General features: G+C 46.5%; 52 protein-coding genes (1 of these 52 running past the window's edge). 7 read left to right on the top strand and 45 right to left on the bottom strand.

What is annotated here, in order from left to right; translation table 11 throughout:
- The 3 genes from NC238_11140 to NC238_11130 form a co-directional block, all read right to left on the bottom strand.
- A protein-coding gene (locus NC238_11140) for a TolC family protein (protein ID MCM1566477.1) crosses the window boundary here: on the bottom strand, positions 1-510 show its 5' portion. 450 nt of this gene lie to the left of the window's left edge; only the first 510 of its 960 coding nucleotides appear in the window; it begins with the start codon at positions 508-510; its stop codon lies off the left edge, out of view.
- 429 nt (positions 511-939) lie between these two features.
- Positions 940-1,887 carry a TolC family protein gene (locus tag NC238_11135; GenBank protein ID MCM1566476.1) on the bottom strand — a complete coding sequence of 316 codons (948 nt, stop codon included), beginning with the start codon at positions 1,885-1,887 and terminating at the stop codon, positions 940-942.
- 217 nt (positions 1,888-2,104) lie between these two features.
- Positions 2,105-4,774 carry a cell wall-binding repeat-containing protein gene (locus tag NC238_11130; protein MCM1566475.1) on the bottom strand — a complete coding sequence of 890 codons (2,670 nt, stop codon included), beginning with the start codon at positions 4,772-4,774 and terminating at the stop codon, positions 2,105-2,107.
- Between the two features lie 861 nt (positions 4,775-5,635).
- Between NC238_11130 and NC238_11125 the strand changes: the two genes are divergently transcribed.
- Both NC238_11125 and NC238_11120 read left to right on the top strand, forming a co-directional pair.
- Positions 5,636-7,708, top strand: coding sequence for a cell wall-binding repeat-containing protein (locus tag NC238_11125; GenBank protein MCM1566474.1), 2,073 nt, complete (start codon positions 5,636-5,638; stop codon positions 7,706-7,708).
- A gap of 228 nt (positions 7,709-7,936) precedes the next feature.
- On the top strand, positions 7,937-8,917 hold the full coding sequence (locus NC238_11120; protein MCM1566473.1) for a glycosyl hydrolase family 18 protein: 981 nt from the start codon (positions 7,937-7,939) through the stop codon (positions 8,915-8,917).
- Between the two features lie 128 nt (positions 8,918-9,045).
- Here the strand turns inward: NC238_11120 and NC238_11115 are convergent, their stop codons facing one another.
- From NC238_11115 to clpP, 22 genes are all read right to left on the bottom strand, one after another.
- Positions 9,046-9,657 (bottom strand): sugar transferase, encoded by a 612-nt coding sequence (locus NC238_11115; protein MCM1566472.1) that lies wholly within the window; start codon positions 9,655-9,657, stop codon positions 9,046-9,048.
- Positions 9,658-9,780: 123 nt separating this feature from the next.
- Positions 9,781-10,950 carry a DegT/DnrJ/EryC1/StrS family aminotransferase gene (locus NC238_11110; protein MCM1566471.1) on the bottom strand — a complete coding sequence of 390 codons (1,170 nt, stop codon included), beginning with the start codon at positions 10,948-10,950 and terminating at the stop codon, positions 9,781-9,783.
- A gap of 199 nt (positions 10,951-11,149) precedes the next feature.
- Positions 11,150-12,370 (bottom strand): glycosyltransferase family 4 protein, encoded by a 1,221-nt coding sequence (locus NC238_11105; GenBank protein MCM1566470.1) that lies wholly within the window; start codon positions 12,368-12,370, stop codon positions 11,150-11,152.
- A 582-nt stretch (positions 12,371-12,952) separates the two neighbouring features.
- Positions 12,953-14,287 (bottom strand): O-antigen ligase family protein, encoded by a 1,335-nt coding sequence (locus tag NC238_11100; protein MCM1566469.1) that lies wholly within the window; start codon positions 14,285-14,287, stop codon positions 12,953-12,955.
- Between the two features lie 19 nt (positions 14,288-14,306).
- Entirely contained in the window at positions 14,307-15,722 is a 1,416-nt protein-coding gene (locus tag NC238_11095) for a flippase (protein ID MCM1566468.1), read from the bottom strand.
- A 97-nt stretch (positions 15,723-15,819) separates the two neighbouring features.
- A complete protein-coding gene (locus NC238_11090; protein ID MCM1566467.1) occupies positions 15,820-16,962 on the bottom strand; it encodes a glycosyltransferase family 4 protein in 1,143 nt (380 codons plus the stop codon).
- Positions 16,959-18,251, bottom strand: a complete 1,293-nt coding sequence (locus tag NC238_11085; GenBank protein ID MCM1566466.1) for a glycosyltransferase family 4 protein — start codon at positions 18,249-18,251, stop codon at positions 16,959-16,961. Before NC238_11085 ends, NC238_11090 begins: the two co-directional genes overlap by 4 nt.
- Positions 18,252-18,263: 12 nt before the next feature.
- A complete protein-coding gene (locus NC238_11080; protein MCM1566465.1) occupies positions 18,264-19,640 on the bottom strand; it encodes an O-antigen ligase family protein in 1,377 nt (458 codons plus the stop codon).
- A 172-nt stretch (positions 19,641-19,812) separates the two neighbouring features.
- The gene (locus NC238_11075; protein MCM1566464.1) at positions 19,813-20,931 is read right to left on the bottom strand and encodes a DegT/DnrJ/EryC1/StrS family aminotransferase; all 1,119 of its coding nucleotides are present in this window, start codon (positions 20,929-20,931) and stop codon (positions 19,813-19,815) included.
- 239 nt (positions 20,932-21,170) lie between these two features.
- Positions 21,171-22,031: a transferase gene (locus NC238_11070; protein ID MCM1566463.1), complete on the bottom strand. Its 861-nt coding sequence runs from the start codon at positions 22,029-22,031 to the stop codon at positions 21,171-21,173.
- Between the two features lie 193 nt (positions 22,032-22,224).
- Positions 22,225-22,467 carry a hypothetical protein gene (locus tag NC238_11065; GenBank protein MCM1566462.1) on the bottom strand — a complete coding sequence of 81 codons (243 nt, stop codon included), beginning with the start codon at positions 22,465-22,467 and terminating at the stop codon, positions 22,225-22,227.
- Positions 22,468-22,541: 74 nt separating this feature from the next.
- A complete protein-coding gene (locus NC238_11060) occupies positions 22,542-23,585 on the bottom strand; it encodes a Gfo/Idh/MocA family oxidoreductase (protein MCM1566461.1) in 1,044 nt (347 codons plus the stop codon).
- Positions 23,586-23,625: 40 nt separating this feature from the next.
- Positions 23,626-24,981, bottom strand: a complete 1,356-nt coding sequence (locus tag NC238_11055; GenBank protein MCM1566460.1) for a nucleotide sugar dehydrogenase — start codon at positions 24,979-24,981, stop codon at positions 23,626-23,628.
- A gap of 42 nt (positions 24,982-25,023) precedes the next feature.
- Entirely contained in the window at positions 25,024-26,877 is a 1,854-nt protein-coding gene (locus tag NC238_11050) for a polysaccharide biosynthesis protein (GenBank protein ID MCM1566459.1), read from the bottom strand.
- Positions 26,878-26,997: 120 nt separating this feature from the next.
- Entirely contained in the window at positions 26,998-28,647 is a 1,650-nt protein-coding gene (locus tag NC238_11045) for a cell wall-binding repeat-containing protein (protein MCM1566458.1), read from the bottom strand.
- 440 nt (positions 28,648-29,087) lie between these two features.
- Positions 29,088-30,716 (bottom strand): cell wall-binding repeat-containing protein, encoded by a 1,629-nt coding sequence (locus tag NC238_11040; GenBank protein MCM1566457.1) that lies wholly within the window; start codon positions 30,714-30,716, stop codon positions 29,088-29,090.
- Between the two features lie 94 nt (positions 30,717-30,810).
- Positions 30,811-31,485 carry a hypothetical protein gene (locus NC238_11035; GenBank protein MCM1566456.1) on the bottom strand — a complete coding sequence of 225 codons (675 nt, stop codon included), beginning with the start codon at positions 31,483-31,485 and terminating at the stop codon, positions 30,811-30,813.
- Between the two features lie 109 nt (positions 31,486-31,594).
- Positions 31,595-32,263: an SdpI family protein gene (locus NC238_11030; protein MCM1566455.1), complete on the bottom strand. Its 669-nt coding sequence runs from the start codon at positions 32,261-32,263 to the stop codon at positions 31,595-31,597.
- 36 nt (positions 32,264-32,299) lie between these two features.
- Positions 32,300-32,599 carry an autorepressor SdpR family transcription factor gene (locus NC238_11025; protein ID MCM1566454.1) on the bottom strand — a complete coding sequence of 100 codons (300 nt, stop codon included), beginning with the start codon at positions 32,597-32,599 and terminating at the stop codon, positions 32,300-32,302.
- Between the two features lie 203 nt (positions 32,600-32,802).
- Positions 32,803-33,582, bottom strand: coding sequence for a hypothetical protein (locus NC238_11020; GenBank protein ID MCM1566453.1), 780 nt, complete (start codon positions 33,580-33,582; stop codon positions 32,803-32,805).
- Between the two features lie 153 nt (positions 33,583-33,735).
- Positions 33,736-34,692, bottom strand: a complete 957-nt coding sequence (gene galU / locus NC238_11015) for a UTP--glucose-1-phosphate uridylyltransferase GalU (GenBank protein MCM1566452.1) — start codon at positions 34,690-34,692, stop codon at positions 33,736-33,738.
- A 288-nt stretch (positions 34,693-34,980) separates the two neighbouring features.
- A complete protein-coding gene (gene clpP / locus NC238_11010) occupies positions 34,981-35,610 on the bottom strand; it encodes an ATP-dependent Clp endopeptidase proteolytic subunit ClpP (protein MCM1566451.1) in 630 nt (209 codons plus the stop codon).
- Between the two features lie 257 nt (positions 35,611-35,867).
- Here clpP and NC238_11005 point away from each other — a divergent pair, with 257 nt between their 5' ends.
- Both NC238_11005 and NC238_11000 read left to right on the top strand, forming a co-directional pair.
- Positions 35,868-36,317 (top strand): Hsp20/alpha crystallin family protein, encoded by a 450-nt coding sequence (locus NC238_11005; protein MCM1566450.1) that lies wholly within the window; start codon positions 35,868-35,870, stop codon positions 36,315-36,317.
- Positions 36,318-36,510: 193 nt separating this feature from the next.
- On the top strand, positions 36,511-37,647 hold the full coding sequence (locus NC238_11000; protein MCM1566449.1) for a galactosyldiacylglycerol synthase: 1,137 nt from the start codon (positions 36,511-36,513) through the stop codon (positions 37,645-37,647).
- On the opposite strand, the gene NC238_10995 is transcribed toward NC238_11000, so the two are convergent.
- Positions 37,616-37,972 carry a hypothetical protein gene (locus NC238_10995; GenBank protein ID MCM1566448.1) on the bottom strand — a complete coding sequence of 119 codons (357 nt, stop codon included), beginning with the start codon at positions 37,970-37,972 and terminating at the stop codon, positions 37,616-37,618. The two genes, NC238_11000 and NC238_10995, sit on opposite strands and share 32 nt — an antisense overlap.
- A 25-nt stretch (positions 37,973-37,997) precedes the next feature.
- Positions 37,998-39,377 carry a citrate/2-methylcitrate synthase gene (locus tag NC238_10990; GenBank protein MCM1566447.1) on the bottom strand — a complete coding sequence of 460 codons (1,380 nt, stop codon included), beginning with the start codon at positions 39,375-39,377 and terminating at the stop codon, positions 37,998-38,000.
- A 232-nt stretch (positions 39,378-39,609) separates the two neighbouring features.
- Here NC238_10990 and NC238_10985 point away from each other — a divergent pair, with 232 nt between their 5' ends.
- The gene (locus tag NC238_10985) at positions 39,610-40,887 is read left to right on the top strand and encodes a CapA family protein (protein ID MCM1566446.1); all 1,278 of its coding nucleotides are present in this window, start codon (positions 39,610-39,612) and stop codon (positions 40,885-40,887) included.
- 243 nt (positions 40,888-41,130) lie between these two features.
- Here the strand turns inward: NC238_10985 and NC238_10980 are convergent, their stop codons facing one another.
- The 14 genes from NC238_10980 to NC238_10915 all read right to left on the bottom strand — a co-directional run bounded on the left by NC238_10980 (position 41,131) and on the right by NC238_10915 (position 52,722).
- A complete protein-coding gene (locus tag NC238_10980; protein MCM1566445.1) occupies positions 41,131-41,754 on the bottom strand; it encodes a biotin transporter BioY in 624 nt (207 codons plus the stop codon).
- 134 nt (positions 41,755-41,888) lie between these two features.
- The gene (locus NC238_10975) at positions 41,889-42,707 is read right to left on the bottom strand and encodes a biotin--[acetyl-CoA-carboxylase] ligase (GenBank protein MCM1566444.1); all 819 of its coding nucleotides are present in this window, start codon (positions 42,705-42,707) and stop codon (positions 41,889-41,891) included.
- A complete protein-coding gene (locus NC238_10970; GenBank protein ID MCM1566443.1) occupies positions 42,704-43,651 on the bottom strand; it encodes an acetyl-CoA carboxylase carboxyltransferase subunit alpha in 948 nt (315 codons plus the stop codon). Before NC238_10970 ends, NC238_10975 begins: the two co-directional genes overlap by 4 nt.
- A 21-nt stretch (positions 43,652-43,672) precedes the next feature.
- Positions 43,673-44,569: an acetyl-CoA carboxylase, carboxyltransferase subunit beta gene (gene accD, locus NC238_10965; GenBank protein ID MCM1566442.1), complete on the bottom strand. Its 897-nt coding sequence runs from the start codon at positions 44,567-44,569 to the stop codon at positions 43,673-43,675.
- 34 nt (positions 44,570-44,603) lie between these two features.
- Positions 44,604-45,953 (bottom strand): acetyl-CoA carboxylase biotin carboxylase subunit, encoded by a 1,350-nt coding sequence (locus NC238_10960; GenBank protein MCM1566441.1) that lies wholly within the window; start codon positions 45,951-45,953, stop codon positions 44,604-44,606.
- Positions 45,954-45,973: 20 nt separating this feature from the next.
- Positions 45,974-46,396, bottom strand: a complete 423-nt coding sequence (gene fabZ, locus NC238_10955; GenBank protein MCM1566440.1) for a 3-hydroxyacyl-ACP dehydratase FabZ — start codon at positions 46,394-46,396, stop codon at positions 45,974-45,976.
- Positions 46,397-46,435: 39 nt separating this feature from the next.
- Entirely contained in the window at positions 46,436-46,894 is a 459-nt protein-coding gene (accB, locus tag NC238_10950; protein ID MCM1566439.1) for an acetyl-CoA carboxylase biotin carboxyl carrier protein, read from the bottom strand.
- 4 nt (positions 46,895-46,898) lie between these two features.
- Positions 46,899-48,140, bottom strand: coding sequence for a beta-ketoacyl-ACP synthase II (gene fabF / locus NC238_10945; protein ID MCM1566438.1), 1,242 nt, complete (start codon positions 48,138-48,140; stop codon positions 46,899-46,901).
- 15 nt (positions 48,141-48,155) lie between these two features.
- Positions 48,156-48,896, bottom strand: a complete 741-nt coding sequence (gene fabG / locus NC238_10940; GenBank protein MCM1566437.1) for a 3-oxoacyl-[acyl-carrier-protein] reductase — start codon at positions 48,894-48,896, stop codon at positions 48,156-48,158.
- 68 nt (positions 48,897-48,964) lie between these two features.
- Positions 48,965-49,903, bottom strand: a complete 939-nt coding sequence (gene fabD, locus NC238_10935) for an ACP S-malonyltransferase (protein ID MCM1566436.1) — start codon at positions 49,901-49,903, stop codon at positions 48,965-48,967.
- A gap of 87 nt (positions 49,904-49,990) precedes the next feature.
- A complete protein-coding gene (gene fabK / locus NC238_10930; GenBank protein MCM1566435.1) occupies positions 49,991-50,941 on the bottom strand; it encodes an enoyl-[acyl-carrier-protein] reductase FabK in 951 nt (316 codons plus the stop codon).
- Positions 50,942-50,954: 13 nt separating this feature from the next.
- Positions 50,955-51,185, bottom strand: a complete 231-nt coding sequence (locus NC238_10925) for an acyl carrier protein (GenBank protein MCM1566434.1) — start codon at positions 51,183-51,185, stop codon at positions 50,955-50,957.
- Positions 51,185-52,168, bottom strand: a complete 984-nt coding sequence (locus NC238_10920) for a ketoacyl-ACP synthase III (protein ID MCM1566433.1) — start codon at positions 52,166-52,168, stop codon at positions 51,185-51,187. Before NC238_10920 ends, NC238_10925 begins: the two co-directional genes overlap by 1 nt.
- Positions 52,169-52,269: 101 nt before the next feature.
- Complete coding sequence (locus tag NC238_10915) at positions 52,270-52,722, bottom strand: MarR family winged helix-turn-helix transcriptional regulator (GenBank protein ID MCM1566432.1); 453 nt, start codon at positions 52,720-52,722, stop codon at positions 52,270-52,272.
- Positions 52,723-52,986: 264 nt separating this feature from the next.
- On the opposite strand from NC238_10915, the gene NC238_10910 reads away from it, so the two are divergent.
- A complete protein-coding gene (locus tag NC238_10910) occupies positions 52,987-53,343 on the top strand; it encodes a LysM peptidoglycan-binding domain-containing protein (protein ID MCM1566431.1) in 357 nt (118 codons plus the stop codon).
- A 3-nt stretch (positions 53,344-53,346) separates the two neighbouring features.
- Here NC238_10910 and NC238_10905 read toward each other — a convergent pair whose 3' ends face one another.
- Positions 53,347-54,048: a hypothetical protein gene (locus tag NC238_10905; GenBank protein MCM1566430.1), complete on the bottom strand. Its 702-nt coding sequence runs from the start codon at positions 54,046-54,048 to the stop codon at positions 53,347-53,349.
- Positions 54,049-54,214: 166 nt separating this feature from the next.
- On the opposite strand from NC238_10905, the gene NC238_10900 reads away from it, so the two are divergent.
- A complete protein-coding gene (locus NC238_10900; GenBank protein MCM1566429.1) occupies positions 54,215-54,364 on the top strand; it encodes a DUF1540 domain-containing protein in 150 nt (49 codons plus the stop codon).
- A gap of 80 nt (positions 54,365-54,444) precedes the next feature.
- Here NC238_10900 and NC238_10895 read toward each other — a convergent pair whose 3' ends face one another.
- From NC238_10895 to NC238_10885, 3 genes are read right to left on the bottom strand one after another with little or no spacing between them, the layout of a single operon-like run.
- Positions 54,445-54,828, bottom strand: coding sequence for a PaaI family thioesterase (locus NC238_10895; protein MCM1566428.1), 384 nt, complete (start codon positions 54,826-54,828; stop codon positions 54,445-54,447).
- A complete protein-coding gene (locus NC238_10890) occupies positions 54,813-56,432 on the bottom strand; it encodes an ATP-binding protein (GenBank protein ID MCM1566427.1) in 1,620 nt (539 codons plus the stop codon). The genes NC238_10895 and NC238_10890 overlap by 16 nt, the downstream gene beginning before the upstream one ends.
- Before the next feature lie 49 nt (positions 56,433-56,481).
- Positions 56,482-57,540: a response regulator gene (locus tag NC238_10885; protein MCM1566426.1), complete on the bottom strand. Its 1,059-nt coding sequence runs from the start codon at positions 57,538-57,540 to the stop codon at positions 56,482-56,484.
- Positions 57,541-57,671: the final 131 nt, after the last annotated feature.

Below are 57,671 nucleotides of genomic sequence, written 5' to 3'. Positions count from 1 at the left end.
TCTGAAATCTTCTAGAATATTATCAATTTGATTTTCAATGGATTCAATAGTGTTATTTTGATCGGTCACGTTTTTTTCAGCTACAAGAAGTTCTTCTTTCGTTGCAACGCCGTAAGAAGCTTTCACCTCCATCAGCTTATATTCATACTCAAGTAGTGTTTTTTTCGCTTTGCTTGCGTTCAGCTGTTTTTGCAAGTCATTATACTCAAAAAAATCATTTTGCACTTCCCAAACTACATTTAAATTTGCTTTATCCAATGTATAATTGGCTACTATACCATTATCACTTTCATTGTATACCTCCTGATTGTCCTCCGTATCCGGGCTTTTCGCTAGAACTTCCTCTTGGATCTTATCAAATGGAATCATATACGTATTCATACTTCCTTCGGAGTCTGTGGTAACCATTTCACTCGTGTCAGAGCCAAAGACTTGTACGGGTACTAACACGATCAATATAAGAAATACCGTTAGAACTGATACTGTTTTTTTTAACCGTTTATTCCTCATTTCAATTCTCCTTTTTTATATAACTTTCTTACTTATCATTGCATAAACTTCTTCATGTTTTTTACAAGTATACTAAAACATGTTTTCTAATTTACCTAGGAAATTATTCCCTTCATCATTCTAGTTAATGAATGTGAACTTTTGATGAACAATTTCGTACGATTCTGTGAACAATAATATACGATTAATAAGGTGCCTCGTTAAAAAGAAAAACCCGGTACGATGTACTTTCGTGCCAGGGTTCTACGTTATTTAATCATTTCTTTGTGGACGCTTAAACAATACACTCTGAAACACCGTTTACCTAGTCTCAGTTAGTACTTGGCTAAACAAAAAGTCATTGATTTAATCAACGACTTCTAAAGGTTATTTACTCTCCGTTTTGTAGCTTTTCGCTTAAAATGCTTGATGAATGGCGCCTAAAAAAATTTATGATGCAGATGAAGAAGACGACACAACAAGTCCTTCCTTAGCCCACTGATAGTCATTATAAGCTGAAAACAGTGCATTTTGGGCACTTACCAGGGATAATGTCTGAATCATATATGAAAGCTTTTCTGTCTCAAGTTGAATATTAGAGATCATACCTAAGTTCGATTTATACTGAGTATATTGCCATTTATTTTCTGCAACAGTCATTTTATCTTGTTCGAGCTTTAACTGTTTTTGTTTTTCCAAGATGTTCTGATAGGTTTGGTAAAATCCATTCTCAAAATTCCTCTCGGCATCTGTTACCTGATAATTATCAGTAGCTACCTGTATTTTATAACTTAAGACTTTAGCTTTTTCATAATCTTCATCCACTTTGATCTTCGAAATGTTCTCTTCCTTGACGACAGGGACTGTCCCTAGTACCAAAGGAGCATCACAGTCCTGATCAATCGCCATGTTGAAACTCTTTAGCGTCTTCTTCTGGGTGTCTTGAAGGTTCCTTAACTGCATCATTGTATTATTTAGTTCATTCTGCGCTTTGGCTACTTCTGTTTCCGTTGTCATCCCTAGTTCAAGCTGTTTTTTTGCTAATATATAACCCTTTTCAGCTATGACCAGCTGTTGGGCCTGTACTTCAATTTGTTTCTGTATTGTATTATAAGCAATATACTCAGCATCCTTCTGGTATATTAAGAGCATATTAGCCATCTCTGCGTTAATCCCGGCTGTACCTATATCCACTCCCGCACTAGCCAGGGCATAGTAGCTGTCATTTGTTGAAAGGATCGTCAGATTACGTTCTATCATCAGTGTTTTTATTTGTTCAAAATCCATTTTATAAATAGTATTAGGATCTGATTCCCAATCATCAGCGAAAAGATATTGCGGCATCATTAAAAGTGACATGCACAAAAGGATTAAAACATGGAAAGCGTATTTTTTCATACGATTTAACTCCTCGAATAATTTAATCTTAATCGTTTTAATTCTATACCACTGTAAGGGTTTTGTCTACTGTAGGGTCATCCATATTAAATTGAGCCACATTTGACAGATAACCTAAAAAAGATGCTGTTAATAGTATTAAACTATTAACAGCATCTCGGTTAGCTTATTTGCCTAGACTCAGGACTTACCTGATATCTTACAAAGAGCCATTCAATTAGACGTTAGCATCAACCGTAATGGTCTTGAACGGAGAGCTTGCGCCCATCTTCTTAACACCAATGGTAATCTTACCATCAGCGGCAGTTACATCCAAGGTACCATTAGCAAACGCAGGAGCACCAAGCGTTAATGTACCGCCAGCCTTAGCAGCAACCAACTGTCCAATGATAACATCTCCAGGAGTATAAGTTTCAGTAGTGTCTGTATCAAAGTAGATTTCACCGCCGTCTCCAATTCTAACAACTCCGTCGCCGGCTGATCCGTCAACAATGATATTCTTAGCTTGGAGAATTTCGCTGATATCTGTTGAAGCTACACTGATTTCATCTAAGCTTGATTCAAATGTAACACTGGTAATTACAGGTGAAGTATTCTTAACTGTAACTGTCCTGGAAGCAACCTTACCTTTATCCGTAGGTCCAACTAGCACATACTTGTTAGCTGTAATCGTTGCGCTGCCAGTCAGATAGGCTGTTCCTTCTTGAATGGTGAAGGTGTTATTCGGATTCACAGTAATCGTTGTATCAAGGATCGCTTTGCCGGTCGGATTAACAACGGCGAGTACAAGGTCATTATCAGCGTCAACATCTATGACAGCTGTCTCTAAAGCATCTGTAAGAACATCACCGCAATAATAGCCGGCAGAGTTATAGGTTCCAACTCTGAGAACGACTTCTTCGTCAACATTTACTGCTGCTGCTTCTGGGTTCAAGTCGATTGAGAAATCGGCATTATCCCCACCAACTGCGAGAATCTTATAGGAATTTACGGCATCATTCGTTGAAGCGTAAACATCGATGGTAGCAAGTGTTGTTCCAGTCGGTTTCTGGATTTTGAGCGCTCCATTACCCGTGACATCCTGTCCTGTAAATGTAAGGAGCAATTGTCCTTTATCTGGATAGACCGGAGCTGTTATTGCTGCAATATTGGCGATAACATCATCGGTATCAGGATCGGAAACCGTAGCTGCTATTTTGTATAAAGTAGCATCCGTTGTATCTAATGTATCACCATACTGGTCATACATAATGACAGGGCAAGCATCTCTGGCTGTGCCAGCAATTTTAATCGTACCTACTGGGGCAACTACTTTGGTAAGTTTACGTTCTCCAGTTGATGCTTTAACTGTAAAGGTTACAGTCTTGCTGACAGAACCGGAAGTAACGGTAATATCAGCCGTTCCAGCGCCAGCAGCATACAAATCTAAATCATTCTGTACATCGATTACAAAAGGATCGGAGGAAGTTACGGTAACAGCATCTGTAATATCAACATTTTTGCTGCCTTTTACAGTATTTGCTCTAACCTCCGAGATCGTTGCAGTTTCATCTTGAACCAGTGTATTACTGGTTAGATTTGCAATTGCTCCAGTTATTTCAAACTTAAGCGTTGTAATGGAAGATGCAGCAGTCGCATTGCCTTCAATGACTGTAGCAGAAACTTTGTCAGATTGAGCAACAATTTGACCTTCTTGGGAGATGATTACTTCATACTTGAAAGTATCGCTGGCTGCGCCATTCAGGAAGTCATCCATATTCGTAGTATCAAGCGCACCGGTTGTGCTAGTGTAACCATCATCAAGGACGTTCTCGGTTGCTTGGAATTCAATAGTATAACCATTTTCATCCAATTGATCAATTGTAACTACACGGCCACCGTTAATGGTGAAAGCCAGAGTTTGGTCTTCATCATCAGCAGTATAGGATTTACCTGCAACACCTTGTACTGATTTAACTTCGATCGGTCCAGTAGGAACAAGACTATTTATCACAGAGTCAGATACAGCACTTGCTCCACCAAGAGCAATTACGAAGCCCACTTTGTCACTTACTGAGGAACCAGCAGGAATACTGGAACCGTTAGCAAGAAGGATAGGAGCATTGTAATTAGCTGCCAGGGAAGAAGCTGCGAGAGCGTCAACCAGAGACAAACCATTAGCTACATATACTCTACCATATTCAAAGTCTAAAGTTGTTACAACAGCTTTATTGGTGTCGAAACGGTCAGTACCAGCAAGGCGGGTAGCACCTGCATAGTCCTTAACAACACTGGTTCCGCCTACAAGATAGGTTTTGGATCCAACAATCTTGGAGGAATCTACAGTACCGTCAGCTTTGGTCAGTACGATAGCGAAATTCTTAGCTGCAGCATAGGAAGCCACAGAAAGAGCATCTGCCAGTGAATTGTAACCAACAACGAAAGTACCAGCAGGGCTGGTCAGTTTAGCGTTGATTGCATTAGCAGTAGCCCAGCGATCAGCGCCAGCAAGCTTCGTAGCAGTAACGCCGGAAATCGCATTGACTTCGGCAACAACTGCATCGGAAATAGCACCGATAACATAAACTTTGGTAGCACCCAGGGCAGCGATTTTAGCTTTTACGCTAGCATCAAGGGCTGTTTTGCCTGTTAAAAGGATCGGGGCGTTTTCCTGGCCGGCTAAAGGTGCGGCAGCCAGAGCGTCAACGAGGTTGGCTTGATCGGCAGGAACAAGGATTACTGTACTAGCAGTAGTCCAACCTGCGCTAGCAATTTCTAGAGATGTTCCAATTCGGTCTGTACCTGCAAGTCTGGTGCTGTCAGCTGTTGCAGCAAACATAGCAGCAGGCATCAAGGTCAGAACCATAGCAATGATAGCTAATACGGCTATCTTCTTCGTTCTACTCATTTAGTCAAATCTCCTCTCTTTCTTTAAAAAGGGTTTTTTTGTCTTCGGGCAAACCTGATTCAATTTAATTTCTGTCTTTGAATCAGTCTCCCTTACTCGATGCGGAATCTCCTTCTTCACCCCCCTTAACAGTGTCGCAAAGATTATCCTTAGACATTGCGCAATATCTAAAGGCACCACCCAACCCGGGGGCGTCCCCCCTCTGAGCCTCGTTCCTCAGGGGCGGTTATCCCTTTAGACGTTCTATGGGTAAAGAGAAGCTTATGTAATGAGCTTCTCATACCTCCATATATTATTCTTTAAAGAACTCAATATTCCTGCATAAGAACACAACTTTTTTCACAGGAAACATTGGTATTCCTTAAGAAATTGACATAATCACCCAAATTAATCGCGCTATGTTATTCTACAATATTCGCGCAAAAATTTCCACTGTTTTTTTAGTGACATTCTGTTCACAGTCCCTCTATAAGACGGCTTTTGGGGCATTTACCTGACGCAGGGGACAAATTGCTTCTTATTTTACAGTAATCCGAGCTGCCGTATCTCTGTCAAGACACTACTCGGCAATGCTTTTGTCCCGCCGATCGCTATCACCGTTTTGCCTTTGTACGATGACAGCAAAACTTTTTGACCGGCAGACAGACCGCTTTGGGAAACGAGCAAAATATTGGATGAGCCGTCGCTGCCAATATTCCTCCGGTCATTTTTTTGTCCTCACATTTTTGTGTTTTTGTATGTTTTTCACAAATTCGGCAAGATCTTATATTTTCCTGCATTTTGAACAGGACTTTCGAGTCTGATGGCGAAATAAAGAGATATCCAGTTTTTTGCCAGACAGAATAATGGAGGAGAATCTTTATGTTCAAGTTAAAAATGAATAGTCATCAGAAAAAGCAAGCGACAAGCCTGGTTAGAAAAGGAATAGCGACTCTGACCCTGGCTTCTTTCTTTACGTGCAGCCTGTTTATGGGAACGGGAGAAACACCTAAATCCACCTATGCTGCTGACAGCAGTACCACTTCCTTTACCCGTTTTGCCGGAGAAACCAGATATGAGACCGCAGTCGAAATATCTTCAAATAACTGGACCAATGCCAGCAGCGTCGTCCTGACCCGCGGAGATGCGTTTCCTGACGCCCTAGCCGGAGCTGTTCTGGCCAATAGTGCCGTAGTAGGCGGCGGACCGCTGCTGCTGACCGAATCCAACCGGTTGCGTCCTGAAGTCCTTCAGGAAATCCAGCGGCTGAATGCTTCCTCGGTCTTTATCCTTGGCGGGACAGGGGCGATATCGTCGGGCGTAGAAAATGCACTGAAGGCTAACGGCTTGACGACCTATCGGATCCAAGGAAATGACCGCTATGAAACGGCGGCTAATATTTCAACGACATCCGTGGAAAACAGTACCCGGGCTTTTCTAGCTTCCGGCAAAGTCTTTGCCGACGCTCTGAGCATTTCTTCGTACGCCGCAGCCAATGGAATTCCGCTTCTGCTGACCGATACGCAGAAAGTCCCTACAGCAACCCTGAATGCGCTCCAGAAACTCGGCGTTACTGAAATTACCCTGATCGGCGGTGAGAGCGCCATTAGTGCTTCGGTGGCAAAACAGCTCCAGACAGCCGGGTATACGGTCAGCAGACTGAGTGACCAGGACCGCTACAAGACCAATGTAGCCATCTTGAAAAACCTTACGTTTAATATGGATAAGATGATCGTGGCGACAGGCGGTTCCTTCCCGGATGCACTGGCAGGCTCTGTACTTGCTGCCAGAAATAATAACCCGATCCTGCTGGTTCCAAAAGACGAAAATGCCTTGCAGAATACGCCGACGACGACCTACCTCGGGACAAACAGAGCCAGTGTGAATAATTTTTTTTTCTTGGGCGGCTTTGATGTAATCAGTACAGCAGTACAAAATATTGTCCGGATCGGAAGCACCAGTTCCAAAATATCCTTGCAGTTCTGGGATGGCTATGCCAATAAAACAACCTATGAAAACCAGCTGTCCTATGTTCCGGGTGATCTGTCGGACTATATCGATATTCTGGTTCCAAACCTTGCAGGAGCCGTTCAGGCTGACGGCAGCTTTGCCTACAGGTTCAGCAGTGCCGAAACACCAAAATATCTCGTTTCCTTGGGACAGAGTAAAGGTGCTCAGGTTGTGCCAATGGTCATGAGCAGCGGCAGTACGGCTGATTCCGTGCTGCAGAACGCGACCAAACGCAGCACCTTTATCAACTGTGCTGTCAAACTTATCGCGGAGACCAATGCCGATGGCATTCTGGTCGACATGGAAGCACTCTCCGAAAGCTCTGAAGAAGGCCTGACTGCCCTGATGCAAAGCCTGTATACGCAGCTTCATCCACAGGGGAAACTGGTCATGGTCTCCGTGATGTCGAAAACCTCCACGACGGATCAACCCTGGTATGATGAATACGATTACAGTGACCTTGCGCAATATGTCGATTATGTCCAAATCATGTCCTATGACAAACATTATTCGACCTCTGCTCCCGGCCCGATCGCGCCACTGGATTGGGTCAGAGAGGTTATCTCTTATGCCGTGACTGAAATTCCTTCGAAGAAGATCCTGATGGGCGTTCCTTACTACGGAAGGGCCTGGAGAACGGAAGGAAGCGGCTGGGTATCCAAGGTTTTTGGCTGGGCTGTTGCTACGCAGACCGCTGACCAGTTCTGTGCTACGATCACCCGAGAGACCACGTTGACAGACCCGATCGGCGTACCAACCTTTAAGTACGTCGATGAAAGCGGCTACAGCAGGACAGCCTATTTTGACGACAGGCTCAGCTGGGGAAAAAAACTGGATATCATGGATGAATACAATCTCGGTGGCATCGGCGGCTGGTCCATGGGCTGGATCAATGAAGTCAGTACTCCGGAGCTGTACCCGCTGCTAAAAGAGCGGATTAATTAATTACGAAATATTTCCGGTGTACGTTATGGACCCTAACCGCTCTTCGGCTGTTGTGCCCTCCATGGCACAAACAGCCGCGCTTCGCATCGTGCTCCGCTTAGGCGCGGATAGACTCCATAACGTTGATCTTATGAATATTAAGTCATGCTAGAGGGTGTTTACGCACCCTCTTTTTTCGTGCTGAATATTCATATCAGAAGATAAGAAACTAAGAAGTGGGGTTTCAAGATGACAACTAACCTTCAGTTCTGGGATGGATACGGCAGTAAGGCAGCTTACGAGAAACAATTGGCCTGCGCTTCCGGCAATCTTCTGAAATCAATTGATATCCTGGTCCCGAATTTTGCAGGGCCGCTGCAAGCGGATGGCAGCTTTGGCTATGTCTTCACCGATCCTGAAATACCGAAGTACCTGGTCGCTCTCGGACAGCGCAGCGGGGCCAAAGTGGTTCCGATGGTCCTGGGCAGCGGCAAGTCAGCTGGAAATATGCTGCGTGATCCTCTGAAACGCAGCATTTTCGGGGAAAGCTGCCTGAAGCTCATCCGGGATACCGGTGCGGACGGGATTCTGGTCGATCTTGAAGCGCTCTCGTCCGATACCGGACCGGGACTTACCGCTTTAATGAAAGCCCTCTATGCACAGTTATCGGCTGAAGGAAAGCTCACGCTTGTCTCTGTGATGTCCCGGACTTCCGACACAGCAGAGCCCTGGTGCGTGCAGTATAACTACGCCGAGCTGGCCGGATATGCCGACTACGTACAGATCATGTCCTACGACCTGCATTATGCAACCTCTGCACCGGGTCCGATCGCACCGCTGGATTGGGTGCGCAGGGTCATTGCTTATGCCGTTACGCGGATTCCTCCCTCGAAGATCCTGATGGGCATACCGTTTTACGGTAGAACCTGGCGGCAGGACGGCACGCGCTGGGTATCCAAAGCGCTAGGTCTCTCCGCTGCCACGCGGACTGCTGAACACTTCCGTGCAGTAAGCACGAGAGAGACCTCTTCCTCCGATCCCATCGGTACACCAACTTTTTGCTATACAGATGAACACGGTCATCGCTGGACCGTGTATTACGATGATAGCCGGAGCTGGGCAGGTAAACTCTACCTGCTTAAAGAATTCAGCCTCGGAGGGATAGGCTGCTGGTCCCTAGCCTGGCTCGACCAGACAAGCGCCGGACAATTTGCGGCACTGCTGGAATAGGAAAGGAACGAAATCAGCAATACCCCCAAAAAAGAAGAGACACCTGAAGTGCCTCACGGGAAAAGTTTCTTTTATCATACATGGAGAGTACGTAAGTCATTATAGAAACGTGCTGAACCATTACAATATTAGTACGCGCCCTTGCCCTTTAAAACAATAAAAAGGGTCTTCAAAAGTATCTTCAGATCAAGGCCGAAACGCCAGTTTTGGACGTATTCCACGTCATATTTCAGGGTTTCCGTGAGTGTCAGCTCACTGCGGCCATTGACCTGGGCTAGACCGGTCACTCCCGGCGGCATGTCCAGACGATGACGTTGTTCAGGCGTATACTGGTCCACGATTTCCGGGACTTCCGGCCTCGGACCAACAATGCTCATCGTACCGTTGATAATATTCAAAAGCTGGGGCAGTTCATCCAGGCTGCTTTTCCTTAAGAATCTGCCGCTCTTCGTAATCCTCGGGTCATCCTTATCCTGAAAGATGAAGTTGTCGGGATCAAACTTGCCTTCTTTTTTCAGCTGCTCGATTTTTTCCTTCATCACAGCATCGGCATTCGGAACCATGGTCCGGAATTTATAGATTGTGAAGAGCGCTCCGCTCCGTCCGACTCTTTCCTGCCTGAAGACTGCGGGACCTTTGGAATCGGCTTTGATCCAAAGGACAATCATCAGCCACAATGGGGATAAAATAATGAGCAGCGGGATGGAAATCAACAGGTCTAAAACCCTTTTCGCAAACAAATTACCACTCCTTGGGATTTTACTCCTTTACATCTTACAAATATTCTTACTATCTTTCGTAGATGATTTCGAGCAATTTCCTAAATTCTATAAGAAACGGAGGAGAAAGTCTGTTCTTCCTTCTTATAACCTGATCTTTTCAATAACACGCTGTACGGCTTCAATAACATCCTGAACATCGGCATCACTCATTCTGGGATAAAGCGGCAGGGAAATAATTCTCTCGTAGAGCGCTTCCGTCTTTGGAAAATCTCCGGGTTTGTAGCCAAAGGTATCCCGGTAATACGGATGATACGGAAGCGGAATATAGTGAACGCTGGTGCCGATATTTTCTTCCTTGAGCAATTCAATAAACGCAGCCCGATCCACCGTAAGTTTATCGAGATTCAGCCTGATCATATACAAATGGCGGGCATGACGGGCATAGTCAAAATCGGCCGGAACTTCAATCTCAGGAAGCTTGCTGAAAGCAGCGTTATAACGCTGCCAGATGACTTCTCTTCTGGCCTGCATGGATTCCAGTTTAGCCAGCTGGGTCATCCCCATCGCAGCCTGGATATCCGTCATATTGTACTTGTATCCCGGGTATTCAATCTCATAGTACCAGGAGCCTTTCTCGGAAAACCTGTTCCAGGCGTTACGGCTCATGCCGTGGAGGCTCAGCACCCTCATTTTACCGGCAAGCTCATCATCATTGGTCGTTACCATACCGCCCTCTCCGGTTGCCAGGTTTTTCGTCGCATAGAACGAAAAGGCTGCCGCATCACCGATCGTACCGACCATTCTGTCTTTATACTTCGTATACGTGCCATGGGCCGCATCTTCCAATACAAAAAGGTTGTATTTTTTCGCAATCACCATTATCTCATCTATCTCGCACGGCAGCCCGGCCAAATGGACCGGAATAATTGCCTTGGTCTTGGCAGTAATCTTCTCTTCGATTTTTGCCGGATCGATATTCATGGTTTTGGGATCAATATCTACCAGAACAGGAGTTGCCCCGCAGTGAATGATCACATTCGCTGAGGCTGCAAACGTCATGGCCGTGGTGATCACCTCATCGCCTGCTCCGACTCCGGCAGCTAACAGGGCGATGTGCAGTCCTGCAGTGCAGGAATTCAGCGCAATGGCATGTTTGACACCGATATATTCGGCAAAACGCTTTTCAAATTCTCCGGTCTTTGGACCCTTGGAAATCCAATTCGATCTCAGGCTGTCGACAACAGCTTCAATATCATCATCTTCAATCAGCGGCAGCGCATAGGGAAGGAACTGTTCGCGTCGTGGACTCATAGATTTACGCCTCTTTCTTCGTTTCAGTGTCTGCTATCATGTTATTATGTTGTTCTATTGTTCTTATTAGATTTGTTTTTTGATTTATCGATTAATTGTTTTTATACTTCGCTTATTCTTCAATACTTTTAATTCCTTGTTCATTGGCTAATTTTTCATTGACTACTTTATTTTACTACGCTTTGGCCAAAAAACAACTTCAGGCTTTCTTCAAATAAAGCTGCTCAAGCCAGTTTCTGACGATACTGTCCCAGGAATAGTGCCTGATGACATATTCCCGGCCCTTTTCGGAAAGTACCCTGCAGGTTTCCGGATCTGCCTTTAGGCGCAAGACCGTCTCGGCAAGGAGTTTGGGATTTTCGGGTTCGAGCACCACTCCGCCGCCGCTTTCTTTGACAATCTCGGCGCCTTCGCCCTCTCCGACATAGATCAGTGGCTGACCGCTGGCCATCGCCGGGAATACTTTGGAAGGCCTTACCCCTTCCGAGAGCTTATAGCGTCTGAGGGTCGAAAGACTGATGCTGCTTAACGAATAATAACGCGGAATCTCTTCGAGCGGCTGAAAATCGATAAAACGGACATTGGGCAGATCCTTTTCCCGGGCGATCTGTTCAAGCCGCGGTCTTTCGGACCCGTCGCCGACAAACAGAAAGAATATTTCCGGCTCGGCGCGCAGCAGATCGGCGGCCTCAAGCGCTGTCTCAATCCCATGGGCATACCCCATCGTCCCGGCATACAGGATCACGTATTTTCCCTGCAGACCAAGCTGCTGTTCCAGCACCGGGTCTTTGGGCCTCGGTTTAAAAAGTTCGGTATCAACGCCGTTAGGCAGGAATAAGATATCTTCAGCTTTGACCCCTTTCTTTTTCAACCCTTCCACAATCCCCTGGGTCTGGGCCGAAAGCTTAAATGCCTTGCGGTAAAAACAGCGTTCCAGCCACTCGCACATGCCGATAAGCTGCTTATTCGTGACAAGTCCGAGCTGTACGGCTGATTCCGGCCACAGATCGGAGACATTGAAGATATAGGGTGCTCTTTTGAAGAAAGAAGCAATGACGGCTGTAAAACCGATAAAAAGCGGCGGAGATTCCACGACAATCAGGTCCTGGGGACCGCTGCGGCAAATCCCCAAAAAAGCGGAAAACACAAAAGAAAAATAATTCAGCAAGCGCAGCCAGAATCTGCCCCGCTTCACCGGATAGATGCAGGTTCTCAGAACAACGATCCCTTCCATATCCTCACGCGCAAACACTTTCCCCCGGTATTCATCCGGGATGATCCCGGTGGGATGGTTCGGAAAGGCTGTTACGACCGTAACCGTATTCCCCTGGTTCCGCAGGCCTTTGGCCAGCTCCCAGAGCCTTACCTGAGCCGCCCCCTTTTCCGGCGGAAAATACTGCGTCAAAAGCAAAATACGCATATTTATCTTTACTCCTAGGTTCATAAAATAAATACTCAAATATATGATTGCGTTAAACTCCCGAGTTGGTCTGTGCGCCACATTCCGCTCCCGGCTGTTGCGCCATCCGTGGCGCAAACAGCCGCGCTCCGCCTCCATGCTCCGCTTAACGCTGGAACTGTGGCACACAGACCTAATTTAGGGTAATCAAGCTTGTATGAATGATTTGAGCAGGGAATTTGAAAACACTGTGCTAGTAAAAAAAGATGTACTAAGCGCGTCCAGCTGGACTGCTGATGCGGAACGCGGCGACGGCCATAGCTTAATGCCGTGATACCATGAACGCAAGCCATAGATGGCCTAATACATGCAGACTTACATAAACGACCTTATAATTAGTCTGTGCGCCACAGAACAATTATAAAAGCTTATGATCAGTCTGCGTGCCACGGTTCCGCGAAAAGCGGAGCAAGGAGTGCGGAGCGCGGCCTTTTGTGTCAAGGAGGACACAACGGCCGAAAGCGGAATTGTGGCACGCAGACAAGCCCTAAAAATGCAATCAATCTGTGGCCCACGACTAGCCCAAACAAATCTTATTTATTCTTAGTCAAGCTCCAGCCGGTACTTCCGCGTAAGCTTCAACACCACCAGCATCGCGCAGCTGAGCCAGAATATCGGATCCTCGAAGAAGCGCCCCTCAGCTTGAGAGCTGATAAATACGGTTGCAGCCCACAGCACATAGCCCGTGCCTGCAAAGTATTGGTTTTGCTCCTGAAACATACCAAGGTAATCATGTCCGAGGCTGAACAATTTGGCCAGCCTGTACAGGATCACTGCCCAGATCGCTGTGAGTAGGGCCAACCCCACGGCCCCCAGTTCCGAAGCAATCGTTAGAATGGTGGTGTGGGAGCGTATCGCTCCGCCGGGGATATTCATGAAATCAATATAACTCTGTTTAAACACGGTCTCAAAAGTGCCAAGTCCGGTCCCAATCAGCGGATGGTCCTTGAATATTGCTATTGCAGCCTTCCAGAGGTATAAACGCTGCTCGCTCGAATATGCGAAACCCTTCGTTATCGTCAGCATCCTCTCCCAGATTTCTGGACGCAGGAAGATCACAATCGCCCCGCAAAGGGCACCTAAACCAAGAACCCAGAGAACAGCCTTTTTGTTCGGCAAAAAGATCAAAGTAGCAATCAGAATTGCCAGAAGCGTCAGGAATCCACCGCGGGAACCGGTTAGTACTAATTCTGCCAGCAGGACGGCCAGACACGCCATATAAATCAGTTTATGGCTTCTTTCCCGGGTATAAATCTGCAGAACAAAATTTGACGCAATCCCGAGGATGATGTAACGTGCAAAAATATTGGGGTCGACAAAGGTAGCATTGACACGCAGCGTCTGCTCAACCAGCAATTTGTCTCCCTGCCAGATCAGGTTCCCCGTAATTCCTTCATAGAAACTGACCAGCGCAAGCAGGAGTGCCATGATATGTACGGCTTTGAAAGGCAGCAGGGCACGTTCTTTATCCATCAAAAGTGCGGTGGAGATAAACACGGCAAATAAAATCAGCAGCCGGATGGTTTCAGTAACAGTGTTGCCAAAGTTGGCGGAGTATACAACACTTATCCCACCAAGAATGATAAAAGCCAATAAAACAAGCGTCAGTGGATCTTTTAGAACCGCCCTAAGCTTTTTGCGCATCTCCTCCGAAAAAAACACGCGGGAAAATGCCGCCAGGATCAGAACAATACTGGTAAGCCTGGTCAGGGAGACTTCTCCCAAAACTTTTTCCAAAAAGCCAAGGTTAGGATACCAGTTAATCGATATTTCCTGCGCGACTGCCACTGCCAGCAACGGCACGAGCCATAGCGGCTTTTTGACAGCCAGGTAACCAAGAAGTATGATGGTCAACACGAATACCGGCCACTGAAGCATGTTCGATTCCTCCCAGTTTTTATTTTCGAAGACCCTTCTGAATAACAAATCCACCGATCTTCCGGAAATCCCTGTCCAATATCACGAGCGCCAGGCAATAAATGATTCCAGCCATTACAGCAGATATCAGCGGATGAAAGCTGTTTGTCAACCAGGCGGTCCCTGCCATCAGCAAGGAAGCAAGCATGATTGATGGCAGCTGGCGCCAGATCCGAATTTTATAAACCCCTTTTCGGACCAACAGGTAGTATCCGCAAAAGATAAAGATCTCGACAATGATCAGCGCATACGCTGTACCGCTGATCCCGAACAGCGGATTCAGGACCATAATCAGAATAAACATCAGTACTAGCGCAGAACCCTGCACGATGGTTCTCTGCCACTGGTGGTTGGTTGTTGTCAGGACATCGCCGAGGGAAAAACTCATGCATTCCAGTGCAAAGAACCAGGACACGATCATCAGGATCGGAATCGATTCATCAAATTTTCCGGCATACAGCCATGTTGTCAGAGGTCCTGCTAAAACAAAAATCAGGATGCTGCCTGGGATCCCAATCCCGGAAAGCAGCTTAAAGACCTTTTCAGTCGTATTACGATGACCGTCCTTATCCGTTTCCCCGAGCTGATACAGCACAGGATAAAGCGCGCTGGTCATCAGGCTCGGCAGGAAGATCAGCATCAGGACAAGCTTGTACGCTGCAGAATAAATCCCTACCTCGACATTGCTGGCCGTCAGTGACAGAATCAGAATGCTGAGCTGAAAAAAGACGTTATAAAATATCCGGTGAATCCCAAACGGCAATCCGTTCCTGACCATTAGCATCAGGCTGCTCCGTTCAACGCGCGGCCTGATTTCCCTACTGAGAGCGAAAAACAAGAGCACACTAATCAATATATACGTAAACAAATGTGTAAACGTAATTGCGACGACTCCCATCCCGGTAAAGATCACCGCAATGGTCAGTCCTCCAATCAGAAATGTGGTCAAAAACTGGAACGCAGCAGCCAGGTAGAGCTTCTGAACGGCTTGATAATAGTTATAGACCGACTGATTCAGCGCATTGAAAGATACAGCCACGCCCAAAACGACAACCATTTCTTTGGTGGACGTATTGTATCCGGCTGGGAACATAAAGATAACCATTAATAGAAAACACACAATGGAGATTACGGACTTGACAAACAGCGTGTTGCCGAAATACCGCGGCAATTCGGCCAGGTTCCTCGAACAATCCTGCACCATGAGCTGGCTGATTCCAAGCTCCGCAAACAGAATAAACGTTCCGACGAACGCGTACGCTGTGGAGTAATCTCCAAATGGTCCTGGGCCAAGGTAGCGGGTAACAAATATACCCACCACGGCGGCAATGGCCTTGGCAAGTACTCCTGATATTCCCAGGGCCGCAGCATTTTTAGCGATCAGGCGGGTATCCAAACTCTATCACTTCTTCTTTAGCTTTTCTTTATTCGGCATTACGGTTTTTCTTGGACGCTTCTATCTATTTCCATCTTTTCAGTCATGTTCTTAAGTCTTAGTTCTCAAATCTGCTGTAAATCTTCAGCAGCTTTTCCTCCATTTTGCCCCAGTTGTACTCTTCTCTGACAGCCTTGATGCCGTTATCGCCCATCTCTTTGCAGAGCCGCGGATCGGCCAGCAGGATGCCCAGACCTTTGGCAATATCCTCAGGCTTGGTCGGATCAACAATGATCCCACTGTTGTAGCTGGTCAGAAAACGCTGGATCGGAGGAAGATTGCTGCCGACAATAGGGATGCCGCAGCTCATGTATTCAAACTGTTTAATCGGTATGTTCTTAAAATATTTAGGCAGCGGCAGCAGCGTAACAACGCCAACCCTAGACTTTCGGATATACTCCTGGACCTCGACATGGGGTACCCGTCCTGTGAAAAGGATATTTTTGCTCAGATCATTTTCTTCGATGTATTGGGTAACAAGTTCTTTGCCTTCAGCGTCGTTAAAAGGACCGACAAAAACCATCCGGATGTCCGGATACTTCTCCTTCAACAGCTTGATGGCCTGGACGGTCATATATACACCGCGCTCCAGCGTAATATCCCCCTGATAAATGGCATCATATTCCTTTTCAGGGAGCTCCGTTTCTTTTGGCGAAGCGTCAGCTTCCAGCGGTATAAATTCAGTAAAATTATAGACCACATCAACTCTTGGATTTTTGCCGGTAAACCGGTCTTTGACTGCATCATCTGCCGTGATGATCTGGTCAAATTTTTCAGCATAATGCAGTTCACTTTTATCGACCAAAAAAGTAGCCAAGGGCCTCAACATCCGCGGGATCTTCCTGGACATGCGCATCATATCCGGGTAATGCTCGTGGACATCGTAAATCAGCTTGCATGCAGGCAGCGCTTTTTTAATCTTTAACACTTTGTAGATTAGTTCAAAGTCGTGAAAATGGCAGATATCCGGTTGCAGTTCGATCGCTTTGGCAACGACGGTATCCCCGAGCTTAAAACGGCCGTAAAGAGACCCCGCTCTTGGCACGCCAATGATCCGGATCCCTTGTTCCATATATTCAGTTCTCTCATCAGGAACAATCAGGGTAATGTCGTCATATTTTTTCTTAAGAGACAAAGCCTGCTTGTAAAATATTCGGTTATCGAGAGCTGGATGGCCTGTTGTGAGAATGCATATTTTCAAACTTTCCTGCCTCCTATTAAACCTTGATAGACCCCGGCTGTTTGGGCCGCATTATTCGACCAGGTGAACCGGTCAAGCACCGTTTGCCTGCCTACCTCACCGAGCCTTCGGCAGTAAACAGTGTCTCTGAGCAGTGAATCAAGTGCTTCGGTGAGATCTTCGACATTCCGGGGAGCGACAAGCAGACCGTTTTGGCCATGGATCAGCGCATCTTCGATTCCTTCGCCGCGGACACCGATAACCGGCAACCCCTGGGCCATCGCTTCAATATAGACGACGCCAAAGCCTTCCTGCCAGCTTGGCAGACTGAAAATATCGGCCTCTGCCATCTCTTTCATCACTTCAGGATGGGTAAGCTTTCCGAGAAAAACAACCTTATCTTTGAGGTTCAGGCTTTTCGTCAAATCCTCTAAGGCCTGTCTTTCTTCCCCGTCACCTGCAATAAAATATTTGAGTGAAGGATATTTTCCGGCCAGGGATGAAACCGCCCGGAGATTCAGATCGATGCCCTTGGTTTTCTTTAGATTCGAAACACTCAGAATTTTTATTTCTTTTCGGGTATTACCGGAAATGCTGCTGCTATCAGTACTTAAAATACTTTCGTTCTGATCTGTACTGAGAATATCAGCGGAAATGCCGTGCCTATCTGAATGATGGCCGGGAAAAACATCCGACGGCGGTACACAGTCATTCAGGTCGATGCCGTTATTGATAACCTCTGTCTTCGAGAAAAAAGCCTGGTCCCTGATGATATTCTTCAGTTTGGAGCTGACTGTAATGATTCTGTCCGTACCTTCCAGTACCTCAAAAAGTCTCTGGCGGCATTTTTCATTTTTGGTCAAGGTTGACTGAAAGTCCTGCCCGTGGATGGTAACCACAAGCGGCATATCATCGTCTTTCTTCAGTAAAAATGCCGCGTAGCCATCGGGAAGCGCCACATGGGCATGAATCAGCTCAAATGGAAAATCCCTGCGGATCTGCGCGACCTGCCTGCGGATTCCCCGGTACATGAAATAGCCCGACTGCTCCAGGAAATATGAGCGCGGAAACTCGAGATAACGCGGATAGTATACTTCAACTCCGTCCACCACTTCGTGATCAGGTATCGACGCATAGGTCCGCCATTTCGGCTGGAGTGCCGGCAGAGGCCAGGGCGCATACGGCACAGGCGATACGACTTCAATCTCGCAGCCTTGATCCTGCAGCGCTTTAACCTGCTTATGAATGAAAATGCCGTAAGCCGGATTCTGAGATGAAGGATACATATGGGAGATCACTAATATCTTCACCGTTAAACCACCTTACTCGAGGGAACTGAGGGGTCTTAGGGACGTATCGTTTATCCCCCTTTGCTCCGCAAACGAATTATAAGCCAGACCCATACAAATTGCAAAAAAAGTCATCAGCTGCAGATTATAAAATATACCCGCCATGATATTAAACACAAAGATGGATGGCAGTACTGCGGCATACGCTGCCATAAACTGCATCGGCTGGCTGAATACGAGTCCCCGTCCTGAGGCAGCAATCTTAGCGCGAAGGTTTCTGATGCCAAGAATAAACGGGAGCAAAAAGAAGCTCAGATAGATCGCCAGCCCGAAAAAACCATACCTTCTGGCATACAGCGCATACTCATTGTCCACAAGAGTTGTCATCACGTATTTCTGCGTACCCCAGCCAAAGACCGGAGAATCCCAAATGCTGCCGATTGCTTTTCCCCAGCGGTCCAGGTGGCCCTGGAAAGAAGTACTGTTGGAAAAGTCGAGTCCTTCCTGCAGCCTGTAGAAGAAATCGCCTGAAGCCGTTAGGAAAAGAACTGCCGTCAGCACAAACAGCGCCGCTATTTTAATCAGAACCTTTTTGTTATGCCGGTGATAGACAAAAGCCCAAATGCTTAAAATAAGGAAAAGCAGCCCAATACCGACCAGGGCTGTCCGGGATATCGTCAGGAATTCCAGTTTGATCACAAATCCGATCAAAATAAACAGCAAAACCGGAAATTTTTTGTGATCTTCACCGAAATAATAGCGAACGGTCAGATAGGCTAGCGTCATGACAGTAAATATACCGAAGAAATTCGGGTTGTCAAAGGTACCCTGCACCCTGGCCGGATTGCCGACCAAAAGGAGCTGCCAGTGCTGCTGGTCAAAATAGGGCGACAGCCAGGTATTCATATTCAGTACGTTAAAATGCTGTCCCCAGCCGAAAATAATCAGGAAGGCAAGACCGCCAAGAAAAGCTTTGCCCAGGAAGTCAAATTCCTCTGTTCGCAGATCGATGGACAAAGCCAGCGTTACGGCCAGATAATATTTACAGAATGTCACCAGTTCCATGACATCCCGGAGACCGTAATAACCTGCTCCTTTGATGATCACGCCATAGATGTTGGAAATGGCGTAAGAGAATACGAGTAAAACAAAAATCAGCAGAATCCCCTTATGTTCTTGTTTGCGTTTTAACAACTGCTCTTTTTCTTCAGGGCTGAAGCGGAATCCTTTTGCTGCAAACAGCAGGATGTTGAGGCCAAAGACACCGAAGAGCAGCAGCTCGTCCAATCGAATATTTGGAAGAGAAGGATGAATAGGAAAAGAAGGCAGGATCATTGCTGAGAGCATGGCCATTGCTAAAATAAAAAGCCTGGTATCATTCCTTCTCGTAATGCCGTTATTCCAAAACATTGTGCCTCCTGTTTCACGTTCACTTTTTGGGGTTAGTCTGTTAGCCACACCACCGCTTTTCGGCTTTTTGTGCCATCCATGGCACAAAAAGCCGCGCTACGCAATCCTGCTCCGCTTACAGCGGAACTGTGGCTCCCAGACTGATTTCAAGAATATTAAGTCTCATGCCAGTTTAGCTCTGTATTAAACAGTCGTTGATAACATGTACAATTTCTTCCTGCTGCTGCGGGGTCAGTTCGGGATAACACGGGATCGCCAGTGCATGCTCGCTGGCCTTTTCGGCCTCAGGGAAATCACCGGCCTTGTAGCCCAAATACGCAAAAGCTTTCTGCAGATGGAGCGGAAGCGGATAATAGATCGCTGAAGCAATGCCTGCTTCCTTCAATTTCTCCATGACTTTTTCTCTCTGCTGGACTCTCATGACATACAGATGGAACACCTGATAGGCCTCCGGGTCTTTGCCGGGAAGGATCACTTTCCCCTGATCTGCCAACGGTTTAAGCAGGCTGTCGTACAGTTCGGCTTTTTGCCTGCGGGCTTTGTTCCATTCATCCAGATACTGAAACTTGACGCGGAGAATAGCAGCCTGGATCTCGTCCAGTCTGCTGTTATAGCCAATCTCTTCATGGAAATATTTTGTCTTGGAGCCATGGAAACGGAACAGTCTGACCTTTTCCGCAATTTCATCACAGTTGGTCACCACCATACCGCCATCACCATAGCCGCCGAGATTCTTGGTCGGAAAAAAACTGAATGTCCCAGCTGTTCCGTAGGCTCCGGCTCTTTTGCCCTTAAATTCGGCACCAATCGCCTGTGCTGCATCCTCTATAATCTTAAGCTCATATTTTTGGGCCAGGTCCATGACCTTATCCATATTGACCATCTGGCCAAAAATATGAACAGGAATAATCGCCTTTGTCCTGGAGGTAATTTTGCTTTCCAATTGGTCAATATCCATATTCAGCGTGACCGGATCAATATCTACGAATACAGGTGTTGCCCCGAGACTCGCAACTGCCTCTGCCGAAGCAAAAAAAGTAAACGGCGTCGTGATGACTTCATCACCCTGTGCAATGCCGCAGGCTTTGAGAGCCAGTACAAGTGCATCCGTACCATTGGCAACAGCAACAGCGTGCTTTGTCCCGCAGTACGCTGCTGTTTTTTCCTCCATTGCTTTCACATTCGGTCCGAGAATGAAATGACAGGAGTCCAGAACCCCGAGTACCGCCTGATCAATCTCTTCTTTTATCGATAAGTACTGCGCCTTTAAGTCCAAAAGTGGAATTGACACATGCATCCTCCCTTTCTGACGGCCACGGATGGCCTAATGTCGAACAAAGATCCTATGAATACAAATTGTCTTGTTTAGAGTTCATCATACCGTGTAAGCGTTGGATAGCGTTGGCGCTTCGCTTATTCCATGGATGGCATGGAGCAACTGCAGACAATATATTTAGGGTACACCCTGCACGAGTTAATTTCAAGAATTAATATAATTGTTTATCCTGGTAGGTCTCGGTAATACATTAGCTAGATCAGCTCATCTTCCGGGACATCCCGGACGGCTTTGGCAGGAAATCCTTTGTAGACCTTCCCGGCAACTGTATCTTTTGTAATGAGCGAACCTGCCGCGACAAATGTCTCTTCCGCGACTTCGATGCCCGGAAGCAGGATCGCTCCTCCTCCGATCCGCGCTGCCCTGCGGATTACGGCTCCCTTGATATGTTTAAAACGTTTTTCGGTCCGCCCCATATAATTGTCATTCGTCGTTGTCACCATCGGCGCAATGAAGACATTTTCTTCAATCTCCATATATGCGGTAATGTAGGAGCCGGTCTGGATCTTCGTAAAAGATCCGATCCTGGTATTATTCTCGACAGCACTGCCGCTGCCGACAACAACTTTATCACCAAGCGTGCAACGCTCCCGGACCAAGGCCCTGTCTCCGATAAAGACCCCGTCGCCGAGCTCTGTACCGGAGTAGATCACCGATGAGCAGCCAATGGTACACTTTTTACCAACTTTAAGCGGCGGCAGATCTTCCGTGTTTTTGACCGTACTGGTTGCCGCTGCACGCGGCGGACGCCCTACGGCGGAATTGCTGCCGATAAACGTACCTTCTCCAATCACCGTCCCCGGATATACCACGGTATGATCCCCTGCGGTAACCCCGGCTTCCAAAACTGCCTGATTTCCCAAGGTGACATGGCATCCAAGTTTAACATCTTTACCGACCTTCACTCCATCCGCCAGTACACACCCCGGCTCCAGTATTGCCCCGTCTTCAATCACGACATTCTCCCCTATTACGCAAAAAGGGGCGATGCTCACCTGTTTCCCAATCATAGCGCTAGCCGCGATAACCGCTCCGGAATGAATCTCAGCTGCCAAATCAAACCCTTCTTTCTATACAATTTAATTTATTGATATTCTAAGAACTATCATTAAGAATACTTAGCTTGCACCAAACCTTAATTGCCTTTAGATGTATTAATAGGTACTTATACTTTCTGATACAAATAAACGAGGATGTTTTGCCATAAACATCCTCACATGTAGTGACTTTCACCTTGATAAATAACATTTACATAGGGAAAGTTTCATTCCGTTCCCAGGATTCTACGATCCGGACTGCCTGATAATAGTCAAAGCCTTTGCCTAACAGGTAAGCAATAAGGGCTGTTTCCATAACACCGTGTCTAACATTCACAGTCCCCGCTTCTCTCATTCCATGCCTGACGGCAAGCTCGACCTGCATCATTGTCTGGTGATAATCCGGCATCATCGAATATGTTCCCGGCCCCGGTCCATCATAAGGAGGTCTCATTTTTCCTATCTCCTTTCCGGTTTTAGTGTACTATACAAATATGTACCAACCGGAAAGGAAGTGCATGGCTTTTTTTAATCTTCAATTAACGGAAGTTTAACCGGTACCCCGGTTTCCTGGCATTTATAGATGGATAAAATAATTTCAAGTGCCTTCCGTCCCTCTTCCCCAGGAACTGCCGGAATCCCGCCGGTCCTGACTGCTTGGATCATATCCTCTATGATTTCCCGGTGGCCAAATCCGTACACATTGGGCGGATCGGTCTCCTGGGCAGCAAAGATCTGCTCCTTTTCAGCTTCACTTTCAGGGAATTCCCATACCTCGACGCGGTTCACTGCGATCCCGCCGATCACAGCTGAGCCTGTTTCCCCAAAAACGTTCAGCGTTTCCTCGATATTCTTTGGATAAATCGTGGAAGCAGCCTCAATCAGCCCGATTGCGCCGTTCTTAAACTTCAGTACCGCTCCGGCGACATCTTCCATTTCAATATTTCTTAAGGCGGTATGGGTATAGCCAAAAACGGATTCTACAGGACCAAACATCCATTGTAATAAATCAATGTTATGAATGGACTGATTCATCAGGACGCCGCCATCCTGCAGTTTGGTCCCTCTCCAAGGTGCCTGCAGATAATAGTCCATTCCCCGGTTCCAGCGGACAGTCGCCTGACCGTGGGTCAGTTTCCCAAAACGTCCTGCCTCCAAAGCGTTTTTCAGTAATTTAATTGATTTATTAAAGCGGTTCTGATGAATGACCGCCAGTTTGACACCGTTCTCCCTGCAGGTCCTGATCAGCAGATCTGCTTCGCGGAGCGTCATAGACATGGGCTTCTCGACCATCACGTGTTTGCCGGCCCTGGCCGCTGCAATCCCGATTTCCGCATGGCTTCCGCTCGGGGTTGCAATCGTGACAATATCGATATCTTCTCTCTTCAAAAGATCGTGATAATCCATATACGGCTGCGCCTTGTACTTGCTGGCAAAATCTTCAGCCCTTTCCGGCACAATGTCACAGACAGCCGCCAGCTCTGCGCCGGGGATAGCTATAATCGATTCCGTATGTTTCGGGGCAATTCTTCCGCATCCGATTACGCCAAATACTATTTTGTCTTCTGTCAAAAATTCCACTCTCCAATCATGGGAACAGGGCCTCTTTTACTTAGATCTTGAATATTTTTTCACGCATCTGCCGCACGTCTTTGGTCGCATTGCGCGTATCAACGACTAACGGCGCATATTGGACGATTTGTTCGTAGTCGATAGTACTGTGGTCAGTAATAATTAAGACGCAGTCAGCCTCCTGCAATACATCCGGGGTTAGCGCGATGCTTTCCAAATGCATCGTGCTGCCGCCATGCGGCTCAATCACCGGTACATAAGGGTCATGGTAGCTTAATACGGCGCCTTCCTTGCGCAAGAGTTCCATGATGATCAGGGCCGGTGATTCGCGGACATCCTCAATATCCTTCTTATAGGCCACACCTACAACCAGGACTTTGGCATCCTTAACGCTTTTATTCAGGGAATTTAAAGCCCGGTATACTTTATTGACGACATAAGAAGAGACTTCAACATTGATCTCGCCGGCCAGTTCAATAAAGCGGGTATGGAAGTCATACTCCCTGGCTTTCCAGGTAAGGTAGAACGGATCAATCGGAATGCAGTGGCCGCCAACACCCGGTCCCGGATAAAACGTATGGATGCCAAAAGGTTTCGTCGAAGCAGCTTCGACGATCTCCCAAACATCAAGCCCCATCCGGTCGCATAATAGCATCATTTCATTCACGAGTGCGATATTGACTGCGCGGTAGGTATTTTCAAATACTTTGGTGAGTTCGGCTGCTGCCGGTGAGCTAACCGGTACGACATTCACAATGGTCTGTGCATATAAGGTATAAGCAATCTCCAGGCAGTAAGGCGTTACGCCGCCGACAACTTTGGAGGTGTTCTTCGTTGAAAAACGCTTGTTACCGGGGTCAACTCTTTCCGGCGAAAAGGCCAGGAAAAAGTCTTGCCCAACTTTAAGCCCCGACTGTTCCAGAATCGGCAGGATCACTTCTTGCGTGGTTCCAGGATATGTCGTACTCTCAAGTGTGACAAGCTGTCCCTGACGAATGGTTTTTCCGACTTCCTCAGCGGAAGCCTTCATATAAGAAATATCCGGATCCCTGGTAATGGTCAGCGGTGTTGGCACACAAATGATCACCACATCACAGTCAGCAAGTTTAGCAAAGTCAGTGGTTGCCTGAAGGATCTTTTTATCGACAAGTTCTTTAAGCTCCTCATCCTTGACATCCCCGATATAATTTTCTCCGGCTGATACCATGGCAACTTTCTCGGCATTAATATCAAATCCGAGAACCGGGAAACCAACCTTACCTTTCTCAACTGCCAGCGGCAGGCCGACATAACCAAGACCGATCACGCCGATCCGGGCGGTATGGTTTTCAATTTTCTTTTTGAGTTCCAGGGCAACAGGATGATTCTGCGTAATGACATTTTTAACTTCCAGCATAGAAGTTCCTCCTTATATCTGTGGTGCAAGCGTTCATGATGGTCAGGACTGCGCTGCCTGTGTATTAATGGTCTTCCTAAAGTCAGGAAGAAGCGTCCTGATGGAAGTGTTGATTTCCTCCCTGTCCATATAGCTGCCACGTTCGCGTATTTTCTGCACCAGTCCTTCAATCGCCTCATGATCAATATGGTTGGGCCTTGCTACGAAAATACGTTTATGTTTCGTTGCTGTCGTTCCTTCTTCCGAAGTTAGAATTTCTTCAAAAAGTTTCTCGCCCGGTCTCACGCCGGTAAACTCAATCTGAATATCTTTACCCGGTTCAAAACCTGATAAACGGATAAGGTCCTTGGCCAGATCAACGATCTTCACAGGCTTGCCCATATCAAGAATAAAAATTTCTCCGCCTGAGGCCATCGCGCCGGCCTGAATGACCAACTGGCTTGCTTCGGGGATGGTCATAAAGTAACGGGTCATCCTAGGATCCGTTACCGTTACCGGTCCCCCCGCCATAATCTGCTTTTTAAACGTAGGGATGACGCTTCCGCGGCTTCCGAGAACATTGCCGAAGCGAACGGCGACAAACTTGGTCTCAGATCTCTTGTCGTAGTCCTGGATGACCATCTCGGCCATCCTTTTAGATGCACCCATGATGCTGGTAGGGTTGACCGCCTTGTCGGTGGAGATCAGCACAAACGTCCTGACTCCGTTTTTGTCGGCCGCTGCAGCCAGGTTGCTCGTGCCCATAACATTATTTTTCAATGCTTCCTCAGGATTCACCTCCATCAGCGGCACATGCTTGTGCGCAGCTGCATGGAAAACCACGTAAGGCTTGTACTTTTCAAAAACAAGGTTAACCTTACCGGCATCCTTAATATCAAAAATTTCCGTCACTATTGGTGAATTCTTCAACTCCTGCTCAATATCAAAAATACAGTTTTCCCCGTGTCCGGCCAGAATAAGCTTTGAGGGGAAAAATTTGACAATCTGTCTGCAAAGTTCCGATCCGATGGAGCCTCCGGCACCGGTCACCAGAACAACCTGGTTTTTCAGGTAACCTGCCACCTCTTCCAAATCCACCGATACCTGTTCACGCCCGAGCAGGTCTTCGACCTGTACTTCCCTTAAAGAACTCACCGTAATCTTGCCGCTCAGGATGTCGTATACGCCGGGCATAATCTTTAAGATCGCCCGTGTCTCCTTGCATATTTCCACGATCTCCCTGACAGTCTCTCCATCGGCAGAAGGGATCGCGATGATAATCTCATCAACAGCATAGTCCTCAACAATCCGCCGGATGTCGTCACGGGAACCCAACACCGGAAATCCTTGAACATGAAGATTAATTTTGCTTTTGCTGTCGTCAATAAAACCGACGGGTACACCTTCTTGAAAATCTCTTTTCTTGAGTTCCCGTAAAGCAAGAACGCCTGCATCACCGGCTCCGATGATAAGTACTTTTCGCTGCGATTTGTTGGACACGGCAAAAATAGCATTCTCCTGGCGCATCCTCTGGCTGAACCGCAGTCCGCCGATTAAAACAATCAGCATCAGCCAGAAGTAAACGCTGACAGAATGCGGAAGTCTGAGCGGGGAAATAAAATAGACCACCATGACTGTGAGCGCCGCACCGACGGTTACAGCGTAAACAATAGAAAGAAGCTCTCTGACACTGGCATATCGCCAAATATTTTTATACAACCCAAAGAAGTGAAACACCACGATGAGCACAAAAGTTGATACAATCGCGGCATTCAAATAAGTGCCCAAATATTTGACAAACTCCACCTGCAGATCAGCCTCTTCGGAAAGACGCAGATAGAAGCTTAAAAAAAGAGCAAGATTAATCAATAAAGCATCGGTAAGCATTAAAAATAGGGTGCGTTTGGGATGTGCCACGCTATCGGTTCCGACCTTTCAGGACGTAATTCGTTTTCACCGTTTATCAGTTTACTACAGTTTTCCTCATTTTACAATTCAAAAGGGGGACAAAGATCCGTCTCCTTGTCCCCCCTCATGCTATATTTTAACCATCTGGTATTTGATCCGGATAATCGCATTGTCACTGATGACGGATTTGCCTCCGAAAACCACCAGTTCCACGTCCGGCGAGATACTCTGAAAATATTTCTCGGTATCGGAACCGGCTGCAGGCCCTTCCGTCGGAATCAGCAACAGCGGCGTATCCATATTAGCAGCAAGCGCTGCTCCCGCTAAAGCATCCGGGAAACCCTCCCCGGTTGCCAGATAGATTTTTTGGGCATCGGGATACAGGGACTGCACGACTGCGAGCGAAGTATTATAGCGGTTATTACCGGCAAAACGGCGGACTTTGTCTGCGGAGAGACCTGCGATACCAGCGATGCTGCCGGCGACCCCGGCCGATACAGCCCCTTCCCCGCCGGCAATATATAACTCAGACGGTTTCAGGGTCTGCAGAAGTTCTGCGGTGGCCTGCGGCAGGCTGTCTTTTGCCGTCAATAGCAGCGGATATCCTTTGGCCGCGGCAGCTGAAGCGATGCCTAAAGCATCCGGGAAGTTTGATCCGGTCGCAACAGCAACTCCGCTGCCTTCAGGAAAATGGGACGCAATGAGCGCTGCGGTCTCATATCTGTCCTGACCCGCTATACGCTCAAAATCTTCTGTCCAGGTAACAACTTCCTTCAATCTGTTCTCCACGCTGGACGACAACGCAGTTTCACCGCCAAGAATAATCACTTTCAGTGGTTTCAGAACTGTTAAAGCGTTTTCCACCCGCTGGTCGAGCTGGTCCCTTGAAGTAAGAAGAATTGGCGCATGATTCTGTTTCGCCAGGGATACACCGGCCAAGGCATCCGCAAAAGCATCGGATCTCGCGATCACGACCGTCTCACAGCCGTAAGGCCACCCTTCATAAGCGATTTTTACAGCTGTGTCAATCCGGTTCAGGCCGGAAATTCTTTTCACAGTTGAGAGCAGCAAATTGTTTTGACTTCTGGAGATCATGGGAAGGCCCAGGGTGTAACCGGCATAGTGAATCGGTTCGGGCGTCTTCCAGACAGAATTCTTTGACGGCAGTGTCCCCGCCGGCAGCAGAGACTTCGACACCGGTGTGATACTGACAGGATCAGTCAGCCCCTCATAATAATCGGTGGCAATCAGTTTCAGAATTTTATCCTGGTAGGCTACTCTGCCTGAAGCAGCCGCAGTATTCGGATTATTGACGGTAGACCAGCTGTTGTAGGCCCAAATCGCAAAATACCAGTTTTCCAGTTTTCCGGGGTCGCCGTCTCCGATCGTCGGGGTCATATTCCACTTAGATTTCAGGACTTCAGCCCCGTAGGCAATATTATAGGCAATATCTGTTTTCAGGTGGTTAATCGTCTCCGAATCGGAAGGATCATATACCCCAATCTGCATAATACCGAGGTAAGGCCTGCTGCCTGAGCCTCCCGTCACAACATTACCCGAACTGTTCCATTGACGCCAGCCTGATTCTTTGAACGCAATCGCTTTGAGAATCTCCGCAGGAACTTTCTCCTCCAGAGCCACCTGGTCAAATATCTGGGATATCTCCTCGGGAGTAGGATTCTGGTTTGCTGCCTGAACAGGCAGCGGCCTGGCCGGAATCAGCAGCAAAATACTGAAAAGCACGGCCAGTAATAACCGGATATATTTTTTCGAACGCATTAATTACCTCCTAATCAGAAACACAGAAACCGCCGCTCCTTACCATTCATGGCCCCGACAGCTCTTTGCCGTCCGTGGCAACGCTGCACGAGTCTATCCATGGACGTCGCGGCATTAGACCAGTCAAATGCTTTGTCATCCTGACGCATTCGACACTAGGCACATCGTATGCCATCTTCGTAGCCGTCACAAAAGAGGTTTAGAGTAAATAAATTCGTCTTAGAGACAGATTTTCCTTCCCCAAAATTTTTCCAAATCGCTGGAAGCCGCATAAACGCTCATAAACAAAATTCCGACAAGAAGTGCTGCTTGCCGGAAAAGGTCAATATTATTCCATTTAATGAATGATCTTGCTTGCGACCCCTTCTCATCAAATTGGCTGGTTATGGACGAATTACTAACAGATTTTTGACTAATCTATCATTGATTTATGTTATCAATCACATCTGTCTGAGTAAATATTTTACACGGGTAACCGTATATTCAGAAATAGAAGCTTCCGGGCCGATCACTTTAACATTTGTGGAAGAAGCCATCTTTTTTAGATAATTTTCTGTTGGCCCGTTTGTCGTGAAGCCCTGCGGAGAAATCAGCAATAGACAGGCATTCTTCGTTGCAGCCAGGGCGCCAGCGGCGAGAGGATCTGCAAAATCGAGTCCAGTAGCCATATAAATCTCCTGCGTACTGGGAAAGAACGCTTCCGCAATCATCACCGAAGTCTCGTAACGGTTGCTCCCGGCAAAACGAACAATATTCCCCACAGACAATCCGGTTGTCTGAGTCAGGGCTGTCACTACTTCAGCAGTAATGACTTTTTCCCCGCCGCCAATATAGATTTTTCCCGGTGAACGTTTGCTTAAGTCCTGTCTGGTAACCTCAGGCAGGCTTCGGGTTGAAGTCAGCAGCAGAGGCATCTCGTTCGCAGCTGCAGCTGTGGCCAGGCTTAACGCATCCGGGAAATCCATACCCGTAGCAATAGCCACGCTGGCATCTTTGGGGAAATCAGCGGCAATCAGTACCGCAGTCTGATAACGATCCGCCCCGGCAATCCGGGAAACATCAGAGGTCCAGGTCAAAACGGCCTTGAGTCTAGTCTCGACTGATTTGCCGACGGCCTTCTCTCCACCCAGAATAATCACTTTTGTGGGCATTAAGGTATTCAACACCTCAATGACACCCTGATCAAGCTGATCCGGGTTTGTGAGCAAAATCGGTGCATTATATTTTTTAGCCAGAGGCACGCCGGCCAGAGCATCAGGAAATGCATCCGAACGGGTTATAATGACGGTCTGGGCCCCACTCGACCATCCGTTCAAGGCAATTTGATTGACCGTGTCTATCCTGTCCTGACCTGAAATTCGGGTGGTTGTGCCAACCGTACTGGAAGTTAAGTCTCCCAGGGTATACGGTTCAGGCGTATTCCAGATCTGACTGCTGCTCGGCAGCGTGCCAAGCGGCAGAAGTTCGGCGGGAACCGGCGTGATTTGGACAGGTGAGACCAGGCCCGGAAAATATGCTGTCGCGGCTTTGCGAATGATCGCGTCCTGATAAGGTACCTCGCCTCTGGCAGCGGCATTATTCGGGTTGTTGTACGCTAACCAGCCATGATAGGCCCAAAGCGCGAAATACCAATTCTCCAGCTTGTTGCGGTCCCCATCACCAATCTTCGGCACCATCTGCCATTTTTGATTCAGCAGATCCGCGCCGCGGGAAATATTATAATCAATATCATATTTAAGCTTATTAACTTCTTCGGTATCTCCGGGATCATAACTGGTAATCTGCATGATTCCGAGGGCAGGATTCGAAGTTCCGTCGGTGCTGCCGGTTACCACTTCACCATTTTGATCGAACTGTCTCCAACCCGATTCACAATAGGCAATTGTTTTTAGCAGTACGCTCGGAATTCCCTTGTTTCTAGAAATCGTCTCAAGCTTCTGGGCAATGACTTCCAGGGGAGGATTTTGATACGTCTGAATCTCTGCCCCGGATGCACCGGAACTATAGACCGGCAAAACCAATAATACGATCAACAGAACCGCAAGCGCCCTTGGCTTTCTTTTGAACATCTGTTTCTCTCCCTGTCTTAATCTTTTTAAGACAAAATTTTTTCATCTCCTAGAATTCGCCATCGTTCAGTTAAATCCTGCAATACTCCGTCTGCTATATTGCCGTTTCGCCCGTAATCAGCCAATTCTGACCGATTTTAATTAGATTCGCTCTGACATGGACCTGATGTTCCTGCTCTTCCCCCAACGGGTACTGCTCATCCAGGTCATAATCTCTGGCAGTGTAACAGTAAACGGCATTGACTGTTGCTGAGAATTTGTCGGCAGATTCGATTTGCACGTCATCAAAAATGATGTTGCCGACATCCAGTCCGATTCCTCTGGAAATAAACTCTTCTGCCTTCTGGATATGCTTTTCCATCAAGTCTCCAGTGTAAGCATTGGCAATCGCAGTTCTGAACGCAGTCATATCTTTGGCTTTCCAGGCATCAAAAAGCATTCCCAGCCCCTGCTTATACTGTGCAATAATTGCTTCCTGTTCTGCCTCAGTCAAGGCACTTGTACTTTCGTCAGTACTGTTATTTGTACCGTCATTTGTACCATCAGCTATCCCATCAACAGTGCTATTTCCTTCGGCAAACAGGTCCGGAAGAACATTCTGAACAGCATCACCGCTCTGAACGGTGCCTACTTTGGCTGCGTTGTCCTTTTCAGCCGGAGAATTTACTTCCGGGTTCAATGTCGTTGACCATAAAAAGTGTCCTCCTGCGCCGAGGCACACCCCCAGAACAAATACCAGTACTGTAACCAACCAAAATTTTTTACGCATAAAATCACAATCCCCTCAACAACGGATAGAATGGTAACTATTTCCATTCTATCCGTTCTGCGGGGATTTTAAACATACTTCAGCCTATTTTTATTACAGGATTGTGGACCTATTCTTCCTTATCCAATCTCTTAAAGATCCAATAAGAATATCCAATTGGAACGATAAGCAGGACTGCAATGACAATCATCACTGTGACGGTCAGAAACTGGGCAGGCAGGAAGCTTGCCGCCATAAAGATCAGTCCGCCAATGACCCAGAGCGGTCCTGCCATCCGGTGCGTTTTGTACCAGACTTGCTCATTGGCCAGCGTCCATGGAGTCTTGATTCCGGCAAAGTAATTATGCTTTAGTTTGCCCATATAGTTTCCAATAATTACAAACAAGGCACCGACTCCCAATTGAATCAAGGAAGGAAAGCTGTTAAAATACCCGAGCGCCGTGCCCAGCGAGCCAAAATGAATCAACATAAAAAACAGCATTATGACAAGCACAATGATGGTATACGGTTTGCTCATCCGGCTATAGTTCTTTTTCTTAGGATCCACTTTCGGAAGGAAAACGAGCAGGATCAGCATAGCTGCCATCATCAGCGGAAACAGGAAAGCTCCCTGAAAGGCACTGCCCCAGCCGTCGATTTCTCCGGCTGCATTCCAGTGCACCGGAACTTTATCCGGGAGACGGGGATAAACAACCAAGCTAACCGCCAAACTTATGAGAACCATCAGACTGCCAAAAATAAGCATTCTGCGCATCCATAATTCTTTATTCTCCGACATTGCACCAGCACCCTTTCTTATGATTCATCTGTTTGTTTATTTATTTGTTTGTTTATCTTTTGATTCTTCTTTTCTGTAAAACAAATCAAACATCATCCGCATGACTTCTTCAAACACAGAGGTATCCAATGCATAGACGATGGTCTGCCCTTTTCTTTCATCTGTAACCAGCCCGGCCTGCTTCAAAATATTTAAATGATGGGAGATGCTTGGTTTGGAGATCTTGAATTGATCTGCAATTTCCCCTGCCGTCATATTTCGTTCTTTCAAAAAGCGGATCATTTCTCTTCGGGTCGGATCAGCCAAAGCTTTAAACGTATCATTATACGGCGACATTTGTGATCCACTTCCTTAATTTTAATAGATATTTAGATATTTAGACAATTATCTAAGTATTTATTATTGTACATGATTTGTTAGAATTGTCAACGTTTAAAGATCAAAAAAGTTATCCTAATCTCAAGGAGGTTTGAGACAGGATAACTTTTTTAGAAGCGCTTCAAATGTTGTTTCAGGCGCCTATCAATGCATTAGGAATGCTATTCAGAACGTTTCGTGGCAAAAGGAGTTGCCCCGTAAACCTTGGAACTCATATCATCCCGTAGCAGATGCGCGTCCAAATCATGAATCTCGAGATGGAATTGTTCAATTCTTACTTTGTCCTTACTGTCAAAGGCATCGATCCCTCTATTCAGAAGATTCCTGAAATATACATCAAAGGTGGACGCCTGACTGGAATTGACCTCATTTTCCATTTGCTTTTCCCATAAGGTCTTATGGAAAACAATGTACTTCTTAATATCCTGTTCGTTCATCTGAGGCCCTGCAGTGACACCGTACAGATAACCATCCGTGTACTGGTGGATGTTCCAGGCGGCTCCGAAGGCAAGAGTCCTGGATGCATCGCTGAGCGCTCTCTCGCCAAAATACTCCTCAAGCGAAGGCGCAATATTCAAAAGACTCAGATCCGGTTCCCTGTACTTTTTGACTTCATTCGTGCTGCTGGCAGAATCGTCTGTGCCGTCAGCCTGATTGGGTGCTGTAACGGTATCTCCTGCAGTACCTTCTGCAGCCGGTGTTCCCCCGGTATTGGGTGAAACCGTACTTTCTTCACCCTGAGCAATGGTCTGATCAGCATCCGTCTCTCCACCGGCATAATTGACCGGGGGCGTCTGGATAACCACTTGGTCCTCTGGTCCAACTACCTGGCCACGAAATACTTTCCAGGCAGTGGGCCCATAAATTCCGCCAATAATGATTACCCCCGCCAGAACAACAGCCCCTGCAAGAGTTAGGATGCTTTTGCGGCTGAAATTCATCCTTTTTCCTCCTTACTATAGGTATTTTCTGTATAATATTACCAATAGCAAAGAGAAAAGCTTGTCACATTGAGGATAGTAAACAACCTATTTTCTGTGAAAGTACTTTATTTTCCGCCGTTTTTTCCGGGCATCATCCATTTACTTACCCGGTTAACTGTAATTCTTCTTAATATCATAAAGTTTGTCCAAATTATTGCCTGCTGAAAGCAGGCGAAGCTCCTGACCTTCTTTCTGATACCGGCTGACAATATCGGTCAGATAATCCATCAGGCTTTCGCCAATTTCTTCATGTCTTAACGCAAATTCAATGGTTGCTCTGACAAAACCAAGTTTGTCCCCGACATCATATCTTTTCCCTTCAAAATTGTAGGCATACACATCCTGAACCTTGCTCAACTGCGCAATTGCATCCGTCAGCTGAATTTCTCCATTTCTTCCCGGAGGCAATTCCGCGAGGATATCAAAAATTTCCGGATTAAGAATATACCGGCCCATGATCGCAAGCGGAATATCTGGCGCTTCCTCCGGGGCCGGCTTTTCAAACATGGCTTCCGCCTTGTACAGTCTCGGAGATATTCTGCTGCCATCAATAATCCCGTATTTGGACACTTCTGCCGGCAGTACTTCCTGTACGCCAATCAAATTGCTGTTATAAAGCTCGTAGTACCTAATCATTTGTTTCAGACAAGGCTCATCCGAATAGATTACGTCGTCTCCCAAAAGAACGGCAAACGGCTCATTGCCAATAAATCTTCTGGCACTGTAGACGGCATGACCAAGCCCCAGAGCTTCTTTTTGGCGGACATAATGGATATCGACCATCTCAGCAATATGTTTGACCATATCGAGCAATTCGGACTTTTCTCCGTTTTTTAGAAATAGTTCAAGTTCTACAGAACGGTCAAAATGATCCTCAATGGCTCTTTTGTTTCTTCCTGTGACAATAATGACATCTTCAATACCGGATTGAACCGCTTCTTCAATGATGTACTGAATAGTCGGTTTGTCTACGATTGGCAGCATTTCTTTGGGTTGAGCTTTGGTCGCAGGAAGAAATCTTGTACCCAATCCAGCCGCGGGTATGACTGCTTTTCGAATTCTCTGCAAGATTTTTCCTCCTTTTTTATTGTTGCTTTGGTTGTTTTTGAACAATCCGAGTTTAGTATGCCGAATTTATCTTACTTTTATGTTTTTTTCTGAATGGCTCCTATTTGCTACATGGAACCGCGGCATTCGTCCATCCGTGGACTTGCCGCTCCTTTCCCTCCATGGAACCGCGGCATTAGTCCATCCGTGGACGTCAAACGCCTCAAATGATTACTCAAATGAGGCGTTTTCGATATCCAGGATTTTCTTCAAAGTTTTTTATGAAAATTAAGATTTTTTTAAGAGATTCTATTTTAGCGGGTTTTTCTTTTTTTGCTCGAGCAGCGCTGCTTTTTCCAGTACCCGGTCAACAATTCCGTATTCTTTGGCTTCTTCAGCGGACATATAGTAGTCACGGTCCGTATCCTGCTGGACTTTGTCCAAAGGCTGGCCGGTTCTTTCGGCGAGAATCCTGTTCATTTTGTTTTTCGTTTTCAGCAACTGTTTGGCGTGAATTTCAATTTCTGTAGCCTGCCCCGATAAACCTCCCCCGGCAATTAACGGCTGGTGGATCAAAATCTCAGCATTCGGCAGGGCAGTACGCTTTCCTTTCGTGCCGGCGGCAAGCAGGAAGGCACCCATACTGGCGGCCATTCCAATACAAATGGTCTGTACATCAGGCCTGATATACTGCATCGTGTCGTAGATGGCCATCCCGGCAGTAATTGACCCTCCGGGGCTGTTGATATAGATGAAAACGTCCTTTTCAGGATCTTCCGCTTCCAGGAAAAGCAATTGCGCAACGACAACATTGGCAACGTTATCATCGATTGCTCCGCCCAGGAAGATAATACGGTCTTTGAGGAGCCTAGAATAGATGTCGTAAGAACGTTCACCGCGATTCGTTTGTTCAACTACCATCGGGATAAGATAACTCATATTTATTCCCTCCATCATTGATTGTTAATTTTGATATGTCTCTATTTTATTACAAAGGTCAATAAAGGTCAAATAATTTGGGCAAATTTTGGTCATTTCTTTGTTCAAACTATTTCATTCATATTATTTGATTAATTGCCAATAGTACGTTTGTCTAAACATCGAGACGGTATATAAATCATCTGTCAGGTTAAAATAATCCTAGTATAATGGATAAAAGCATTTGATACAAATCCATAAATACTGGAGGCGGAAATATGAATCTTATACCATTACATCCAATGCGGAATGCAGATCAGATACGCCGTGAAATCAATAGGCTTTATAGTTTTCCGTTTACTTTTTTCGAAGATGAGTTCGCTCCGCGCTTGGCCGTTCCATTTACCGACGTCTATGAAACCGACGAAGAGATCATTGTTTCCTGCGATCTGCCAGGACTGCAGAGAAGAGAAGATGTAAGCATTCAGATTGAAAACAACATGATAACCATCAGCGGCACTTTAAACCGCGAACAGCACGTGATTCAGGAAGATCGCCTACACAGAAAAGAAAGGTATACCGGTCAATTCCGCCGCTCCGTCTCTCTTCCGGCGGCCGTTTCCATTGATAATGTCAGGGCAATTTATAAAAACGGCGTTCTGAATGTATTCCTGCCCAAGACAGACAGCAGGGAGAAAAAGTCTGTACAGATTGACTTTCAGCATTAGTAGATCTCGAAACTGTGGCCCACAGACTGATCATAGGGGCGTTTATGTCTTCCTGCCAGAAAGTTGCTTGTGTGGTTATTCCTATTTGCCAAAAAATAATAAATAAATTTTTGTTGGTTATCGACCATAAACTGTTATAATGTATAAGGATAACTTTCAGCATCTTATGCTTTTATTTGAAGGGAGAATATTCGTGCCTAAAGTAATGATTTTCTCTGCGTCTACAGGACACGGACACAATCAGGCCGCAGACTGTCTGAAAAAGGAGCTTGAAGCTTCAGGCTATTCCGTCCGGATTGTAGAACCCTTAAAAAAAGAGGAAAGCTGGATCATGGAAGCCCTTATCGATGACGGTTATCATATACTCGCAACAAGATTACCGAAAATGTACGGTAAACTATATAAGATTACCTATAATGAGTTCTTAAATAAAAATGTCAAAAGAATTTTAAACAGGGCCATGGATAGTGTCATCGAACAGCTGATTCAGGAGTACAAGCCCGACCTGCTTATTACCACCCATCCTCTTCATGTCGGTGTTGTTTCCTATTTAAAAGCATCCGGACGCTTAAATCTGCCTTTTATTTCGCTGGTTACAGATTATATGGCCCATCAGTTTTATGTGAATAGTTTTGTTGATGCCTACATTGTTGGTTCACCTTACACCAAGGATACGCTTACGGAAAAAGGTGTTCCTGAAAACAAAATACACATTTTCGGCATTCCGGTACGGGAAGAATTCCGCCAGCCCCGCCTTGTCAGAAACAATGATGTATTTACACTGCTGATCATGGGCGGGAGCATGGGCATCCCCTATATCAGAAAATGCCTGAAAACGCTTATGGAAAACCGGCATCATCTTCGCATCCTGGTCGTATGCGGAAGTAATCGCAAACTTTGGACTGATCTTGCGAAAAAGTACGCAGGTACCTTTAACGACAAAGATGTCGTCATTTACGGTTTCACATCGAACATCTATGACCTGATGGACCAGTCCGATGTGATTATCACAAAACCCGGCGGTCTGACTGCCTCGGAAGCGATCAATAAAAATATCCCCATCATTATTCCATTTTTTATTCCGGGACAAGAAGAAGAAAATACCGAGATTCTAGTTAAAGCAGGTGTTGCTGTCAGAACATCAAGGATTTCCGAACTTAATCCCCTGATCGACAGTTTCTGTCTAAATCCCGGTTTGCTTGAAGAAATGCGGGAGAATGCTTCGGACTTGGCCCGACAGCTTTCTCCGGGCAGTATCGTAGGGTTGGCTGATCAGCTGCTGTATGAAAGCCTTCAAGTCAAAGAATATCAGAGAGCGCATCAAAGTTAATATTTCTAAGCAAAAAGCAAGGCGGTGCTGCAAAACTACTAAAGTAGTTGGCGACACCGCCTTTTTTAATATTAAAAGACAAAGAAACCAAAGAAGGTAGGGCTACGCAATGTACAACCGCTTTCGGCAGTTGCGCCCTCCATGGCGCAAACTGCTGCGCTGCGCAATCCGTGCTCCGCTTGTCGCTGGATGTACATTGCATAGCCCAGTCTCTGGTCTTATGTAATCGTTTATTTTTAAAGATTAGCCTGTATTTTCCGCAATAAAAATAGGCTGTTGCCCACGAACGATATGTTCGTTTTGCAACAGCGCCTTTTTTTTTCATCTGCGTATTTCTTTAAGATCTCTATCTAATTCCTGCCGGAAAGCGGAATATATTCCCGTCTTGGAACAACGCTCTTATAGGCCGGTCTGACGATTTTCCCATTATTCACGATCTCTTCGATCCGGTGGGCACTCCATCCTGACATTCTGGAGATCGCAAAGATCGGGGTAAACAGTTCCAGCGGAAGTCCCAGCATTTTATATACAAAACCGGAATAAAAGTCCACATTGGCACTGATGACTTTGCCTGACTTGTTATGGCCCAGGACAATATCCGGAGCAAGTCTTTCCACTCTACAGAATAAATCAAACTCTTCGGCCAGATCTTTCTCCTGAGCGAGCTTCCCGGCATATTCTTTAAGCAGGACTTCCCTCGGATCAGAAATCGAGTAGACTGCATGGCCGATCCCGTAAATAAGACCAGACCTGTCAAAAGCCTGTTTATTCATAATCTTCATTAAATAAGCCTTGATTTCATCCTCATCCTGCCAGTCTGTGACATTTTGTTTAATGTCTTCAAGCATATTGTAGGTTTTAATATTGGCGCCTCCATGCTTGGGACCTTTTAAGGCACCAATAGCAGCAGCCATGACCGAATAAGTGTCCGAACCGGTCGAGGTAATGACATGCGTAACAAAGGTCGAATTATTCCCACCGCCGTGTTCGGCATGCAGGACCAGGGAAATATCCAGCAGGGCGGCCTCAAGCTTGGTGTATTTGCTGTCCGGCCGTAGCATGTGAAGAATATTTTCCGCTGTGCTGAGATGAGGCAGCGGACTGTGCAGAAACAGGCTCTTGTTTCCATGATAATGCGCACAGGAGTGATAGCCATACACGGCCAGCAAAGGCATCCAGGCAATCAGTTTCATGCATTGTTTCAGGACATTTTCGATGGAATTGTCATCGGGGTTGTCATCATAGGAATATAGGCTCAGGATGCTCCTGGCCAGCATATTCATGATATCCTTGCCCGGGCTTTTTAGGATAGTACCCCGGACAAAGTCCTCGGGCAGTTTTTGATATGCCGACAGCATCTGTTCAAAATCCTTCAGCTCCTTGGCGTTCGGAAGATGCCCGAACAGAAGCAAATAGCTCGTTTCTTCAAAGCCGTATCTTTCGTCTTTAATAAAGCCGTCGACGATGTCATTAATATCGATACCTCTATAGGTTAATCTTCCCGGAACGGGAATCTTTTCTCCTTCGTCTATGATATAGGAGTGCACTTCACCAATCTCGGTCAGACCGACGAGAACACCCTTGCCTTCAATATCTCGCAAGCCCCTCATTACTTGATATTTACTATATAGCTCAGGATTGATTTTACTACTGTCTATCGCTTTCTGCGTCAGTTCTTTAAACATTTTTGTTTCAAATTGTTCGAATTGTATGAACTCTGTTTGTTCCATTTCCCTACCTCCTCTGGATCATAAAGAAAGCTCGGCTGGCACCAAGCCTTCAGCGATAACATTCACCATTTATTCTTCCTGTCATTATAATTCGTTTTCGCTTTGAAGTAAATGTATTATAATGACTAAGAGCAACCATCCTATTCGCAGACAAGTCTAACAAAGCCAGACTATAAATCAAAAATTCTATGATCAAAAAATTATTATAAAATTATCATTTGAGGTCATGCTTATGAAAAAAAGACTCCTGAATATCCTCCTCTGCACAGTTGCTACCGTATTCATTGCGGGCGGTATGATCGCCTACCAATATACCAACCAGATTTCTTTTCAAAATCCTCCGAATCCTTCGCCGCTTCCGGAATCGGAGCCGGTGCCTTCCTATGTGGATATCTCTATCACTTCCGTCGGCGACATCCTGATTCATAACACGGTCTATATGGCCGCTTACGATTCTTCAACAGGTTTATATGATTTCAGCAGTCAGTTTCAGTATGTTAAATCCTATCTTGAAAATGCCGATATTACCGTGGCCAACCTGGAGACCTCACTGGCCGGGCCTGAGCAGGGCTATTCCGGTTATCCCAAATTCAATACCCCTGATTCGATCGTTGATGCTCTGAAGGAATCAGGCGTTGACATCGTTACCGCAGCCAACAACCACCGTTTAGATCAGGATGTCACCGGATTCTACCGGACGATCGATGTTGTCAAAAACAAGGGACTGGATATTATCGGTGTCAAAGCTACCGAGAAGGAAACCACCTATGTCATCAAGGACATTAAAGGTGTTAAAGTGGCGTTTGTCAATTTTGGCTACGGCTATCCGCAATATGACGGCAGCCTGAGCATCAATGGTCTTATCCTTCCCGTCAACATGACCGGACTGATGGATACCTTTGACCCGCAGGATTTTGACAGTTCTGCGCAAACCATTAAGGCGAGAATCACTGAAGCAAGACAGGCCGGAGCGGAAATTGTCATTTTGTGTATGCACTGGGGAGATGAATATCAGCGACTGCCTAGTACCTTTCAGCAGGACTTAGCCTCCGTACTGGCTGACTGCGGCGCAGATGTGATTTTTGGGGGCCATCCGCATGTGCTCCAGCCCTTCGAACTTTTGGCCACAGACAACAATGGAACTGTTCCGGTTTTTTATTCTCAGGGAAATTTTATCTCAGATCAGCGTCAGGAAACCGTCGATAACATTTATACCGAACAGGGAATCATCGCCAATGTGACGATCAGGGTATATCCAGATCACACCCATCATGTTCTCCAGGCGGACGCCGTTCCTACTTGGGTGAATAAAAAACGCCTGAATAATCAATTGATTTATGAGGTTATACCAGCCAAAGCTGCTCTGGACAATCCGGGACTGTATCCCCTTCTGAAGGATGCAGATCTGGAACGGATCCGGTTCTGCAGGGACACTGTGCAAAAACTAATGCCAGAAGCAGGAAAAAATTCGAATTCCAATCCAACTGAAATAAAAGGGTTAGAACCGTAAAAATAAACCTATGCGCATATGTTCATATGTCCATAGGTTTATTTCTTTATCACCTTGCCTCCCCGGACTTCATAGAATAAAATAAATCAAATATCTTACAAATCAGCCTGCGGGGGGGATCCGGCATGTACGCCTATACATTTAAATATGGTCAGCGTGCAGCATTCTTTGTTGTCATTATTCTGGTACTTATTACTCTTGAAGTGCTGCTTTAGTCCAATCTTAACCCAAATCGATGCTGTGCTAGTATTTTTCCATCGGGACAATAGCTTTAGCAGCTGCTGATCCGACGAGTGACTTCAGAATATCTCCGACAATAAAGGGTATATAACCCATAAAGAGGACTCCGGCCAGGGTGACTGTCTGTCCGGTCGACCAAAGCCATATGGCCAGGGATATTAACCCCGGAACATAGACAAGGACAAGCTGGGCAAAAAGGATAATGCCGGTCAGCGGCAAAGCTTTACGGTTTTGGGTCCTGGAATCAATCATACCGCCGATAAACAGCGCTGCAAGGATAAACCCAAACACATAACCAATTGTCGGCCCAGCAAGCGCCGCCGCTCCGCCTTTGAAACCCGCAAACCACGGAATTCCTGCCAAACCGCCGACAGCATAGATTGCCATACTGATACCGCCCCATTTTCTACCCAGCAGCACAGCAGCCAGGATCACCCCAATCTGGGAAGCCACCAAAGGCACGGGAGTAAATGGCAGGTAGATTTTCACCTGAGCAAGCAGGCCAGTCAGGCAGGCCAGACTTACTGCCAGAGCAATTTTGGCAAACATCGTTGACTGCGTGCGCCATTGGAAATAGGACAAACGTTTTTGACGGTAAACTTCGAGCGTATGCAAATTTTGAATCATCATCATTCCTCCGTTCTGTTCTTTCATGTAATAAACTATATTCTCAGTACTATATCATTAGGACGCTTCGTTTTCAATGCCATTTTCCATGTAAATACTGTATTCATTTTGGGAACCGCGAACGTACTTCTCGTTTAATCGTGTAGGGCCACAGAAATTTCTCCCGAGATGATCGCTTTGATCTCCCCGGTCTGCGCCAGCCTTACGACCAGTTCCCCTTTGGGCCCGAGGTCGATTACCTCAGCGGTCTGCACCGGCCCCTCCCTGTTTTCGAGGACCACTTTTCTGCCTATGACTTCGGAACGCTCCCGGCAGATGGTTAAGATCCTGCCCAAATCAACCGTTCTGAGGTATTCCAGGTAAAGCGGTTCAAATCCATTTAGGATCCCGGCTGTCAGCCTGGTCCTGTCGTGTTCCCCGCCCGTCTCGAGACGTAAAGAAGTCGCTGTGGATTTCAGTTCATCAGGAAAATCCGTTTCAGCGAGGTTCACATTCAGACCGATGCCGATCACCACTACCGGGGTCCGCCTGCTGCTGACCGACATTTCCGTCAGAATCCCTCCGGCCTTCTTTCCGTTCAGGAATAGATCATTTGGCCATTTGATGGTGATTCCTCTTCCAGGGAAAGAAATAGCTGCTTCGTCCACTGCCAGGCATACTGCCGCTGCGCCGGCCAGCGTCAGCTGGGGTATCACATCCGGCGGGAGTTGAGGTTTCAAAATGATTGACATCCAGATCCCCTTGCCTCCCGGTGACTGCCACTTTCGGCCAAAACGTCCCCGGCCGGTCGTCTGCTGTTCACTGATGATCACAGTTCCTTCTTCTTCAGCCAAAGCTCTGCGGGCTGCTTCACAGTTGGTGGAGTCCAGCACGTCAAAACAGAGGATCTTTCTTCCCAGAAAAGTTGTCCGGAGATATTGTGTTATTTTTTCAGGGCTGAGAGATTCGTTCATGACTCGGTATAAGCCCCTATCCTGCGGTATTTCTGATAACGCCTTTCAAGAACATCGTCGAGTTGTTCCAGCATGGTTCTGAACGGGACCTTTAACAAATGTTCCTTGATCACGACAGCCATCGCCTCAGGATCATGATGGGCACCGCCCAAAGGCTCCGGCAGAACCATGTCGATCAGGCCCATTTGCTGCAAATCCTGAGCAGTAATCTTCATGATCCGGGCTGCCTCTTTTGCTCTGGAGGAATCCTTCCAAAGGATACTGGCAAAACCTTCAGGAGACAGTATGGAATAGATCGAATGCTCCAGCATCCAGATCTCGTCTGCGATCGACAAGGCCAACGCCCCGCCGCTGCCTCCTTCTCCCAGAACAATGGAAATAACAGGCGTCCGCAGACTGACCATTTCCATCAGGTTGCGTGCAATCGCTTCTCCCTGGCCCCGTTCCTCCGCCCCGATACCAGGATCAGCGCCTGGTGTATCAATAAAGCAAATCACTGGCCGGTGAAATTTTTCCGCCTGCTTCATGAGCCTTAACGCTTTACGGTAACCTTCGGGATTTGTCATCCCGAAATTTCTTTTGACATTTTCTTTGGTATTTCTGCCTTTTTGCTGGCCAATGACCGTTACCGGCAGATCGCCCAGTCTGGCGACGCCACCGACAATGCAGGGGTCATCCCGGTACATCCGGTCTCCATGCAGCTCAATAAAGGAGTGGAAAATCCTCTCGATATAATCGAGCGTGGTGGGTCTTTCCACCATTCGGGACAGGGTCAGCTTATCCATCGCCGTCAAATTTGAGAATGCTTCCTCTTTCATCCTGGTAAGCTTCTCTTCTAATCCCTCAATCTCTGATGAAAAGTCGGCTTGCTTATCTTCAGCAAGCTTCCTTAAATCACTCAGCTTATTATTCAGTTCCGCTAATTCTTTTTCCCGCTCGAGCATAGCCACACTCCGTCTTTTTGCTTAACGCCTGTAATGAAGCTTAATCAGGCGAGACAAGGTTAGTTTAAGGTCCTCTCTGGCCACGATTTTATCAATAAAACCGCGTTCCAGAAGAAATTCTGCTTTCTGAAAACCTTCCGGCAGCTCCTGCCTGATGGTCTGTTGAATGACCCTCTTGCCGGCAAAGCCGATCAGTGCGTCCGGTTCCGCCAAAATGATATCTCCCAGCATCGGGAAGCTGGCCGTGACGCCGCCCGTTGTCGGGTCTGTCAGAACCGCGATATACAGTCCTCCCTGCCGACTGTGTCTGCCAACGGCTGCAGATGTTTTCGCCATCTGCATCAGGGAAAACATTCCTTCCTGCATCCTGGCCCCACCTGAAGCAGTAAAAGCAATGATCGGCATTTTCCTTTCAGCAGCGAATTCAAAGGCCCGGGCCACTTTCTCGCCAACGACCGAACCCATGCTGCCCATCATAAAGTTACTATCCATCACCGTAATCACAGCATCCTGGCCATGAATCTTGCCATACCCTGTCAGTACAGCTTCCGAAAGGCCCGTCTTCTCCTGGCCAGCGCGGATTTTCTCTGCATAGCCTTCAAAGTCCAGCGGATTGACGCTTTTCATATCCTGATTAATTTCTTTAAATGTACCGGTGTCCATGATCAAGTCGACTCTTTCCCAGGCTCCCATCCTGAAATGGTAGCCGCAGCGGACACAGACCTTGTTATTGTTACTGAGATCCTTCGTGTAAACTGTCTCTCCGCAATTCTGGCATTTTGTCCACAGCCCGTTCGGAATGGCAGGCAAAACACTCTTTTCCCCCTGCCCCTCTATCTCCGCCGGTGCCGGCTGACTATTATTCTGTTGTATGGTTAGATAACGCGGTTTCTTAAAAACCCTGTTTAATTTAAACATGAACACCAACCGTAATCATTTTTTTTGGCTGTCATTACGCTCCATAGTCAAATTCTTTGGCAATGAAGGATGTGTCAATTTCTGCGCTCCTAAATTTCGGGTTATTCAGAATCTGAAACAGAAATTCAATATTCGTGTCAATGCCTTCAATGATAAACTCATCAAGGGCCCTGCGCATTTTACTGATGGCTTCATTCCTGTCCTGGCCATGCGTAATCAGTTTCGCGATCATCGAATCATAGGTCGGCGGGATATCATAGCCGTTGTAGAGTGCGCTGTCCAGTCTTACGCCATTTCCTCCGGGCCAGAGAAGGATATTCACTTTGCCGGGAGACGGCCTGAACCCGAGTGCGGGATTTTCCGCATTGATTCGGCATTCTATGGCATGGCCTTGAATATGCACGTCGTCCTGCCGGATGTTTAGCTGTTCTCCCGAGGCAATTTTCAGTTGTTCCTTCACAATATCAATTCCTGTAACCAGTTCGGTTACAGGATGCTCGACCTGGATACGGGTATTCATTTCCATAAAGTAATAGCCACCGTTGTTGTCAACTAAAAATTCGATGGTCCCGGCGCTTTTATAACCTACCGCTTGAGCAGCGCGGACAGCTGTATCCCCCATTTTCCGCCTGAGCTCGTCACTCAGGACGGTTGAAGGAGCCTCTTCAATGACTTTTTGATTTCTGCGCTGGATTGAACAGTCTCTTTCTCCGAGGTGAATGACATTTCCATAGTGGTCCGCCAGGATCTGAAATTCGATATGTCTCGGCTCCACCAGATATTTCTCCAAATACATCGAATCATCATCAAAGGCAGCTTGGGCTTCTTTCTTGGCCATATCATAAGCCTTTTTCAGTTCATCCCGGCTCCAGACAATCCGGATACCCTTGCCTCCGCCGCCTGCCGATGCCTTCAGCATGACTGGATAACCAATACGCTCCGCAGAAGCCTCTGCCTGTTTAAAATTAGCCAACACACCTTCAATACCAGGAACGATAGGGACACCCGCCTGGCCCATGATCTGCCGAGCCTTAGCTTTATTTCCCATCATTTCAATCACTTCCGGGTCAGGACCGATAAATGCGATATGGCACGCTTTGCACATCTCGGCAAATTTGCTGTTTTCCGCCAAAAAGCCAAATCCCGGATGAATGGCTTCCGCGCCCGTCAGAACCGTTGCACTGATAATATTCTTGGTATTCAGATAGCTGTCCCTTGCTCTGGCCGGCCCGATACAAACCGTCTCATCAGCAAGATCCACATGCAGGGAGTTCCTGTCGGCTTCCGAATAAACCGCAACTGTTGCAACTCCGATTTCCCGGCAGGCCCGAATAATCCGGACCGCTATTTCGCCTCTGTTGGCAATGAGTATTTTTTTGAACAAGTTTTCACCCACCAACTTTATTAACTGATAAAAAACTTGATTTCGGCTTCGGCAGCTTTTTCCCCGTCAACCGTGGCAAGGGCTTTGCCGATGCCGGCAGGACCTTTGATTTTTATGATTTCTACTTCCAGCCTCAGCACATCACCAGGAAATACCTTCCTTCGGAACTTGGCATTGTCAATTCCGGTAAAGTAAGCGAGCTTACCCTGATATTTTTCCATTTTTAATAAAGCTACCGCACCGGCCTGAGCCAGCGCTTCAATAATGAGTACACCGGGCATTACCGGTTCTTGCGGAAAATGTCCCTGAAAAAAATACTCATTGATCGTAACATTTTTATAAGCAACAACCCTTTTACCTTCTTCTAGCTCTTCGACTCGGTCCAGAAGAAGAAACGGGTATCGATGCGGAATGATCTCCTGAATCTCTTTGATGTTCAGCACCTTTTTACCTCCACAATAGTTCCGCTTGCATCCTTGCCGCTACTTGGTATTAATTTCAAACAGCGGTTGGCCAAATTCGACCATTTGCCCGTCATCAACCAGAATGCTAAGAATTTGCAGGTCTTCTTCAGCTTCAATCTCATTCATCAGCTTCATCGCCTCGACAATACAAAGCGTATCTCCTTTTTTGACTTTGCTACCCGCGCTGACAAAGGGTTTCTCTCCGGGCGACGGTGCCAGGTAAAAGGTTCCAACAATCGGTGCATTAATCGTCTGCGACGCTTCAATTTTAGAACTTGGATGTTCCGGAGCCGCAGTCTCTCTTCCGGCTGCAGCCCCGGTCATAAAGCTCTGCACCGGCTGAAACGCAGGCTGAAACATAGGCTGAAGCTTTTCTTTCTTCAAAACAATTTTATAATCCTCTTGCTTAAGCTCAAATTCAGTCAGCCCGGACTCATCCACCATTTTTATCAGTTCTTGAATTTCTTTTAAATCCATCACTTTATCCCTCTAACCATTTTTTTAAGATAATGGTAGCATTATGGCCGCCAAATCCAAGCGAATTGGATAGAGCGTAGGTCAAATCCATGTTACGCCCGCAATTCGGCACATAATCCAGGTCACATTCCTCATCTTTAACCTGATAGCCGATCGTCGGTGGTACAAAGCCCTCCTGCAGTGCTTTGGCGCAGATAATCGCCTCTATAGCTCCTGCTGCTCCCAGTAGATGACCGGTCATTGATTTTGTCGAACTCACCGGTATTTGATAAGCTTTTTCTCCAAATATGGCTTTGATCGCTTCCGTCTCAAACTTGTCGTTGTACGGTGTACCTGTTCCATGCGGATTGATATAGGATATTTCTTCCGGACCAATTCCGGCATCAGCTAAGGCAAGCTTCATCGCTCTGGCCGCGCCTTCCCCTCCCGGTGCAGGTGCGGTCATATGGTAGGCGTCGCAGGTAGCTCCGTAACCAACTACTTCGCCATAGATTCTTGCATTCCTCTTTCTAGCATGCTCCAAAGATTCCAGAACCAAAATACCCGCACCTTCACCGATCACGAACCCGTCCCGCTCCTTGTCAAACGGGATGGAAGCCCTGTTGACATCATTGCTGTTGCTCAAAGCGGTCATGGAAGTAAATCCGGCTACCGCTAGAGGCGTAATCGGGGCTTCGGCACCACCGGTAACAATCATATCCGCCTGACCGTCTCTGATCTTCCAAAAAGCTTCACCGATGGAATGCGTTGCCGAAGCGCAGGCTGTGACAATACTGTAGTTAATTCCTTTGGCACCAAGCTTGATCGCAATATTCCCTGAAGCCATATTACTGATCGCCATCGGAATAAAGAAAGGGGAAACCCTGCCAGGCCCTTTCTCGGTCAGTCTGCTGTGCTGTTCTTCGATCGTTAGCAGACCGCCTATCCCCGATCCAACCAAAACACCTAATCTTTCCGGGTCGATCTCGGCTGCTTTCAGACCCGCGTCTTCATAAGCCTGCTCTGCCGCCACCACTGCCAACTGGCAGTAGCGGTCCATCCGTTTGGCTTCTTTCTTGTCCAAATGCATTTCAGGATCAAAATTTTTGATCTCAGCACCAATTTTTACTTTATGGTCCGTCGTATCAAAGGCTGTGATCGGACCTATTCCGCATTTTCCCTCTTTGATGCCCTGCCAGAATGTGGCTGCATCGTTGCCAAGCGGAGTAACCGCCCCAATTCCAGTAATAACTACGCGTGTTCTCATATTGTTGGTCTCCTCCTAAAATGCCATTCCGCCGTCAACGCTTATGACCTGGCCGGTAATGTATTCACCGGCGTCTGAAGCTAGAAATAAAACCGTATCGGCGATATTCTCCGGTTTACCAAACCTCTTTAAAGCAATGCTTTCTTTGGTCAGTTCTTTCACTTTATCCGATAATCCTGACGTCATATCTGTCTCAATAAAGCCAGGGGCTACAGCATTCACCGTGATGTTTCTGCTGCCGATTTCCTTGGCCAGGGATTTAGTAAGTCCAATAACACCGGCTTTGGCCGCTGCATAATTAACCTGCCCTGCATTTCCGAGAATTCCAACAACAGAAGTGATATTGACGATCCTGCCGCTTCTTTGTTTGACCATGATAGGAACAGCATGTCGGGTGCAATTGAATACCCCTTTGAGGTCTACTTCTACGACTCGATCAAAATCGTCTTCTGACATCCTCATGAGTAAACCGTCGCGGGTTATCCCTGCGTTATTGACCAGAATATCAATGGTTCCAAATTCTGCTTTGGCCATCGCAATCAATTGTTCCGCTTCACTGAATACACTGACGTCCGCTTTTAGAACTAAGGCCCGCCCTCCAAAGTTTTCAATTTCCTGAGCAAGCTTTAACCCTTCCTGCTCGCTGCTTACATAATTCACCGCAATATTCGCGCCTTGTTCAGCAAGCTTTAAAGCGATGGCTCTGCCAATACCCCTGCTGGCACCTGTAACAACTGCTGTTTTCCCCTTTAGCATATCCTACCTCCTCCTGGAATCCAATATTGATAGAAACCGTGACCTGTACCTAGATTTCAAGTACGTTCTTAATCGTTAAAGTATTTCACCACAGCTTCGAGAGATGTCGGGTCTTCGACATTCAGAACCTTCACGTTCTTGTCAATCTTTCTCGCAAAGCCTTTTAAGACACTTCCAGGTCCCAGTTCCACAAAGGTATCTACGCCGTCGGCGAGCATTCTTCTGAAGGACATCTCCCAAAGGACGGAACGCATGACTTGTTGTGGCAATAGTTCCTTGACCGCCGACTTATCCGCCATATAATCTGCAGTGACATTTGAAATCACCGGGATCCGGGGATCAGAAAATTCAATGCCTGCCAGCTCGTCAGCCAATTTCCGGGCCGCCGGTTCGAGCAAGCCCGTATGAAACGGTCCGCTGACTTCAAGCGGGATCACCCTTTTGGCCCCGAGCTCCATAGCTCTGGCCGACGCGGCTTCCAAGGCCTTGTTTTCCCCGGATATCACAACTTGACCTGGGCAGTTATAATTGGCAATCCGTACAATCCCAAGGCTTTCAGCCGCAAGACAAGCCTCCTCGACCCCGGATGTTTCCAAACCGAGGACTGCAGCCATTCCTCCAACACCCTGAGACACAGCCTCCTGCATATACCTGCCTCTGTTCCGGACTAGTTTCACAGCCGCCTCAAATGGCAATACACCGCTCAAGACCAAGGCAGAATATTCACCCAGACTGAATCCGGCTGTCAGATCAGGATTGATCCCCTGATCCATCAACGCCCTTGCGGCTGCCACACTGACTGTAAGAATGGCGGGCTGTGTATGTTCGGTTTTATCCAGTTCCTCTTTGGGGCCGTTAAAACACAGGCCACTCAGCGAATATCCGAGCTCCTGATCCGCCAGGTCAAAAACCGCCCACGAAACATCGTTATGCTGATAAAGTTCTTTGCCCATGCCAACATACTGTGAACCCTGGCCCGCAAAAATAAACGCTGTCTTTCTATCCATTCTTTCCGTATCCTCCAATAATCATCCGATAATCATCCGAATGTGGGGGACAAAGGGATGGTTCTTTTGTCCTCCACACGTATCCCTTTAGCGGGTAATACTGTCAAGCTTAATAGCTTTCAGACGTTCCCCTGCCTGGGCAAACATTTCTTCAATAATCTCTTTACAGGTCTGTTCTTTTTTAATCAGACCTGCGATTTGCCCGGCCATGACCGATCCGTAATCCGTATCTCCCTCTTTGACAGCCTTGCGCAGCGCACCGGCACCAATCGTCTCATACTGCTCCAGAGGTGCCCCCGTCCTTTCCAGCTCTTCAAACTGCCGGGTAAGTTTATTTCTGAGGACTCTGACCGGGTGACCTGTTGGCCTGCCTGTAACGACTGAATCGATATCTTTAGCTTTCAGGATTCTATCCTTATAGTTTTGATGCACGGTACATTCTTCGGCAGTTAGGAACCTTGTGCCAACCTGGACACCGCTTGCACCCAACATAAAAGCTGCGGCAATCCCTCTGCCGTCACCGATTCCCCCAGCAGCAATCACCGGAATATTTACAGCGTCAATCACCTGAGGAAGCAAGGCCATGGTCGTCAGTTCACCGACATGTCCGCCGGACTCTCCGCCTTCCGCCACAACGGCATCTGCCCCTTCCTTCTCCATCCTGCGGGCCAACGCAACGGAAGGAACTACGGGAATGACCGTAATGCCGTTTTCTTTCCACATTTTAATATATTTCCCGGGACTTCCGGCGCCTGTTGTCACTACTTTTACCCCTTCTTCACAGACGAGACGGGCAATGGCTCCGGCATTTTCACTTAACAGCATGATATTTACGCCAAAAGGCTTGTCTGTCAGAGCTTTGGCCTTCCTAATCTCTTCTTTGACATATTCGACAGGTGCGTTGGCCGCCGCAATGATACCGATTCCGCCGGCGTTCGATACGGCCGAAGCAAGTGAGCTGTCCGAAATCCAGGCCATACCGCCTTGAATCAGCGGGTATTTTACGCCCAGTTTATGAAAAAAACCAAAGTTATTCATGCCATTCTCTCCTTCAATTCGTTCGCTTATTCATATAGTCAACCAGATCTGCTACGCTGATTAATTCTTCAAGATCTTCAGTCGGAATTTCAATCCTGTATACATCTTCCAGCTCCATGACAATTTCAAAAATGCTTAGAGAGTCAATTCCGAGGTCTTGCTGGAACTTGGTGGACAGCTGGATTTCCTCCGGTTCAATCTCAATCTGGGAGGCAATAATCCTGCAGATCGTGTCAAAAGACATCATTTACCCCCTATGGTCCATTTAATCAGCATTGCGCCGTAGGTAAGTCCTCCTCCGAATCCGACAAGAACGAGCAGATCCCCTTCATGGATTAACTTCCCTTTGGCCATTTCATCCAGGGCAATTGGGATACTCGCACTCGAAGTATTTCCATAACTGGGAAGGTTGACATAAAACTTCGCCTGATCCACCTGCAGCTTTTTGGCCGCTGAATCGATGATCCGCAGGTTCGCCTGGTGCGGTATGATATGGTTAATGTCTTCCAGCGTATAAGGTGTCTTTTCAAGCGTCTTCAAAATACACTCAGGTAAAATATTGACTGCAAATTTAAAAACTTCCCGTCCGTTCATTTTGGCATATGGGGGCTTAGCTTCCCCGGCCTCAATAAAGACGTTCTTGAGCGGAAGGGCAGGACATTCCAAACATTCACCCTTGCTCCCATCAGAACCGATTACTTCAGAAATAATGCCCTGATCTCCTCTTTTAATAACCGCCGCACCCGCCCCGTCTGCAAACAGGACACAAGTGCCGCGGTCTTCCCAGTCCGTGATTTTGGAAAGGGCCTCGGCCCCGATGATCAGTGCCTTTTGATACATCCCTGTTCTGATAAACTGGGAGGCAATGCTGAGTCCAAAAATAAAACCGGTGCAAGCCGCACTGATATCAAAACAAGCTGCCCGGCTGGCTCCGAGACTATTCTGGACAAAACATGCCGTTGACGGGAAAAAATAGTCCGGTGTAACCGTGGCCACAATAATCAGATCAAGCTCCTCAGCGGCAACTCCGGCATCATCAAGCGCTCTGCGGGCGGCTGCAACTGCCAGATCCGCTGTGGTTTCCGTCAGTGAAATTCTGCGTTCTATGATCCCTGTCCGGGTACGGATCCATTCATCGCTTGTGTCAACAATCTTAGACAGATCATCATTCGTCACCCTGTTTTCAGGAACATAACTGCCAGTGCCAATTATCTCAACGTCATACATATTTCCAAATTTCCTTTTCTCTCATATTATTTCGTTTATTATCATCCATTACGAATCTTCTGTTCGTTTACCTTTTTCATATACCTTTTGTGTATCTCTTGTTAATGATTAAAGGAATACTTTGAATCAAAAAATTCGGTGAGTTTCTGCAATGATTCGATTAAAATATTCTCCTGTTCCCCTAATCCGAGAAGCATATGCTTAACCATATCCAGATGGAATTTTTCATGAATCCTGTAGGCAAGCTTTCCCCTTCTGGTCAGGCTGATCCTGACAATTCTCCGGTCTGCCTCATCCCTTTGTCTGGAAACATACTCCTTTTTAACAAGGTTATTGATAAAAGAAGTAAGCGCTCCGACAGTGATACCCAGATCGGCGGCAACCTGAGACATTGTCCTATCCTGATACATTCCAATCGCTTCAATCGCATGCAGTTCTGAGATAGACAGATTATTTAATGGTCCTTTCTTAATCTCGTTCTGCTCTACATCTAGAATTTGATTGAATGTTCCAATCAGAAGTTCATTTAAAACAGTACGAATATTTGTTTCCAACCTTTCACTTCCTCTCAGCGCATAATCAAAGTTTACCTCATTTTTAATTTGGTTGTCAAATATTTTAGTATTCAAACCAACTTGTACATCTCCCGGTTTAATCTGAATATTTTTAGAAGGATTTTCACTATCCCTTTATGGATTTTCTTATTCTAACCTTTAAGGCGAAAAAAATTTGGGGTTGGGTTTGTCCTTCTGTCCGGCGGACAGGTAATCCCTTCATACAATGAGAAGAGAAAAAATATCTGCTGGGAGTGAGCTTTCATGACCTGTCCGAAAGGAACAATCTCATATCAGATCAAGCCGGGTGATACTTTTTATAGCCTTGCCCGCAAATTCAATACAACTGCAGAGGCAATTGCATCGGTGAACACAGGAGTAAACCCGAATAACCTGAAACCGGGGGTCTTGATCTGCATTCCAATCAGGAGGAGCGTTGTTTCATGTCCACCGGCGAACCGTTATGTTATCAAAGCTGGTGATACCTTTTCCAAATTGGCCGGTAAATACCACCTTTCAACAGCTTCACTTATCTCACTGAACCCCGGAGTTGATCCCACGAACCTGCGGATTGGCCAGATGATCTGTCTTCCTGTCAGGAGACGGAGAAGATCCCACTAAGGACTATGTGATCAGAGATATAAGAAGTGACAGAACAAATAAATTCCAGAAGGATTCCACAGCAGCCATGATTTGCGTCCCGCTTTTTTCCGGTGTCACATTAAAAGTCTCCCCCACTGAAATACTGCCAATGCTTAAAGAAAGAAACGAAATAAACTGAGTTACACGCGTTTTTCCGATTGTCCCGGAAAAGGAAGATGGATAAAGCGTGTAGACCAGATTAAAGAGCAGCGCGAAAAACAAAATGACTGTTATCAGCGGAAGAATAATATCCTTTAATTTGGCGTCTTTGCTTTCCTCGAGGGTTAACGTTTCGAAGATATAAGCCCCGGCGCCCAGAGAAGCAATGATTGCATAGATATTGACAAAAAAAATAAATCTTGAATATCCGCTGCTAAAACTGCGGCCGTACAAACTGAACCCGACCGTAAACGCGGCCGCAGCTCCAAAAATTGCCGGCATAAGCAATATCAGATTGGGCCCGGAGGGAACCGAACGTTCAAAGAGAGGATAGATGCCGTTATTCCAGCTATTTTGCTGCATTGGACAGCCCCAAAGCTTTCTGGAATTGCCCTGCTGCGGTTGATAATAGTAATTTACCGGGTTGCTGTGGTTTACGGTATATTTGTAATTGAAGTCATTCGTGTGAGTCACCCCATTCCAGAAAATGATTATGACAATAATAATATATGCAGTCTTCTTCAATAATTTTCCATTTATGCAAACCTTATAAAAAAAGACGCCGGAGCGTCTTTAAAAATTTATTGGTTTTGCCGTCCACATAGTAAATTAATTTTTGTTCATAATAATAAGAGGTATAAACGCCAAAGCTTTAGCGTTAATAAGATACTCGCCCAAGGAGGTGAAAAAAATGGGTTCAATTAAATGTACAGTCACCGAGTGTCATTACAATAAAGATGTCATGTGCGATGCACCGATGATTCAGGTGAATCACAGCGGGGCCGAGCATTCCCAAGGCTCGGAAGAGACACAGTGTGATACCTTCAAACCTCAGAAGTAATCAATACCAGGTGTATGAGATTTCAAAGCCCATGTTCGCATCATGTCACCGTTGGTATGATACGAACATGAGCTTTTATTTTATTGTTTCCTGTAAACCGTTCCCTGAAACATGGCGATGAGATTATCTTTCTCATCTGTGACTTCAACCAGATAGGTCGCTATTTTCCGGTTTAGGGATACTTCTTTGGCCCTGGCGGTGAGTATTCCCAGACCGGCAGCTTGACAATAGGTAATACTGACATTTACGGCAATTGCCGTACCCTCCCGGGAATTCGACGCTGCAGCGAGTGTCGAATCCGCCAGCGTAAAAATGGCTCCTCCCTGAACGATCCCAAGCGCATTCAAATGGTGCTCGTCTATCTTTAACCTGGCCTCAGCCGTTCCGGCTCCGGCTTTGAGTATTTCTATCCCAACATATTTTGCAAAAATATCCTTACTCATTTCCTCTAATATGTTATCCATTTTGTTATCCTTTCTGCCGAGCCGGCATGAACCAAAGGAAGTTCAAACCAGAAATGGCTTCCCTTTCCCTCTTGACTGTCAAATCCAAGATTTCCGCCCATCAGTTCAATCAATTCTCTGGCAACCGGCAACCCAATCCCGGTACCTTCGATTAAATGGTTGATATTCGATGCCCTGAAAAAAGGATCAAATATTTTACCCTGTTCTTCCAACGGAATGCCTAAACCACTATCGATGATGCTGAAGCGCAGCCACCCATCAAACTCCTGACAGCTGAATTCAACGATTCCATTATCAAAACTATATTTAATCGCATTCGAAAAAATATTCAGCAGCACTTGTTTCAAACGGATCTGGTCTGCCGCCACACAATAATTCTCACACCTGGAATACGCTGCCGTGATCGCAATTCCTTTCAGATCAGCCAGCGGCTTGACTAAGTTGATCGAAGCTTCTACGACAGGTTTTATTTCTACCGGTTTAATCACGACATCAAATTTGCCTGTTTCAATCTTCGCGAGATCAAGGACTTTATTAATCAGGTCAAGTAAGTGGTTCCCTGCTTTATAGATTTCTTTGACACTCTGCTTCTGAAATTCGTTTAAAGGAGCCTCCGTATCGATCTCCAGGAGTTGGGCAAAGCCCATAATCGCATTCAGGGGTGTTTTAAATTCGTGGCTCATACTCGAGAGGAATTCCGATTTGGCCAGGCTGGCCCGTTCAGCCTCCATCTTGGCTGAAATAAGCGAATTCTCCAGGGCCTTCCTATCGGTAATATTCCTTACGGAGATGGAAACACTATGCCTATCATTGTCAATAAGGGCTATCCGTGCCTGATACCAACGGACGCCTTTTGAAGTGTTCAGGAAATATTCAAATACCTCCGGTTCCTTGCCTTGAATAGCACGACTGATCAAGGTCATGTTGATTTTTGCGGTCTCCTCATCCATAACGGAATAAAAGGAGGAACCAATGATTTCAGCAGCCGGTCTAATCAAAATACTCTTATCATTTGTCCAAGCATTCCGAACGATTCCGGATTCATCTACTTCAAAAATAGCATCATCAATGGATTTTACCAGAGCCTGCAGATTTTCTTCCTTTTTCCTGATTTCAGACTGGTAAACTGTCAGATTGGCATCGAGATGATGCAGCCGTTTACCTAATTGTACGACTGAGACTGCCGTATCCTGCAGCTCTTTAATGAAGAAATCCGGTTGTTCCTGGAGGTACTGTCCTGTGCCGATATCAAGGACCATCTGCTTAATCCTGGCCAGAGGCTCCGAGATCGCCTTGTTTATTCGATGAGCTTTCCGGTAAAACATGATGATAAATATACTATAGAAAATAAGAAGACCTACAATGATAAAACGGCCAATACGGTACAATTGATCGCTTAAACCGTTCAGCGCGGCATAGAGCTTTTCTCCCTGACCAGCAATCGACATACCTGATACTTCTTTATGCAGCCAGAAGTGCGCGAGAATGAAAATAGCAATAAACACCAATCCCATGATGATCAATGGAATGAGTGCTTCGCAAACATAGGTGCGCCAAGTCCACTGGAAAAGCGGTAGCTTTTTCTTTAACTCTTTTGACCTCATTCCAACACCGCCGCCGTTTATTACATTCGATGACCATGGGCAGAACTTGTTATTTATAGATTTCCGTAATTTCCCTGATTACCGGCATAATTTTCAGAAAATGATCGACAAGAGAAGGATCGAAGTGTGTGCCTCTGCCTTTTTCTATCTCAGCTGAGGCTTCGTCGATTTCCCACGCCTTCTTGTAAGGGCGCTCCGAAATCAAAGCATCAAACACATCACAAATGGCGGTGATTCGTCCCACCAACGGGATCTCCTCTCCTTGAAGCCCGTTCGGATAACCGTTTCCATCCCATTTTTCATGATGATACAGCGCAATCTGCTCAGCAAGCTTAATCATTTCTGCTGAACTACCGGCCAGGATCTGAGCCCCTTTAACGGTATGGGTTTTCATTTTTTCCCAATCATCAGGAGTGAGTTTTCCTGGTGTCAGCAGTACTTCGTCGGGAATGCCAATTTTCCCAATGTCATGCAGCGTACTGGCATGAAACATTAGTTCACAGTCCTTTTCCGGCAGTCCGAAGGCTTTACCAAGTTCATACGTGTATTTGCTCATTCGCACAATGTGATTTCCTGTCTCGCTGTCCCGAAATTCTGCGGCTCTCGCCAGCCTGTGGATCAGTTCAACCTGCAAATCTTCCAGTTCTTTTGTTCTCTCCTGGACTTTATTGACCAGTCTGCGGTTGTTCTCTTTGATTTCATTGTTCAGTAAACGTATTTCCAGTATATTTTTGATTCGCATCAGAACTTCAGCATAATCGAAGGGCTTCCCAATAAAATCTTTGGCGCCGAGCGTCAATGCTTTCAGTCTGTGCTCCTGATCGTTGTAGGCTGTAATGGCAATGATCGGAAGAAAGTCATCCTCTTTGACTGCATTCAACTGCTCCATTACCTCAAATCCATCAAGGTAAGGCATCCTTAAATCCATTAAAATCAGATCGGGATTATGCTCCCGATATAAGGACAGGGTTTCCCTGGAATCAGTGGTGGACATGATATTGCTGTATCCCGACATTTTTAACAGTTTTTCAAGTAACAAAATATTTACTGAATTATCGTCGACGATCAGTATTCTGGCCCTTGAAATACTATCAGTATTTATCTTCATCCGCCTCCCAATCTTTCACAAATCAACTGCTTATTAATGAGGAAATTTCCGGTCAGCCAGCCACTATATCTTAATATACCTTATTCTTATGGGAAATTCTAGATAAAAAATGTTTATCCTTGGAATCTCTA

Source organism: Dehalobacter sp., assembly GCA_023667845.1.
Lineage (GTDB): Bacteria > Bacillota > Desulfitobacteriia > Desulfitobacteriales > Syntrophobotulaceae > Dehalobacter.
This window is presented reverse-complemented; position numbering and strand designations above follow the sequence as displayed.

What these genes read in the sequence shown, in the direction of transcription:
- NC238_11135 (MCM1566476.1), bottom strand. Translation starts at nt 1,887, where the DNA reads ATGAAAAAATACGCTTTCCATGTTTTAATCCTTTTGTGCATGTCACTT.
- NC238_11130 (MCM1566475.1), bottom strand. Translation starts at nt 4,774, where the DNA reads ATGAGTAGAACGAAGAAGATAGCCGTATTAGCTATCATTGCTATGGTT.
- NC238_11125 (MCM1566474.1), top strand. Translation starts at nt 5,636, where the DNA reads ATGTTCAAGTTAAAAATGAATAGTCATCAGAAAAAGCAAGCGACAAGC.
- NC238_11120 (MCM1566473.1), top strand. Translation starts at nt 7,937, where the DNA reads ATGACAACTAACCTTCAGTTCTGGGATGGATACGGCAGTAAGGCAGCT.
- NC238_11110 (MCM1566471.1), bottom strand. Translation starts at nt 10,950, where the DNA reads ATGAGTCCACGACGCGAACAGTTCCTTCCCTATGCGCTGCCGCTGATT.
- NC238_11105 (MCM1566470.1), bottom strand. Translation starts at nt 12,370, where the DNA reads ATGCGTATTTTGCTTTTGACGCAGTATTTTCCGCCGGAAAAGGGGGCG.
- NC238_11100 (MCM1566469.1), bottom strand. Translation starts at nt 14,287, where the DNA reads ATGCTTCAGTGGCCGGTATTCGTGTTGACCATCATACTTCTTGGTTAC.
- NC238_11080 (MCM1566465.1), bottom strand. Translation starts at nt 19,640, where the DNA reads ATGTTTTGGAATAACGGCATTACGAGAAGGAATGATACCAGGCTTTTT.
- NC238_11065 (MCM1566462.1), bottom strand. Translation starts at nt 22,467, where the DNA reads ATGAGACCTCCTTATGATGGACCGGGGCCGGGAACATATTCGATGATG.
- NC238_11055 (MCM1566460.1), bottom strand. Translation starts at nt 24,981, where the DNA reads ATGCTGGAAGTTAAAAATGTCATTACGCAGAATCATCCTGTTGCCCTG.
- NC238_11045 (MCM1566458.1), bottom strand. Translation starts at nt 28,647, where the DNA reads ATGCGTTCGAAAAAATATATCCGGTTATTACTGGCCGTGCTTTTCAGT.
- NC238_11040 (MCM1566457.1), bottom strand. Translation starts at nt 30,716, where the DNA reads ATGTTCAAAAGAAAGCCAAGGGCGCTTGCGGTTCTGTTGATCGTATTA.
- NC238_11035 (MCM1566456.1), bottom strand. Translation starts at nt 31,485, where the DNA reads ATGCGTAAAAAATTTTGGTTGGTTACAGTACTGGTATTTGTTCTGGGG.
- NC238_11030 (MCM1566455.1), bottom strand. Translation starts at nt 32,263, where the DNA reads ATGTCGGAGAATAAAGAATTATGGATGCGCAGAATGCTTATTTTTGGC.
- NC238_11025 (MCM1566454.1), bottom strand. Translation starts at nt 32,599, where the DNA reads ATGTCGCCGTATAATGATACGTTTAAAGCTTTGGCTGATCCGACCCGA.
- NC238_11020 (MCM1566453.1), bottom strand. Translation starts at nt 33,582, where the DNA reads ATGAATTTCAGCCGCAAAAGCATCCTAACTCTTGCAGGGGCTGTTGTT.
- clpP (MCM1566451.1), bottom strand. Translation starts at nt 35,610, where the DNA reads ATGAGTTATCTTATCCCGATGGTAGTTGAACAAACGAATCGCGGTGAA.
- NC238_11005 (MCM1566450.1), top strand. Translation starts at nt 35,868, where the DNA reads ATGAATCTTATACCATTACATCCAATGCGGAATGCAGATCAGATACGC.
- NC238_10995 (MCM1566448.1), bottom strand. Translation starts at nt 37,972, where the DNA reads ATGAAAAAAAAAGGCGCTGTTGCAAAACGAACATATCGTTCGTGGGCA.
- NC238_10990 (MCM1566447.1), bottom strand. Translation starts at nt 39,377, where the DNA reads ATGGAACAAACAGAGTTCATACAATTCGAACAATTTGAAACAAAAATG.
- NC238_10985 (MCM1566446.1), top strand. Translation starts at nt 39,610, where the DNA reads ATGAAAAAAAGACTCCTGAATATCCTCCTCTGCACAGTTGCTACCGTA.
- NC238_10980 (MCM1566445.1), bottom strand. Translation starts at nt 41,754, where the DNA reads ATGATTCAAAATTTGCATACGCTCGAAGTTTACCGTCAAAAACGTTTG.
- NC238_10975 (MCM1566444.1), bottom strand. Translation starts at nt 42,707, where the DNA reads ATGAACGAATCTCTCAGCCCTGAAAAAATAACACAATATCTCCGGACA.
- NC238_10970 (MCM1566443.1), bottom strand. Translation starts at nt 43,651, where the DNA reads ATGCTCGAGCGGGAAAAAGAATTAGCGGAACTGAATAATAAGCTGAGT.
- accD (MCM1566442.1), bottom strand. Translation starts at nt 44,569, where the DNA reads ATGTTTAAATTAAACAGGGTTTTTAAGAAACCGCGTTATCTAACCATA.
- accB (MCM1566439.1), bottom strand. Translation starts at nt 46,894, where the DNA reads ATGGATTTAAAAGAAATTCAAGAACTGATAAAAATGGTGGATGAGTCC.
- fabF (MCM1566438.1), bottom strand. Translation starts at nt 48,140, where the DNA reads ATGAGAACACGCGTAGTTATTACTGGAATTGGGGCGGTTACTCCGCTT.
- fabG (MCM1566437.1), bottom strand. Translation starts at nt 48,896, where the DNA reads ATGCTAAAGGGGAAAACAGCAGTTGTTACAGGTGCCAGCAGGGGTATT.
- fabD (MCM1566436.1), bottom strand. Translation starts at nt 49,903, where the DNA reads ATGGATAGAAAGACAGCGTTTATTTTTGCGGGCCAGGGTTCACAGTAT.
- fabK (MCM1566435.1), bottom strand. Translation starts at nt 50,941, where the DNA reads ATGAATAACTTTGGTTTTTTTCATAAACTGGGCGTAAAATACCCGCTG.
- NC238_10925 (MCM1566434.1), bottom strand. Translation starts at nt 51,185, where the DNA reads ATGTCTTTTGACACGATCTGCAGGATTATTGCCTCCCAGATTGAGATT.
- NC238_10920 (MCM1566433.1), bottom strand. Translation starts at nt 52,168, where the DNA reads ATGTATGACGTTGAGATAATTGGCACTGGCAGTTATGTTCCTGAAAAC.
- NC238_10910 (MCM1566431.1), top strand. Translation starts at nt 52,987, where the DNA reads ATGACCTGTCCGAAAGGAACAATCTCATATCAGATCAAGCCGGGTGAT.
- NC238_10900 (MCM1566429.1), top strand. Translation starts at nt 54,215, where the DNA reads ATGGGTTCAATTAAATGTACAGTCACCGAGTGTCATTACAATAAAGAT.
- NC238_10895 (MCM1566428.1), bottom strand. Translation starts at nt 54,828, where the DNA reads ATGGATAACATATTAGAGGAAATGAGTAAGGATATTTTTGCAAAATAT.
- NC238_10890 (MCM1566427.1), bottom strand. Translation starts at nt 56,432, where the DNA reads ATGAGGTCAAAAGAGTTAAAGAAAAAGCTACCGCTTTTCCAGTGGACT.
- NC238_10885 (MCM1566426.1), bottom strand. Translation starts at nt 57,540, where the DNA reads ATGAAGATAAATACTGATAGTATTTCAAGGGCCAGAATACTGATCGTC.